38 protein-coding genes and 1 pseudogene are annotated in these 45,667 nt (G+C 60.6%); 25 read left to right on the forward strand and 14 right to left on the reverse strand.

What is annotated here, in order from left to right; all coding sequences use genetic code 11:
• Positions 1 to 50: 50 nt before the first annotated feature.
• From C8265_RS17860 to C8265_RS17885, 6 genes are all read left to right on the forward strand, one after another.
• On the forward strand, positions 51 to 1,124 hold the full coding sequence (locus C8265_RS17860) for a head maturation protease, ClpP-related (RefSeq protein WP_108485403.1): 1,074 nt from the start codon (positions 51 to 53) through the stop codon (positions 1,122 to 1,124).
• Between the two features lie 122 nt (positions 1,125 to 1,246).
• The gene (locus tag C8265_RS17865) at positions 1,247 to 2,287 is read left to right on the forward strand and encodes an IS110 family RNA-guided transposase (protein ID WP_108485404.1); all 1,041 of its coding nucleotides are present in this window, start codon (positions 1,247 to 1,249) and stop codon (positions 2,285 to 2,287) included.
• Between the two features lie 510 nt (positions 2,288 to 2,797).
• Positions 2,798 to 3,163, forward strand: a complete 366-nt coding sequence (locus tag C8265_RS17870) for a head decoration protein (RefSeq protein ID WP_108485405.1) — start codon at positions 2,798 to 2,800, stop codon at positions 3,161 to 3,163.
• 25 nt (positions 3,164 to 3,188) lie between these two features.
• The gene (locus C8265_RS17875; protein WP_164512383.1) at positions 3,189 to 4,202 is read left to right on the forward strand and encodes a major capsid protein; all 1,014 of its coding nucleotides are present in this window, start codon (positions 3,189 to 3,191) and stop codon (positions 4,200 to 4,202) included.
• Entirely contained in the window at positions 4,202 to 4,513 is a 312-nt protein-coding gene (locus tag C8265_RS17880) for a head-tail joining protein (RefSeq protein WP_108485407.1), read from the forward strand. The genes C8265_RS17875 and C8265_RS17880 overlap by 1 nt, the downstream gene beginning before the upstream one ends.
• 5 nt (positions 4,514 to 4,518) lie before the next feature.
• Positions 4,519 to 5,148 carry a DUF6441 family protein gene (locus tag C8265_RS17885; protein WP_108485440.1) on the forward strand — a complete coding sequence of 210 codons (630 nt, stop codon included), beginning with the start codon at positions 4,519 to 4,521 and terminating at the stop codon, positions 5,146 to 5,148.
• 31 nt (positions 5,149 to 5,179) lie between these two features.
• On the opposite strand, the gene C8265_RS19335 is transcribed toward C8265_RS17885, so the two are convergent.
• Entirely contained in the window at positions 5,180 to 5,803 is a 624-nt protein-coding gene (locus C8265_RS19335) for a hypothetical protein (protein WP_126623201.1), read from the reverse strand.
• A 123-nt stretch (positions 5,804 to 5,926) separates the two neighbouring features.
• On the reverse strand, positions 5,927 to 6,130 hold the full coding sequence (locus C8265_RS17895; protein WP_126623202.1) for a hypothetical protein: 204 nt from the start codon (positions 6,128 to 6,130) through the stop codon (positions 5,927 to 5,929).
• Between the two features lie 90 nt (positions 6,131 to 6,220).
• Between C8265_RS17895 and C8265_RS17900 the strand changes: the two genes are divergently transcribed.
• The 15 genes and pseudogenes from C8265_RS17900 to C8265_RS17965 all read left to right on the forward strand — a co-directional run bounded on the left by C8265_RS17900 (position 6,221) and on the right by C8265_RS17965 (position 23,534).
• Entirely contained in the window at positions 6,221 to 6,640 is a 420-nt protein-coding gene (locus C8265_RS17900) for an acyl-CoA transferase (protein ID WP_108485410.1), read from the forward strand.
• A 24-nt stretch (positions 6,641 to 6,664) separates the two neighbouring features.
• Positions 6,665 to 7,606 (forward strand): phage tail tube protein, encoded by a 942-nt coding sequence (locus tag C8265_RS17905; RefSeq protein ID WP_108485411.1) that lies wholly within the window; start codon positions 6,665 to 6,667, stop codon positions 7,604 to 7,606.
• Positions 7,606 to 8,043: a hypothetical protein gene (locus tag C8265_RS17910; RefSeq protein WP_108485412.1), complete on the forward strand. Its 438-nt coding sequence runs from the start codon at positions 7,606 to 7,608 to the stop codon at positions 8,041 to 8,043. Before C8265_RS17905 ends, C8265_RS17910 begins: the two co-directional genes overlap by 1 nt.
• A 68-nt stretch (positions 8,044 to 8,111) precedes the next feature.
• Complete coding sequence (locus C8265_RS19580) at positions 8,112 to 8,282, forward strand: DUF7697 family protein (RefSeq protein ID WP_164512384.1); 171 nt, start codon at positions 8,112 to 8,114, stop codon at positions 8,280 to 8,282.
• On the forward strand, positions 8,263 to 10,428 hold the full coding sequence (locus C8265_RS17915) for a phage tail tape measure C-terminal domain-containing protein (protein WP_108485413.1): 2,166 nt from the start codon (positions 8,263 to 8,265) through the stop codon (positions 10,426 to 10,428). The genes C8265_RS19580 and C8265_RS17915 overlap by 20 nt, the downstream gene beginning before the upstream one ends.
• A pseudogene (locus tag C8265_RS19825) lies at positions 10,428 to 11,048 on the forward strand (phage distal tail protein, Rcc01695 family); the annotation flags it as partial. The gene C8265_RS17915 and the pseudogene C8265_RS19825, both read left to right, overlap by 1 nt.
• A 2,200-nt stretch (positions 11,049 to 13,248) precedes the next feature.
• Complete coding sequence (locus C8265_RS17925; RefSeq protein ID WP_108485415.1) at positions 13,249 to 14,133, forward strand: DUF2163 domain-containing protein; 885 nt, start codon at positions 13,249 to 13,251, stop codon at positions 14,131 to 14,133.
• Positions 14,130 to 14,564, forward strand: coding sequence for an NlpC/P60 family protein (locus tag C8265_RS17930; RefSeq protein WP_108485416.1), 435 nt, complete (start codon positions 14,130 to 14,132; stop codon positions 14,562 to 14,564). Before C8265_RS17925 ends, C8265_RS17930 begins: the two co-directional genes overlap by 4 nt.
• 9 nt (positions 14,565 to 14,573) lie before the next feature.
• On the forward strand, positions 14,574 to 18,581 hold the full coding sequence (locus tag C8265_RS17935) for a baseplate multidomain protein megatron (RefSeq protein ID WP_108485417.1): 4,008 nt from the start codon (positions 14,574 to 14,576) through the stop codon (positions 18,579 to 18,581).
• An 8-nt stretch (positions 18,582 to 18,589) separates the two neighbouring features.
• Positions 18,590 to 19,666, forward strand: a complete 1,077-nt coding sequence (locus C8265_RS17940) for a DUF2793 domain-containing protein (RefSeq protein ID WP_108485418.1) — start codon at positions 18,590 to 18,592, stop codon at positions 19,664 to 19,666.
• Positions 19,663 to 19,971, forward strand: a complete 309-nt coding sequence (locus tag C8265_RS17945) for a hypothetical protein (RefSeq protein ID WP_108485419.1) — start codon at positions 19,663 to 19,665, stop codon at positions 19,969 to 19,971. The genes C8265_RS17940 and C8265_RS17945 overlap by 4 nt, the downstream gene beginning before the upstream one ends.
• A 245-nt stretch (positions 19,972 to 20,216) precedes the next feature.
• Positions 20,217 to 21,716 (forward strand): IS21 family transposase, encoded by a 1,500-nt coding sequence (gene istA, locus C8265_RS17950; RefSeq protein WP_108485420.1) that lies wholly within the window; start codon positions 20,217 to 20,219, stop codon positions 21,714 to 21,716.
• Positions 21,713 to 22,444, forward strand: coding sequence for an IS21-like element helper ATPase IstB (istB, locus tag C8265_RS17955; RefSeq protein ID WP_108485421.1), 732 nt, complete (start codon positions 21,713 to 21,715; stop codon positions 22,442 to 22,444). The genes istA and istB overlap by 4 nt, the downstream gene beginning before the upstream one ends.
• Positions 22,445 to 22,605: 161 nt before the next feature.
• Entirely contained in the window at positions 22,606 to 23,280 is a 675-nt protein-coding gene (locus tag C8265_RS17960; protein WP_108485422.1) for a YcbK family protein, read from the forward strand.
• A complete protein-coding gene (locus C8265_RS17965; RefSeq protein WP_108485423.1) occupies positions 23,277 to 23,534 on the forward strand; it encodes a hypothetical protein in 258 nt (85 codons plus the stop codon). The genes C8265_RS17960 and C8265_RS17965 overlap by 4 nt, the downstream gene beginning before the upstream one ends.
• A gap of 182 nt (positions 23,535 to 23,716) precedes the next feature.
• Here C8265_RS17965 and drmC read toward each other — a convergent pair whose 3' ends face one another.
• From drmC to C8265_RS18025, 11 genes are all read right to left on the reverse strand, one after another.
• The gene (gene drmC, locus C8265_RS17975) at positions 23,717 to 24,478 is read right to left on the reverse strand and encodes a DISARM system phospholipase D-like protein DrmC (RefSeq protein WP_108485425.1); all 762 of its coding nucleotides are present in this window, start codon (positions 24,476 to 24,478) and stop codon (positions 23,717 to 23,719) included.
• Positions 24,478 to 26,319: a DUF1998 domain-containing protein gene (gene drmB, locus C8265_RS17980; protein WP_108485426.1), complete on the reverse strand. Its 1,842-nt coding sequence runs from the start codon at positions 26,317 to 26,319 to the stop codon at positions 24,478 to 24,480. The genes drmC and drmB overlap by 1 nt, the downstream gene beginning before the upstream one ends.
• Positions 26,316 to 30,305: a DISARM system helicase DrmA gene (drmA, locus tag C8265_RS17985; protein WP_108485427.1), complete on the reverse strand. Its 3,990-nt coding sequence runs from the start codon at positions 30,303 to 30,305 to the stop codon at positions 26,316 to 26,318. Before drmA ends, drmB begins: the two co-directional genes overlap by 4 nt.
• 6 nt (positions 30,306 to 30,311) lie before the next feature.
• Positions 30,312 to 34,010, reverse strand: a complete 3,699-nt coding sequence (locus tag C8265_RS17990) for an Eco57I restriction-modification methylase domain-containing protein (RefSeq protein ID WP_108485428.1) — start codon at positions 34,008 to 34,010, stop codon at positions 30,312 to 30,314.
• A complete protein-coding gene (drmD, locus tag C8265_RS17995; protein ID WP_108485429.1) occupies positions 34,007 to 37,126 on the reverse strand; it encodes a DISARM system SNF2-like helicase DrmD in 3,120 nt (1,039 codons plus the stop codon). Before drmD ends, C8265_RS17990 begins: the two co-directional genes overlap by 4 nt.
• Positions 37,117 to 37,557 (reverse strand): DNA mismatch endonuclease Vsr, encoded by a 441-nt coding sequence (locus tag C8265_RS18000; RefSeq protein ID WP_108485430.1) that lies wholly within the window; start codon positions 37,555 to 37,557, stop codon positions 37,117 to 37,119. Before C8265_RS18000 ends, drmD begins: the two co-directional genes overlap by 10 nt.
• Positions 37,529 to 38,626: a DNA cytosine methyltransferase gene (locus C8265_RS18005; protein ID WP_108485431.1), complete on the reverse strand. Its 1,098-nt coding sequence runs from the start codon at positions 38,624 to 38,626 to the stop codon at positions 37,529 to 37,531. The genes C8265_RS18000 and C8265_RS18005 overlap by 29 nt, the downstream gene beginning before the upstream one ends.
• Before the next feature lie 31 nt (positions 38,627 to 38,657).
• A complete protein-coding gene (gene mads1, locus C8265_RS18010; RefSeq protein ID WP_108485432.1) occupies positions 38,658 to 38,846 on the reverse strand; it encodes a methylation-associated defense system helix-turn-helix domain-containing protein MAD1 in 189 nt (62 codons plus the stop codon).
• A gap of 410 nt (positions 38,847 to 39,256) precedes the next feature.
• The gene (locus tag C8265_RS18015; RefSeq protein WP_108485433.1) at positions 39,257 to 40,174 is read right to left on the reverse strand and encodes a plasmid partitioning protein RepB C-terminal domain-containing protein; all 918 of its coding nucleotides are present in this window, start codon (positions 40,172 to 40,174) and stop codon (positions 39,257 to 39,259) included.
• Positions 40,171 to 41,082: a plasmid partitioning protein RepB C-terminal domain-containing protein gene (locus tag C8265_RS18020; protein ID WP_108485434.1), complete on the reverse strand. Its 912-nt coding sequence runs from the start codon at positions 41,080 to 41,082 to the stop codon at positions 40,171 to 40,173. The genes C8265_RS18015 and C8265_RS18020 overlap by 4 nt, the downstream gene beginning before the upstream one ends.
• Positions 41,082 to 42,653 carry a recombinase family protein gene (locus tag C8265_RS18025; protein ID WP_108485435.1) on the reverse strand — a complete coding sequence of 524 codons (1,572 nt, stop codon included), beginning with the start codon at positions 42,651 to 42,653 and terminating at the stop codon, positions 41,082 to 41,084. The genes C8265_RS18020 and C8265_RS18025 overlap by 1 nt, the downstream gene beginning before the upstream one ends.
• 136 nt (positions 42,654 to 42,789) lie before the next feature.
• Here C8265_RS18025 and C8265_RS18030 point away from each other — a divergent pair, with 136 nt between their 5' ends.
• From C8265_RS18030 to C8265_RS18045, 4 genes are all read left to right on the forward strand, one after another.
• Positions 42,790 to 43,239, forward strand: a complete 450-nt coding sequence (locus tag C8265_RS18030; protein WP_240611134.1) for a hypothetical protein — start codon at positions 42,790 to 42,792, stop codon at positions 43,237 to 43,239.
• A gap of 99 nt (positions 43,240 to 43,338) precedes the next feature.
• On the forward strand, positions 43,339 to 43,593 hold the full coding sequence (locus tag C8265_RS18035; RefSeq protein ID WP_108485436.1) for a ribbon-helix-helix domain-containing protein: 255 nt from the start codon (positions 43,339 to 43,341) through the stop codon (positions 43,591 to 43,593).
• A 4-nt stretch (positions 43,594 to 43,597) separates the two neighbouring features.
• Positions 43,598 to 43,915, forward strand: a complete 318-nt coding sequence (locus tag C8265_RS18040) for a type II toxin-antitoxin system RelE/ParE family toxin (protein WP_108485437.1) — start codon at positions 43,598 to 43,600, stop codon at positions 43,913 to 43,915.
• Positions 43,916 to 44,552: 637 nt separating this feature from the next.
• Entirely contained in the window at positions 44,553 to 45,383 is an 831-nt protein-coding gene (locus C8265_RS18045; RefSeq protein WP_108485438.1) for a protein NO VEIN domain-containing protein, read from the forward strand.
• Between the two features lie 3 nt (positions 45,384 to 45,386).
• On the opposite strand, the gene C8265_RS18050 is transcribed toward C8265_RS18045, so the two are convergent.
• A partial coding sequence (locus tag C8265_RS18050) for a hypothetical protein (RefSeq protein ID WP_108485439.1) occupies positions 45,387 to 45,667 on the reverse strand: 281 nt, incomplete at its 5' end.

Genomic DNA, 45,667 nt, shown 5'->3' on the forward strand with positions numbered 1-45,667 from the left:
GGGCGACGGATCCGCCTCCACCGATCCCGCCACCGAACAGGAGTGACAATATGACAAGCTGGTATGCGATCCGCGCCCGGGGAACGGGCGCGGAAGTGGCGATCTATGACGAGATCGGTGCCTATGGAGTCTCGGCGAAAGGCTTCCTTGCCGAGCTCGGCGCGCTGCCCGAGGGAGCGCCGGTTGATCTGCGGCTGAACAGTCCCGGCGGATCAGTGTTCGATGCCGTGGCGATCTACAATGCGCTGAAACGGCACGCGGGCCCGATCACGGTCTGGATTGATGGCATTGCCGCCTCGGCCGCGTCCTACATCGCCATGGCGGGCGACGAGATCGTCATGCCGGAAAATGCCTTCCTGATGATCCATGACCCGTCAGGACTGGCGGTGGGCACGGCAGGCGATATGCGCGCCATGGCCGAGGCACTGGACAAGATCGCGGGCAGCCTCGTGCGAGGATATGCCGCCAAAACCGGTAAACCCGACGACGAGGTTGCCGCGTTGATGGCGGCCGAGACCTGGTTCGATGCAGCCGAGGCGGTGGCGGCGGGCTTTGCAGACCGGCTGGCGGAACCGGTCCGGATGGCCGCGCGGTTCGACATCGGCCGGTTCCGCAACGCGCCGCCCGACCTGATCGAAGCGGTGGAAGTCGCAGGCGAGGAGGATGACGCAGGCCCGGAGCCAAAGCCGGGCAGAACCTCGGAAGAGGATGGCGAGACGGCTGGAGATGCCGTGGACGAGAGCCCCGGCGATGCGACTGTCGAGCCTGAAGGGCATGTTGAGATCGACGACATGCCCAGCCCTGCGAATTCGACCCCGACTCCGGGTGGCGCACCGCCCGATCCAGAAGCTACTCGTGTTTCCGGGATCGCCCACGCCCGCGCCATCGTCGATCTTTGTCGCCTTGCGGGCCAGGTCCAGATGGCCGGGCGGTTCCTCGAACAGGACACCAACCTGGATGAGGTCCGCATCGCTCTGCTCGCCGCCAAAGCCGAAGCCGAACCCGAGATTGCCGGGCATCACGCGCAACCGGGCCGCAGCTCAGCGGCGCGCCCTTGGGGCGAGATTGTTGCCCGCACCTTCAAGCTGAAAGATGCCGTAGTGGGGCGCGGCACGAATCACTGACGTTATGCTTTGCGATACGGGATGTTTTGAAGTGTCGTTGCCCTTGGCACGTCTCTCACGTGTCGACGGGGTCGGGCCGGTGGGCGCGCCCCAAACTCTCTTGGCAAAGAAAGGGCAACGACATGGATTTGCATATCGGATTGGACGTCTCGCTGGCAAGCACGGCCATCTGCGCGGTTTCCGCGCATGGGAAGGTAATCAAGGAGACCACGGCCGCCAGCGAACCCGAGGAACTGGTGAGGGTTCTACATGATCTGCCCGGTCGAGTAATAGGTGTGGGCCTGGAGGCCGGTCCCCTGTCACAATGGCTGCATCGGGCTCTGGTCGACGCCGGCTTTGACGCCGTTCTGATGGAAACGCGTCAGGTTAAGGGCGCCTTGAAAGCGATGCCCAACAAGACAGATCGGCGTGATGCGGAGGGCATTGCCCGGCTTTTGCACATGGGCTGGTTTCGGCCCGTCCATTGCAAATCCGTTTCGGCGCAGGAAACGCGCGCGCTGCTGTCATCCCGTAAGGCGGTACAGCAGGCCATGCTGAACATCGAACTCTCGATGCGGGGCATTCTGCGCAATTTCGGACTGAAGATCGGGAAGATTTCGAAAGGCCGGTATGAGGATCGCGTGCGCGAGCTCGTTGACGGCAATCCCATGCTGGAAGCCGCGGTCACATCGATTCTGACCGCCCGCCGGGAACTTCGCAAAGAACTAGCCAAGCTGGAAAAGCTGTTGCGCGGCTACGCGAAAATAGACCCGGTGTGTCGGCTGCTCATGACCATGCCCGGCGTGGGCGCACTTGTGGTGCTGACTGTCAAATCCTCAATCGATGATCCAGACCGTTTCCGATCCTCGAAAGAGGTCGGACCCTGGGCTGGGCTGACCCCGAAACGTGATCAATCGGGAGAGCGAGATATCCTCGGCCAGATCACGAAGGCCGGTGATGTTGGCTTGCGAACTGCCCTCTACCGTGCCGCGACAGTGATGTTGAACCGAGGCAGGGCCAGCTGGCTGACCGCCAGGGCATGGAATGTCGCCAAATCCCGCGGAAAGAAGCGGGCAACGGTTGCATTGGCGCGCCGTATCGGCGTGGTGCTGCACCGCATGTGGCGTGATGGCACGCAATTCTGCTTCAAGCGGGCCGATGCCATGCGGGCAGCAGTCGCATGACCCCCGTATCAGGCATTCCGCAAATGAGGCTTGAACGAGAAGGAGAGATCGACCGCGCCTGAGGGTGCAGGCTCACCGAGGTCCCTTGCCGGGACGCGGTCCCCGATGATGCCGTGGTTATCCTGGTCGCCGGATCATGACGATCTGAGGACGCCTGAAAGATTGGCACGCGGGAACTGCTCTTGGACTTGGCATAATGAAGGCAGCCGATGCGCTGACCGCGGACAGAAGCATGATGCCGGCATGGGAGCGCCCTCGAGGAAGTCGACGCAAGCACGGTCTTACGACACAGCCAACCCGACTGACATTGGTGCCACGCGATCCGGGGCGTTCAGCGCCGAGATGAATTGGCGTCTCCGCGCTGAACGCCCCTCGCGTCGCCCCCGTTCGATCCGACCCGCTCTCTGCTGGCGAGATCCGCCCAACCCCGCTGCGGCACGCCCAGACGGGACCTTTCTCATTGAAATCTCCCTCTTGAACACAATCGCCCCACTACAGAAGGATAATCCTGTGACGACTATCACCGAGACCACCCATCCCGGAGGCTTCCTCGTCTGGGAAGCGTTCCGCGACTACACCCGCGAAACCATCACCGTTGCTTCCGGCGCGCTCGATCCCGGCGCCGTGCTGGGCAAGATCACCGCCTCTGGCAAATACGCCGCCCATGATGCCGCCGCCGTCGATGGCACGGAAACCGCCGTCGCGGTGCTCTGGGGCAAGGCTGACGCCACGGGCGGCGACGTGCCAGCCGTTGCACTGGTTCGCGGCCCCGCCATCGTCAACCGCCACGATCTGATCTTCGCAGGCACGCCCAGCGAAGGCGAGATCACCGCCGCCCATGCCGCGCTGCTGGCGGTCGGCATCCTCGTCCGCTGATCAAACCCTCATAGGAGGCATTCCCATGGCCACCATGGACATCTTCGAAGGCGATGCCTTCACCATCATCGAACTCACCCGCGCGCTGGAAAACATCCCTTTCAAGCCAGCGATCCTGTCGGGCGCCAGCCTGTTCTCGCCGCGCGGCGTGCGCGCGCGCACCGTCGTAATCGAGAGCCGGGATGGCACACTGTCGCTGATCCCGTTCTCCGAACGCGGCTCGGCGGCCGAGCAACAGGTGCCTGAACGGCGCGACATGCGCGCCTTCGTCTGCCGCCAGTTCAAGAAGCAGGACGTGCTCTGGGCCTCGGAAATCCAGGGCATTCGCGACTTCGGCTCGGAAAGCGCGACCCAGCAGGTCCAAAGCGAGGTCGCCCGCAAGCTCGGTCGTCTGCGTCAGGATGCCGAGGCGACATTCGAATATCATCTGCTGAACGGCATTCAGGGGCTCGTGAAGGATCCCAGGGACAACGCCACGGTGATCAACTACTTCACCGAGTTCGGCATCTCACCCGCCACCGAGATCGACTTTGATCTCGACAACGCGACCCCGGGCTCGGGCGCGCTGCGCAAACGCTGCCAGGCGCTGATCGAAAGCGTCGAAGACAGCATGGGCGGGCTCGCCGCCGGGGCCGTGCAGGTCCGCGCTGAATGCGGCTCGGCCTTTTTTGCCGACCTCATTGCCCATAAGGAGGTGCGCGAGACCTACCTCAACACAGCAGCTGCCGCTGATCTGCGGGGCAGGGTGGCCGACGAGGTCAGCTTTGGCGGCATCACCTTCCGCCGCTACAGGGGCGGGGCAGGCTTCGGCATTCCGACCGACAAGGCCTACTTCTATCCCGAAGGAGTGGAGGGCCTCTTTGAGATCTACCATGCCCCGGCCGACACCTTCGAGACGGTGAACACCCTTGGCCTGCCGCTCTACGCCCGGACCATCCCCGACAGGGATCGCGACGAATGGGTGCGGCTGGAAATCGAAAGCAACCCGCTGCCGATCTGCACCCGGCCGCAGGTGCTGCGCAGCGCCAGGCGGACGTGATGTCTGCCTTTGCGGCGGCCGTCGAGCTGCTGTTCGCCGACCCGAACATCGGGCGAGAGGCCAGCTACACCTCCGACGGCGGTGCGCCCATGCTGGTGCGCGTCGTCGCCCGGCGTGCCGATGCGGTCACCGACTTCGGCGATGCGCGGCTCTGGTCCGAGACCACGCGGATCGACCTGCGCGTCGCCGAGGTGGCGAACCCGCGTCCCGGCGATAGGATCGAGATCGATGGGGACGCCTTCCTCATTCAGGGCGAGCCCGTCCGTGACCGCGAGCGGCTGGTCTGGACCGTCGACCTGCGCCCGGCGTGACCGCAATGAAACTGAAGCTCGACATCGATCCCGACATCGTAGCCATGATGGCGGCCGAGGTCGCGGCGGGGGAACGCGCGGTCTCGGCCGCCATGCGCGGGGCCGGCACCGGGTTGAAGTCGGCGTGGCGGTTGCAGATCACCGGCGCGGGGCTCGGCCCCCGGCTCGCCAATTCGATCCGGAGCCAGAACTTCCCGAGGTCGGGCGAGAGCCTAGACGCGGCAGCGCTGGTCTGGTCCAAGGCTCCGGTCATCGTCGGCGCGCATGACACCGGCCCGCTGATCCGCTCCAAAGACGGCTTCTGGCTGGCGATCCCGCTGCCCGCGGCGGGCAAGTCCCTGCGCGGCGGCCGGATCACGCCCGGCGAATGGGAGCGCCGCCGTGGCCTGCGCCTGCGCTTCGTCTATCGGCGCACGGGCCCGAGCCTGCTGGTGGCGGAAGGGCGGCTGAACACGAAGGGCCAGGCGGTGGTGTCGCGCTCGAAGACCGGGCGCGGCAAGGTCACCGCCCCGATCTTCCTGCTGGTGCCGCAGGTGAAGCTGCCGAAGCGGCTGGACCTGGCACGAGATGCAGACCGGGCGTTGGAAAGCGTACCGGGACTGATCGTGGCCAACTGGGTGGCGGCCAGAAAGTAAAAATGGACCTCAGCTTGACTTGCTACTGGATTCAGAAATCCATTCGAGAAGTGATTGGCTGTTTGAAAAGCAAAATAGCTTTCGAGTGCCAATGCACACATAGAGCTTCGTTGATTGGTCCAGTCGTGCAAATAATGAAGCTGTCCTCAGTAGGCTTTTCCCACGGTCCCGGATGAACGCGCCTTTGAAGCTCGTGTAAAATATCATTCGGACCAAATCCGCAAGAATTTGTATAAGAACAGTCAAGAATGACACGGTCATCATCGTGTACGGTAACGCGAAGAAGCCTTTCAAGTTGGTTCTTAAACGAATCGCCGCCGCTCCAGCAGGAGCTCCGGTCGAGTTGACATTCCGCGCGCCAACTTTCGAAGGCATGGTCGAGGCTTCTTTCGGTCTCGACCGGAGTATCGGTATCAATGCAGAAGTACTTGGTAGGTTCGCCGGCGTCAGCCGAATTTGGCGTCAAAGTATTCCATGTGGGGCGACGCAAGCAGGTAAGGCCATCGCTCTCCAAGGCTGCAAGTATTTCAGTTGTGGACATGCTCCAGTCAATACCCTTTATGGATATTGGTTCGGCAGCAGCAGGGCCTGAAACAGCCTGAAAGAAAATGAGAGCTGTCCAGAAGGAAGCATTTTGTAGTGTTTTCGCTTTCAAATTACAGCCTCGCTTTACCGTGCTTGATCGTGGCGAATTGGATGGAAGGATTCGCTTCTTGACGATAGCTCATAGACCGCCAAGCTTCCTCGGCGGCCTGTATGAGTGCGGAAAGGAAACACCTCAGCTAGATTTGGAAAGTGCATTCCGTGCAGCTTCAGCGAACGAACTACCTACGGCCATTTGGTCGATTTGTTCACGTTCTGCAGGTGTGACAAAACCGATCCGCCAGTTTGTGGTGAACTTCAAGATGGTCAGATGGCCATCGTATTCCTTGTTTGCAACTTCCTGAAGCTGTTTCCAAAGCTCCATTTCTTGTTCATTCATTGCTCGACCCTCGGTGCGTTTAGTGTCTGATGATCAACAACACCTTGCGTTGACGTCGTCAAGATCTCAACCCTTCCAGCGTGAGAAACTATGCCCACCCTTCGCGAAACCATCCTCGCCGCGCTGCATGCGCGGCTCTCGGCGCTGCCCGCCACGGCCCTGCGCGGTGAGGTGCTGCCCGAGCGCGTGCCGGCTGATGGCCTGCTGATCCTGCGCGACGGCGAGCCGGGGGAGCCCGAGGTGACGCTGTCACCGCTGCGCTACCACTACCAGCATCGCGCGGAGATCGAAGCGGTCGTGCAGGGCACCGCCCGCGACGCCACGTTCGACACCCTGACCTCCAGCATCGGCGCGGCGATTGCCGCCGACCGCACGCTGGGCGGGCTCTGCGACTGGGTCGAGGCTGAAGCGCCGCGCCCCGTCGATCTGCCGGTCGAGGGCGCGGCCAGCCTGAAGGCGGCCGTCATTCCGGTGGTGCTGCATTATTCAACGGCCGACCCGCTGGCCTGATCCAATCGACCACAGGAGAACACGATGGCACGAGCCCAAGGGGCGCGGGCGCAGATGGCGCTTGCGTTCGAGACGACTTACGGAACGCCGCCGGTGGGCGGGTTCACGAAGATGCCCTTCGCCAGCACATCGCTTGGCGCGGAACAACCACTGCTTAATTCCGAACTGCTGGGCTATGGGCGCGATCCACTGGCGCCGATCAAGGACGCGGTGACGGCCGATGGCGATGTTGTGGTGCCGCTCGACGCCGAGGCCTTCGGGTTCTGGCTTAAGGCGGGTTTCGGCGATCCAACCACGACCGGCGCGGAAGCGCCGTTTACCCACGAGTTCCAATCCGGGTCTTGGACGCTACCCAGCCTGTCGATCGAGACCGGCATGCCGGAGGTGCCGCGCTATGCGATGTATTCTGGGTGCGTGCTGGATCAGATCACCTGGCAGATGCAGCGCTCCGGCCTGCTGACCGCGACAGCGCGGCTGGTGGCGCAGGGCGAGACCGTGGGTGCGACCACCAGCGCAGGCACGCCTGCTGAACTCGGGTTGAAGCGTTTCGGGCATTTCAACGGATCGATCATGCGGAATGGCTCGGCGATTGGCAACGTGGTCTCGGTGGACATCACCTATGCCAACAACCTTGACCGGATCGAAACCATCCGCTCGGATGGGCGGATCGACGGCGCGGATCCCTCTATTGCTGCGCTGACTGGTTCCATCGAGGTGCGGTTCGCCGACCAGACGCTGGTGACACAGGCGATCAACGGCGAGGCCTGCGAGTTGGAGTTCGCCTATGTGCTGGCCTCGGGCGAGAGCTTTACCTTTACGGTGCACGCCGTCTATCTGCCGCGCCCGCGGATCGAGATTTCCGGGCCACAGGGCGTGCAGGCGACGTTCGACTGGCAGGCCGCGCGCGACAGCACCCTCGGCCGGATGTGCACCGCAACTCTGATCAACGACATTGAGGTATATTGATGCTGACACTCGATCTGACCAATGCGCCAAGATGGCACGATCTCGCGCCGGGAGTCCGGGTGCAACTGCGGCCACTGACCACCGCTCTGATGGTGGCAACGCGCAGTGACCCGGTGGTGGAAAGCCTGCCGGAGGTGGCCAGCGACGAAGAACGCGCGGTGGCCTTCGCCAAGGCGCTGGCGCGGCGGGCGGTGCTGGCCTGGGAGGGTATCGGGGACGCCGACGGCAATCCCATCGATCCAAGCCCCGTGTCCATCGATGCGCTCCTCGACGTCTGGCCGATCTTCGAGGCGTTCCAGCTGACCTATGTCTCGAAGGGCTTGCTGCTGGAACAGGAAAAAAACGTCTCCGCGCTCTCGCCGACTGGTCCTTCGGCGGGGGCGAGCGCTACTGCGAGGGTTGCCAAGAGGTCTGCGCAGACTGCCCGGCGCGGCTGAACCGACCGCTCACCCATGAGGGCTGGCAGGCCTGGGACCTCGTCGGTCGTCTCGGCGGGCAACTGCGCGTGCTGCCCGGCGCGGTGATCGGTTGGGACCTGTCGGCGGCACTGTCACTTGGTGATGCCCTCGGCATCCCTCCTCTGGCTATGGCCGAACTGCTGCCCGTCATCGAGGCGGTGATGGTCGCCAAACTCAACGAACAGATGGATCAATCCCATGGCGGAAAAACGGGTTAGCGTCCGCCTCGCGGCGGTCGGCGGGCGCCAGGTGCGCGCCGAACTGGAAGGTGTCGGCGAGGCCGGGTCGCGCGGCTTCGGGCGGCTCAGCCGGGAGATGGAGGCGGCCAATGCCCGGATGGCGGCGTTCTCGCGTCGGGTCAAAGTTGCGGGAGCGGCCGCGGTTGCCGCTGCCACCGCCGCCGGTGTCGCCATGGTGCGCTCCGGGCTGCAAACCGTGGATGCGCAGGCCAAGCTCGCGGCTTCCCTTGGCACCACGGTGGCCTCGATCCAGGTGCTTGAGCGTGCGGGCGATCTCGCCGGTGTGTCGATGGGTCAGGTCGAACAGGCGACCGTCCAATTGACGCGGCGGCTCAGCCAGGCCGCCTCCGGCACCGGCCCGGCGGTGGCGGCCCTGCGTCGCCTGCAGCTAACGGCCGGGGATCTGCAATCTCTGCCACTTGATGCAAGGATCGCGGCGATCCAGCAGGCATTGACGCAATACATCCCGCAAGCCGAGCGTGCCGCCGTCGCTTCACAGCTCTTTGGCGACCGCGCCGCTCTGGTGTTCACGCGGATCGACACGGCGACGCTGCGCCAGGCCACCGAAGATGTCCTGGCCTTCGGTGTCGTGGTTTCCGACCAGGACGCGGCGCAGATCGAACGGACCAATGACGCAATCTCACGGCTCGGGCTGATCTGGCGCGGATTGTCGAACCAACTGGCCGTCGCTGCCGCGCCAGCGCTGGAGGCCGTCGCCAATGCGATGGCGGCGATTGCCAGCCGCACGGGCCCGCTCGGCATCGCCATCCGCGGCCTGTTCGACAATATCGGCCGTCTGACTACCTACGCCGCCACCTTTGCAGGCCTCATGGCGGGTCGCTGGGTCGCCGGACTGGCGGCAGCGGCGCTCTCGGTCCGTGGCCTCGCCACCGCGCTGGTCCTTCTGCGCGGCGCGCTGATCCGCACCGGCATCGGCGCGCTGATCGTCGGGGCAGGCGAGCTGGTCTATCAGTTCACCAAACTGGTGTCCGGCGCCGGGGGCTTTGGCGCCGCCATGGGATTGATGGGCGACGTGGCCAAGGCGGTCTGGGATGGCATCAAGGCGACTGCCGGGTCCTTCGCGGATGATTTCAGGGCAATGGGCGCAGATGTGGAGGCGATCTGGACCCGGTTGATGGCCTTTCTGTCGCGCAAATGGGCGGAGTTTCTGGGTCAGATCGGTCCCACCTTCAACGCCGTCGCCGAAGAGATCGGGGCCGAGACCCGGATCGACTGGTTTGGTGCTCTGTCCCAGGCCTCGATGCTGGAGCATGCGGCCAGCAACGCCGGACATATGGCGGACCGGTATCGACAGCGCGCCGCGAGCACCCGCGCCGGAGCGTTTGACGGCGTCGGCCCGGCCTTGCAGGCCCTGCGGGATGCCATGTCGGGCGGTGAAGAGACCGGCAGCGACGCGCTGGAAGAAGCCACAGCTGCGGCCGAACGGTTCGAGGCCGCGCTCGGTGATGCCGGGCTGGCGGCAACGAGGGCCGGAACCGCAGCCAAAGCCGCCGCTGGTGCCGCCAAACCCGATACCGAAGCGGCCGTTACCGGCTGGCAGGCGGTCACGGTCGCCCTGTCGGACTATGCCGACAAGGCGCGCGATATCGGCAAGGATATCGGGCAGGCCCTGGTCAATGCCTTCCAGTCTGCGGAAAACGCCGTCGGGGAGTTCGTGAAGACCGGCAAGCTGAACTTCCGCGATCTGGTCACCTCGCTGATTGCCGATCTGGCGAAGCTGGCGGCGCGAAAGTTCATCCTTGGCCCGATCGCCAATGCGCTCTCGGGCGCGCTCGGCGGTGCGGGCGGGATCTTCGCCAACATCCTGCATGCGGGTGGCATGGTCGGTTCCTCCGGCCCATCACGCATGGTTCCGGCGCTGGCCTTCGCCGCCGCACCGCGGATGCATTCCGGCGGTGTCGCCGGTCTGCGCCACGACGAGGTGCCTGCAATCCTGCAGCGGGGCGAGCGGGTGCTGTCGCGACGCGAGGCGCAGAGCTATGGCGGCGGTGGCACTGTCAATGTCACCATCATGGCGCGCGATGCCGAAAGCTTCCGGCAATCCCGCACCCAAGTTGCCGCAGATATCGCCCGCGCCGTGGCGCTCGGCCGGAGGGGCATGTGATGTCCTTCCACGAGATCAGGTTTCCCGATGACATCAGTCGTGGCGCACGCGGCGGGCCGGAGCGGCGCACGCAGATCGTTGAGCTGGCCTCGGGCAGCGAGGAGCGCAACGCCAGTTGGGCCAATTCGCGGCGGCGCTACGATGTCGCTTACGGCATCCGCCGCGCCGACGATCTGGCGGCGGTCGTGGCATTTTTCGAGGCGCGGAACGGCTGCCTGCACGGCTTCCGGTTCAAGGACTGGTCGGATTACAAATCCTGTCAGCCCTCGGGAGCGCCATCGCCCCTCGATCAGGTGATCGGCACCGGCGATGGCACGCAGACCGTGTTTCAACTGCTGAAGAATTACACATCTGGCGCGCAATCCTGGACCCGCACTATCAGCAAACCCGTAGCGGGGACGGTGACGATTGCCCTTGGAGGCGTCGAAACGGCCACGGGCTGGTCGCTCGACCCCGCGAGTGGCATGGTCACGTTCGTCACGCCCCCATTGGCAGGCGTCGCGATCACCGCAGGTTTTGAGTTCGACGTGCCGGTGCGGTTTGACACTGACTTGCTGGATGTCACCCTCGACGTCGAACGGCTCGGCTCGATCACCACGATCCCGCTGATCGAACTCCGGATCCCGGTTGCGGTGCGGTTGCCGGAACCCGAGTCGGCAATCTTCACCTGGGAGGATGTGTTCACCGATCACAGTGCGCGGGCAGGCGGGGCGGATTGGACCGGCTGGGGCACCAGCGCCACGCAGCCGGCCGAGGTGCCGCTGGAGTTTTTCCTGCGCTCTGTGCTGCCGGAACTGCGGCCGGATGGGGCGGTGCTTGTTCTCGAAAGCCCGACCGGCGCGATGCATCTGCGCGATCGCATGCAACCGCCGCCGCGCTCCGTGCTGCGCAACTGGACGCTGGATCTGGCCGACACCGTGGTCGAGCGTGGCAAGGACAGCACCTATTGGGGCCAGCTCCATCTCTGGGGCGATGTGGTGGAAGCGCCATCGGCCTCGCCACCCTCGGTCGGCGTCGCGGCCGCCATCGGTGACACCCAGCTGACCCTGAAGGATGATGCCGACACGACAACCTTCCTCGCCACCGCGGGTCCCGGCTCGATTGCCGTGGTGCGCACCAATGCGACCGCGCCGGATTACCACCCCGCCGAGAGCCGGGAAATCATCTACATTGAGTCAATCAGCGCGCGCACCTTGACCCTGTCGCGCCCGCTGAGCATCAGCGTGCCGGTCTCCAACCCTCTGGATTATCCCGGCGAGGTCAGTGATCCCTCGACGGTCACCCTGCTGGTTGGTTCCTTGCTCTCGGCCAACGCGGCGGAGGGCGCGACGCAGATCACGCTGATCGACGCTGGCGGGCTCGCGGTCGGCGATTGGGTCTATCTCTCGACCTCCGAGCTTCCGACGCCGATGGGCAATCAGTTTGCCGGTACGCAGGGGGCACTCCTTGATCCTGGGCAGGACTTTGGCGACATCCTGATCAACGAGGAGATCCACCGCATCACGGCAATTTCCGGCAACACGCTGACGCTGGCCGAACCGCTGGGCAAGAACAAGCTGACCTCTTGGAACGCCGCCTGCGTCAAGATTGACCCGATCGAGAATGCCACAATCAAGGGCGGGCAGTTCCTTGGCCAGGAAGACGGCAGTTCCGCCGAGGCCTGGGAGCATCAGTACATCTGGGCGCGGTACTGCGTGGGTTGCAGCATCAGCGATGCCGCCTTTGACACCGACCCCGCCCGCGCGCTGTCGCACCGCAGGATCGGCCAGGCGGTGCGCTCGGACACCGGGGCGGGCAACCTGATCACCCGTCTGACCATCGCCCAAGGCGGCAGCATCGCGGCCGGTGAAGGTTACGGCGTCTCGCTGCGCCGTGGTGAGCGCAACACCATCGTCTCGCACAGTGACATCGAGAAATGCCGCCACAGCATCGAGCTCTGGAGCACCACGGCGGGCTGCATCGTCGAGCACAACACGGTGCGCAACGACAGCTCGTCCAGCCTCGACACCCATGGCAGCTGGAACAAGGGGGTGGTGATCCGCAACAATACGATCTCGAACGACGGGCTGCTGCTCTCACCGGACCTTGGCGACCGGCCCGATGCAATCCGGATCGGCAACAACAAGTTCTGGCTGGACGAAGATATCCAGGTTCTGAACAACACCGTGACCGGCTACCGGGGCACTGCGATCAGCATCGTGCCGGGATCGCGCAACGTGACTGTCGACGGGCTGGACTGCGACGACATCGACAGAATTCTGTCGATCGGTCGCAACAGCCGCCACCCGGGCCTCTATTCCAGTGATATCGTGATCAGAAACGTCACCGCCGATGATGTCCGCGACCGATTGGCAGAGGTCGACAACACCTCTGACAGCATCCACGTCAAACGCCTGACGCTGGAAGATTGGACCGTGGGCGGCACCGGCCTTGGCACCATCGACGCCGCAGGGATCCTGAACTTCCGGCTGTTCTGGATCGAGGATCTGGTGCTCGACAATGTCCGGCTCGAAGCCATCCACACCCAGCAATACCACTATGCCTGGCATTTCGAGGACGTGGCGGGGCTGACGATGACCGATTGCTTCCAGCAGGGCGGCGAGCGCGGCATCCGGGCGACCCGCACCAGCGGTATTTCCGGCAGCATCACGATCAACAACTTGGAAGCCAATACACCGCATGTCTTCCGCTAGGTCAGCACCGGCTCCGGCGCGCTGAGCGTCACCCATGATGCCTCTTACACGCCGGTGATCGATGCGGCCGATGTCGCCATCACGCTGATCCCGGCCTGATCCTCATGACCATTCCGGAGCCACGCCAATGAAAGCTCTTTCGCCCGACCTGCAGGCCCACCTCATTGAGGGCACCACGACACTTGCCTGGTGCTGGCGGATCCTCCGCGCCGATGGCGTGAGTTTCGGTTTCACCGACCATGATCTGACGCTTCGCTTTGACGGGACCGACTTCGAGCCGGAAAGCGGGTTGACGGCTTCCGAGGTGCGTTCGGGCTCGGACCTGTCCGTTGATGCGCAGGATGCCGAGGGCGTGCTGACCTCGGACCGGATCACCGAAACCGACATCCTCGACGGGTGCTGGGATAATGCCGAGGTCGAGGTCTGGCGGGTGAACTGGGCCGACACCGGCCAGCGGGTTCTGATGCGCCGCGGTGCCATCGGCCAGATCCGGCGTGGACGGCTCGCCTTCGTCGCGGAGGTCCGCTCGCTGACCCATACCTTGGGTCAGACAGTGGGGCGGACGTTTCAGGCGACTTGCGATGCGGCACTCGGGGATGCGCGTTGCTGGGTCGATCTGGAGAACTCCGCGTTCAAGGGCACCGGTGACGTGATCGATCTCCTGCGCGACCGGGCTTTCACCGCCTCGGGGCTGGGCGGCTTCGCCTCCGGCTGGTTCACCTTCGGCACGCTCGAATGGACCAATGGCGCGAACGCTGGGCGGCGCACCGAGGTGCTGGGCCATGACGTGACGGACGGCATCGCCGTGCTGAGCCTGCTCGAAGCGCCGGTGCGGGCCATCGCCGAGGGCGACGCCTTCACCATCCGCGCGGGCTGCGACAAGCGCATGGAGACCTGCGGGGCGAAGTTCGCGAACACCGCCAACTTCCGCGGCTTCCCACACATCCCCGGCCAGGACGCCGTACTCCGCTACGCCACCAAGGACGGTGGGCACGAGGGAGGCGTGCTTTGACCTCCGCTGATCCCACCCGCGTCATCGCCGTCGCGCGCTCCTGGCTCGGCACGCCGTATCACGACCAGGCGAGCCTGCGCGGCGTCGGCTGCGATTGCCTCGGGCTCGCCCGGGGCGTCTGGCGCGAGGTCGTGGGTCCAGAGCCGTTCCCGATCCCGCCATACAGCCGGGACTGGGGCGAGACCGGGCCGCGCGAGGTTCTGGCGGACGGCGCGCGGCGGATGATGATCGAGGTGTCGCCCGCCGAGGCTGGTCCCGGCGCGCTGGTGCTCTTCCGCATGACGCCCCGCGCCATCGCCAAGCATGTCGGGATCCTGACCGCGCCCGACAGCTTCCTCCACGCCTACGAGCGGCTCGGCGTGATCGAGGAACTGCTCACCCCATCCTGGCGGCGGCGCATCGCCTTCGCCTTCCTGTTCCCGCAACGCTGAGATTCAACCATGGCAACGCTTGTCCTCGGCGCGGCCGGCGCCGCCATTGGCGGCAGCATCGGTGGCGCGATCCTCGGCGTGAGCGCCGCGACCATTGGCGGCTTCATCGGCTCCAGCATCGGCTCGGTCGTCGACAGCTGGATCATCTCGTCGCTGGCGCCGACGCAGCGCATAGAGGGCGCGCGGCTCGACACGCTGCGCATCACTTCCGCTACCGAGGGCGCGGTGATCCCGCGGCTCTATGGTCGCATGCGCATGGGCGGCAACATCATCTGGGCGACGGATTTCCGCGAGGAGACGAAGACCACCACCCAAGGGGGCGGCAAGGGCGGCGGGGGCGGCAAGGTCAAGACCACCGAATATCTCTACTACGCCAGCTTCGCCGTGGCGCTTTGCGAGGGGCCGATCACGGGGATCGGCCGTATCTGGGCCGACGGCAAGCCGATGGACCTCTCCGGCGTCACCTGGCGCTGGTATCCCGGCGACGAAACACAGACGGCGGACCCGTTCATCGCCGCGAGGATGGGCGCGGCCAATACACCCGCCTATCGCGGCACCGCCTATGTGGTCTTCGAGGAGCTGCCGCTCGGCAATTACGGCAACCGCCTGCCGCAGCTGAGTTTCGAGGTTTTTCGCCCGCTCGCCGATCCCGACACCGCCGAAGGTCTGACCCGCGCCGTCACCATGATCCCGGCCTCGGGCGAATTCGCCTATGCCACGCAGGGCATCCGGAAGGGTGGCGGGGGAGCGCAGACCGCTGACAATCTTAACGCATTGACCGACACCGCCGACATGGTGGTGGCGCTGGACCGGTTGCAGGCCATGGCGCCGAAGGTCGAGAGCGTCAGCTTGGTGGTGTCCTGGTTTGGCGATGATCTGCGCGCTGGACACTGCCAGGTCCGGCCGAAAGTCGAACTGGCCGCCAAAAACACGACGCCACAGACATGGTCGGTCAACGGTGTGAACCGGGCGGCGGCACATCTGGTCAGTCGCGATGGTGAGAATCGTCCGAACTTCGGCGGCACGCCTGCGGATTTCACGGTGGTGCAGGCGATCCGGGAAATGAAAACCCGAGGGCTGCGCGTCACCTTCTATCCGTTCGTGATGATGGACGTGGCGCCGGGCAACACGCTGCCCAACCCATATTCGGACAACGCCGCCGAGACCGGCCAGCCCGCGTTCCCGTGGCGCGGGCGGATCACCTGTTCGCCTGCCGCAGGTTTCGCGGGGACCGTGGACAAGACCGCTACGGCCGCCGCGCAGGTCGCGGCGCTATTCGGCGCGGCCACGCCCGCGAGCTTCAGCGTTTCGGGTCAGTCGGTCTCCTGGACCGGGCCATCCGGTGACTGGGGTCTGCGGCGCATGGTGTTGCACTACGCCCATCTCTGCGCAGCGGCGGGCGGGGTCGATGCCTTCCTGATCGGCTCGGAGATGCGTGGGCTGACGACGATTCGCTCGGGTGCCTCCACCTATCCGGCGGTGCAGGCGTATCGGGATCTGCTCGCCGATGTGCGCTCGATCCTCGGATCCGGCACCAGGATTGGCTATGCGGCTGACTGGTCGGAGTATTTCGGGCACCAGCCGAGCGATGGCAGCGGCGATGTGTTTTTCCACCTCGATCCGCTCTGGGCCGATCCGGCGATCGATTTTATCGGCATCGACAACTACATGCCGCTCTCCGACTGGCGCGACGGATTTGACCATGCCGATGCGCAGGAGGGCTGGCCCGCGATCTATGACCGGGCCTATTTGCAGGGGAACATCTCGGGTGGAGAAGGCTTTGAGTGGTTCTATGCCAGCGCTGCCGACCGCACCGCGCAGGTGCGGACGCCGATCACCGACGGCACGGCAGGAAAGCCCTGGGTGTTCCGCAACAAGGATCTGCGCGCCTGGTGGTCGAACCCGCATTATGACCGCCCGGGTGGGGTGGAGAGCGGCGCGCCGACGGCATGGGTGCCGCAATCAAAACCGATCTGGTTCACCGAGCTTGGCTGCCCCGCCATCGACCGGGGCACCAATCAACCGAATGTCTTCTTCGACCCGAAGTCGTCGGAGAGCTTCACGCCGCATTTCTCGCGGGGCTGGCGGGATGATGCCATCCAGCGCGCCTATCTCGAGGCGACCTATCTGTTCTGGAGCACGCAAGCCAACAACCCGGTGTCCAGCGTCTATGGTGGGCGCATGGTCCACGTCTCGGAATGTGCCGCCTGGACCTGGGACGCGCGACCCTATCCGTATTTTCCCGAACTCACCGAAGTCTGGGCCGATGGACCGAACTGGCGTCTCGGCCACTGGCTGACCGGGCGGCTTGGCGCGGTATCACTCGCGGCGCTTGTCCGTCACCTCTGCCTGCGGGCCGGAATGCCGGAGACCCGAATCGACGTTACGGGCCTTTGGGGCGCAGTTGAAGGCTACGCCATCGGCGCGCTGGAAAGCCCGCGCGCCTCGATCACGACGCTGTCGCGGCATTTCGGCTTCGATGCCGTCGAGACCGAGGGGGTGATCCGGTTTGTCATGCGCGGGCGTGGATCCGTCACCACCATCTCACCTGACGATCTTGTTGCCGCTCGCGAAGGCGACGTTCTGGAACTCACCCGCGCGCAGGAAACCGAACTGCCCCAATCGCTGAAGTGGCAGGTGGCGCGCGCCGATGAGGATTATGACGCCGCACAGGTCGAGGCGCGGCGCATCACCGTGGACACGACGCGGATCGCGTCCGAGTCCTTCCCGATGGCGGTGCCGCCCGAGGAAGCCGAGCGCCGCTGCCGCCGCGCGCTCATGGAAGCCTGGACCGGGCGAGAGACAGCTGCATTCCGCCTGCCGCCCTCGCGGCTGGCACTTGATCCGGCCGATGTCGTGACGCTGGCCCATGACGGGCGGCACATTCCGCTGCGGCTGGTCTCCATCGCGGATGCTGAGGCACGCGCGATCGAAGCCGTCCGCCAGGATCGCGAGGCCCACGACCTGCCGCCCGGATCGCCACGACCGTCATCCTTGTCGGCAGCCGTGGTGTTCGGCGCGCCCGAGGTGGTGCTGCTGGACCTGCCGCAGCTGACCGAGGGTCAGTCTGCTCATCGGCCGTTTGTCGCGGCCCATGCTATTCCCTGGCCGGGCGAGATGGCGGTGTTTCGCAGCCCCTCGACCGATGGCTTCGAACTGCTGACGACATTCGGCGGGCGGGCGCGGATCGGGACGCTGGTCGCAGACTTTTACGCAGGTCCCAGCTCGCGCTTCGATCTCGGCAATGCGCTGGTGGTCGATCTGCTGACCGGCACGCTGGAAAACGTCACCGACCTGACGCTCTTCGGTGGCGCCAATGCGCTGGCCGTGGAGAGCGCGCCCGGAACCTGGGAGATCGTCCAGGCGGGCAGGGCCGATCTGATCGCGCCGGGCCGGTATCGCCTGACCCGGCTCCTGCGCGGCCAGCGTGGCACGGAAGCGGCCATGGCCAACCCGGTGCCTGCAGGCGCACGGGTGGTGGTGCTCGACGAGGCGCTGGCCTCATTGCCAATCGCCGAGGCTGATCTCGGATTGCCGTGGAACTGGCGCATTGGTCCGGCCAGCCGGTCTGTCAGTGACGAGACCTATGTCGCGCAGACTTTCACGCCTGCGGGCGTGGGTTTGCGGCCGTTCTCGGTGGCCCATGTTGAGCAGCCTTGGCGCAAACCGCGCACGCCCGGCGATCTGACGATCCGCTGGACGCGACGCTCCCGGGCGCTTTCGGCTGATAGCTGGGGCGCGGTGGAGGTGCCGCTGGCCGAGGGTGAGCAGGGACCCTGGCCCCAGTGGGGCCAGGCAAGCCCTGCGAACGAGGCCTACGAGATCGAGATCCTCGACGGCGCCACGGTGAAACGGGTGCTGAGCGCGACCACGACCAGCGCGATCTACACGGCCGCCCAGCAAACCACCGACTGGGGCGGGCTGCTCGGGCCCGGCGAAGCGCTCGATATCCGCATCTTCCAGATCTCCGCCCTGATCGGACGGTGTGCCGCCAAAGCCATTACGCTCCAACTCTGAGGACCGCTATGTCCGACACCACGACCAACCTGCTGCTCCCTTACATTCTGGCGGCGCAGGCCCAAAAGCATGTCACCCACAACGAGGCGCTGCGGCTGCTCGACGGGCTCGTGCAGCTTTCCGTTCTCGATCGCGATCTGGCAGCACCCCCGGCAGGCCCGGCGGACGGCGACCGCTACATCGTCGCCAGCGGCGGCACCGGCGACTGGGCGGGCTGGGACCTGAACGTCGCGCTCTGGACCGATGGCACCTGGCTGCGTTTACCACCCCGCACCGGCTGGCGCGCATGGATCGAGGACGAAGACCTGCTGCTGGTCTATGACGGCGCGACTTGGATCGGCACAACCCCGGCGGCGCTGCAGAACCTTGCGCTGCTCGGGCTGGGCACGGCCGCCGATGCCGCCAACCCGTTCTCCGCGAAGCTGAATGCCGCGCTCTGGACAGCCAAGACCGTGGCCGAAGGCGGGACCGGCGATCTCTTCTACACCATGAACAAGGAGGGGGCGGGCGACGATCTCGGGCTGACCCTGCAGACCGGCTTTGTGACCAAGGCGCTGCTGGGGTTGTTCGGGTCTGACAAGTTCCGCCTCGCGGTCTCGGTTGACGGCAGCACCTTCTTCGACGGCCTGACCGTCGACAACGCCACCGGCATCGTCGATCAGCCGCAGCTGCCGCGCTTCAAGGCGTACACGAACTACGACAACTATGTCGGCGTCGGCACCTGGACCAAGATCGGCCTCAACAATACCGACTATAACGATCAGGGCGCGTTCGACGCTATGAACAATCACTTCGTCGTCCCGGTCGACGGCACATATCTGTTCGGCGCGACGCTGCTCTACAAGATCAATGCCAGTGCCACGTCCCGCATGCGTGGGCGGCTCGTGCTGAACGGTTTGAGCGAAATCCGGGGTTCCTTCGGCGAGATCAGCGGCGATCACGTCACTGAAGCCACGGCGCTGTGGTTGCAGACCATGGTGCCGCTGGGTGCAGGCGATACCGTCGAGCTGCAGGGCGATTTCCGGGTCGCCGACGGTTATTTTGCGGCCGACGCCACCAGCTTCTGGGGGGCGAAAATCGGATGACCCTGAAGCCGACCCTCGCAGAACAAATTGGTGATGCCTTCCGCGACCATGGGATCACCGCGGCCATCGGCGTCTGGCTGACTTTCGTCGCCGGACTGGCGGCTGCCGTCACCCGCAAGGCGTTCACCAATGAAGCCTTGCTGCACAAACTGGAGCAAGAGCTTGAGGCCGAGCGCGCCCGTATCGAAAAGCGGCGCGACGAGGACCGAAAGATCGATCACGACCGTCTGGCCCGGATCGAGGCTGACATCCACGACATGCGCAACCTGATGCTGCAAGCCTTTCAACGCTATCCCGACAGGTGACCCGCGCACCTTTCCGGTCATCTGCACACCCGTCCGTTTGGCGGGGTGAGCCGGGATCTGCCTGCAAGGCAGACGGGAGGGTCTAGTAGGCCTTCCTGCGCGGCGAACGCACCGAGCCCCGGCGAGGGGTGTGAATCGGCATGCGAAATTGACCCACTTGGGTGGGTTATGAGCGTGCAAAATTGACCCACCTGCCACGTTAGCATCCGCGCTGAATAGCGCGGAGGAATGAGCAGGTGATATTGATGGAAAGTGTATCGAAGATCCGTCGTTGGATATTGGTTGAGGGTCGCAGCATCCGATCTGTGGCGCGGGCAACCGGTTTGTCGCGGAACACGGTGAAGAAGTATCTGAAGGACGACAGTCCACCGAGCTATCAACGGCAAGCGCCACCGACCCGGCATAAGCTGTGCGATGGATTTGACGCGCGGCTCCAAGAGCTTTTCGAGCAGGATCACAAGCGCCCGCGCCGGGAGCGGCGGACGGCCACGAAGCTTTACGAACAGCTCGTCTCGGAAGGGTATACTGGGTCCTATTCTCCGGTTCAGCGATTTATCCGAGACCTCAAACGTGCCGATGCTGGATCGGGAGAGGCGTTTATCCCCCTGCATTTTGCTGCCGGTGATGCGCTCCAGTTTGACTGGAGCGAAGAACGGGTTGTTCTCGGTGGTGTCGAGCAGAAGGTAAAGGTTGCTCACTTCCGCCTGTGCCATAGTCGCAAACCTTTTATCGTAGCCTATCCCGGCGAGAGCCAAGAGATGGTGTTGGATGCTTTTGTACGGGCGCTGTCCTTCTACGGCGGGGTTCCGCGACGGGTGATCATCGACAATCCCAAAACGATGGTGACCTATGTCTCCCGCTCGAAGGACCGAGTGTTCCATCCTCGGTTCCTGGCATTGATGAACCACTATGTAATGGAGCCGGTTGCCTGCACCCCCGCGTCGGGTTGGGAGAAAGGTCAGGTGGAGAACCAGGTCCATTTTTTACGAGGCCGATTGTTTGTTCCCATGCCAGCTTTTGATGATCTGGATGGGCTGAACAACTGGTTGCGTCTGCGCTGCGAGGAATTGGCAAGCCGCGCCCATCCTGATCAATCGTCCCGCACGATTGCGGAGGTTTTTGAAGATGAGCGCGCCGAGCTGCGCCCCCTGGGGCGGGCTTTTGATGGTTATGTGGAAAAGACGGTGCGGGTCCGTTCCACCTGCCTGGTTCAATATGCCAGCAATCGCTATAGCGTGCCTTCCCGGTTTGCAGGCCAGCATGTCTCCTTGCGCGCCTATGCAGGCCGGATCGTGCTGGTGTCAGGCCAGGACGTTATTGCCGAGCACAAGCGTCGCTTCACCCGCAACGTCAGCTACTTTGAACCTTGGCATTATGTTCCTCTACTGGATCGCAAGCCCGGCGCTCTGCGCGACGGCGCCCCTTTTGTGGACTGGCAACTGCCTGAGGCCATGCATCGGATCAGGGAGCATTACATGGCTGGCAAAGGCGGGGACCGGGAGTTCGTCGATCTGCTTCTGCTGGCCCAGGACCACGGAATCGAGGTGGTGGAGACGGCCTGCGAACTGGCAGTTGAACAAAACACGTTGCGCCTTCCTGCCATCACCAATCTGATCAACCAGTTGGTGGAGCCAATCATCACGCCGTTGAATGAGGGCAATGTCTATCCGCAGCTGACCGTGCGGCCCGAGGCCGACTGCAAGCGCTATGAGGCGCTCTGCTCGGCCGAGGAGGCTGCCGCATGAACGCTCTCATCGACCAACTCACCGCCTTGAGGCTGCATGGAATGGCAGCTTGCGCCCATGATTTGCTGTCCGCGCGCAAGCCACCAAGTCTGACCACAGCGATAAAGCAACTGATCGACGCGGAAACTGTAGAGCGGCGAGTGCGTTCCATCCAGTATCAAATGCGCATCGCGAAGTTCCCCCATCATAAGGACTTCGCCACCTTCGATTACGGCGCGGCCGCGGTGAGTAAGGCCCAGATCGAACCCTTCTGCTCGGGTCAGTTCACCGAAGAGGCGCACAACCTCATCCTGGTCGGCGGAACCGGGACAGGCAAAACTCACATCGCCATCGCGCTTGGAACCACATTGATTAACAACGGCAAGAAGGTCCGCTTCTTCAACGCGGTCGATCTGATCAATGCCCTGATCAAGGAACAGGCCGACGGCAATGCCGGGAAGATCATCCGGCAGCTGTCGGCCCTGGATTGCGTCATCATCGACGAGTTAGGCTACATCCCGTTCCCGAAATCCGGCGGCGCGTTGCTGTTCCACCTGATCAGCAAGCTCTACGAGAAAACCAGCGTCATCATCACCACCAACTTGGAGTTCGGGGAATGGGTCGCTGTCTTCGGTGATGCCAAGATGACAACTGCGCTCTTGGATCGCGTCACGCACCACTGTGCCATCATCGAAACGGGCAACACGTCATATCGCTTCGCTCAGAGCAAAAGTCGCAGAGAAAAATAGCCACGTCGCAAGCAAAGCCCCCAGACGGACTCGCTATATGAGGGCGGTCCGCCTGGGGGCTTTGTCACCCAATAGGCGGGTCAAAATTAAACGCTGAAACCGGGTCACTTTTAAACGCTCATTGACAGCGAGGGGCCGGAAACTCGTTTCTGGAGGACATCATGACTACGACTTTTTACGACCATTGGCGCGACGTACCGGAAGCCACCTGGCGCTGGCCAAACTTCTCTCCCGCCGAAATCGCCTGCCGGGGTACCGGCAAACTGCTGATCAATGAACCTGCGCTCGACAAACTGCAGGCGCTGCGCGACCGGCTGGGCAAGCCGCTGATCGTCCGTTCCGCCTATCGCAGCCCGGAGCACAACCGTGCCGTTGGCGGCGCAACCCGCTCGAAGCACATGGACGGCGCGGCCTTCGATATTGCAATGGCGAACCACGACCCGGTGACGTTTGAGGCTGGGGCACGAGGAGCGGGGTTTCTCGGGTTCGGCTTCTACCCGCGCTCGGGGTTTATCCATGTCGATCTCGGGCCCGCGCGCCAATGGGGCGAGCGCTTCCCGGTCCGCGCGACGGCCTTCGCCGAGGACACGCCACCCGCGCGCGAAGCGCTGGCCGAAAGCCGCACAATGAAGGGTGGTGGCGCGGCCGGAGTTGCGACGCTGGGCGCAGCCGGGGTCGAGGTCGCGCAGAATGTCCTGGCTGACACGCAGGACGCCGTTCTGCCGCTGGTGCCATATCTCGACACGCTGCGTTGGGTGTTCATCGCCGTGGCGCTCATTGGCATCGCGGTCACGATCTATGCTCGCCTTGATGATTGGAAACGGGGGCAGAGATGATTGCAAGCATTCTTGGTGGATTGGCTGCCACCCCATGGATGCGGGCGGCCCTACGCTATGGTGCGATCGCTCTCACCATCGTTTTGTTCCTGCTGGCGATCCGCCGCTCCGGTGAACGCGTAGGCCGGATCGCTGAACGTCTTGAAAACACGGAGAAGGCCAATGATACTCAACGCCGGATGCTGGAAGCGGCGGCTCGTCGTCCTCGCAATCGCGACGAGCTGGTTGACCGGCTGCGCGACGGCGGGTTTTGAGACCGGCGGCGTGGCGGCATGTCCGCCGGTCGTGGAGTACAGCAGGGAGCTTCAGGCGCGGGTGGCCGAGGAATTGGCGAGACTGCCGGACGGATCGGCAGTCCTCGAAATGATGGGCGATTACGCCGTAATGCGGGAGCAGGTGCGCTTATGTCAAAGCTGAAGCACGTCCTTCGTGTTCGCTACAGTTTACGGATAACCTTGGTTGCTATCAGTGCCTCAAGATGAGCGCGAAGGTCCTGAGGTACCTTACCTCCATCTATAACCACACCTGCTTCCATATTTTTTTCCATCGCGTGTCCAGTCAAGTTTGCACTGGTCAGAAAAGCAATTTCACCATCGGCGACAGCAACCTTTGCGTGAACTTTGCCATCTGCGAAGGGTGCTGCTCTATCAGTCCAAGCAAAAAGAGCTGCGACAGGAACGTGCTTTCGCATGGTGGCGACTGGATCTACCGAGAGACTGCCGCCATGAGAGGCTGAGCTCTCCAACAGCACTTTGACATCCACGCTGCGCGAGATTGCTGCATTCAATGCATCGACCACAGTTGGGAAATCAAATGCAACGAAACTTACGAGGAATATGTCGGTCTTCGCTCGATTTATGAGATCCAGTAACACTTGTTCTGTTCGGCGTGTCGGGACGAAGGGGGTTTGAGGTCCGGTCCAAACAAGTTCGACGTTGCCTTCTCGAAGTGTATGACGACGCAAGTGGGAGGCACCAATTAGCAAACCGGACAAATGCTCTCCAGAAATCGCAGATGTCTTCCAGCTCGACACGAGATCATCCAATGCCGCGCGCGCAGCAGGAGTGCTTACAAGCTGGTGAAGAGTCCGCCCAGCAACCTCAGGGGTTGAAACACGGATCCGGTCAGCAATTGACTGCACTCGAGAGGGAGGAAGCAGAGAGACAATTTCTGTCACGGCAAGCAGGACCGGTTCCATCAGATCGTCTCAAAGAAAGCTGCATCAGGGTTTTCGAGCGTCGGCACGACGAGCGAGCGATCAAGGTGGCGATTTCCCCGTTCACATGAAGTCTCCGAGACGAACGAGCAGGCATGACACGCGGCACCGTGCAGAGATTGATCCTTGCTGGGGTCATGCTCCGAACACAACGGATCCGACGCACAAACATGTGCTCGTTCAAGTGCCTGGCGCAGTAGTCGACCAAGGTTTTCAGGTTTTCCTAACTCCACAAGGCCTCCGAGGGTGCCATCAGAGTCGGCGGCAGCCGTGTAAATGAGAAATCCGGCTTGGTCGTTTCCATCTTCAACATCTGCGTAAATTCGTTCGCGAATACTCGCGGCATTATATCCGCACTCAAGGGCAAGCTCGCGGATCAACATGTGCGCGAGTGTATGAAGCATCACATACCGGATGCCGGGATAGCCTTCTTCGGGATCAAGGTTTCGCTTGTGCCGCCATCCGCGGTGCCCTTGACGAAGTCGCTCATCTGCCGCCTTGACAGCCGCTTTGTCTGCCCACGTCTGCAGTATCGCGGAGTCAAAGCGAATGAATATTCCTTCACCATGCACCTGGGTTGCTGGCACCCAACTGGGCGCACTTCGACCAAGGGGTGCCCGTGGCGCGGCCTCGTCGCCGGCACCTTCCTCCGGTGATTCCACTCTCGTAAACCCCAATAGTGCGTTCACCTCACGAAGGCGCTCTAAGAGCAGCACCCCAGAGATGGCTGAGCTGAAACCTTTGGGAACCCCGACTTTCTTGCTCATAAAGTGGGGGTAATCAGTAGGAGGTTTGGCAGCGGTAAGAGCGTCCCATTCGGGACCCTTTAGATCGCTTTGGTCGACCGTGGAGCCGCCCGTGCGATGGTTTTCTACCGCCGCCCAGATCTGCTCGTTGGTAAACTGTTCAATCCCCGGAAGCTGTGCAGTCTTCTTCAAGGTCTTAACCACAAAGCCAACCTCGGCTTCCGAGCTAATGTCTTCAAAGAAGGTCCAGCCATCGGCGATGATCTGTGATAGCGGATCGCCGGATTGAGGGATCGCCAAGGCCGACAGGGTGACTGGAAACCAACTATTAGTCGCTCCCAACAGGATTGCTCGCGGAGCTTCTTGGCAATCGTCTTCGAAACGGTCGACGTGCGGGTGACGTCCGCGACAAGCAGGTAAGTTGTCACGCCCTGCCTGGCCGAATGCTTGCGCCATATTTTTCGACGCACCACAGCCGTCACATTTCACCCAAAGGTTTTCAGTCTGCAACGAGGCCCCACTTTCAAAGAACCTTAGAGTTGCCCGACAGGAACTAGGACCGCCATGCACGAACCAGTCCCAAGCGAAATCATCCAAATGACCTGCGCGGCAGGCCATTAGGAAACGAGCCGGAACGGCATCCGCGTCGCGCGCTCTCTGATCGTTTTTTGAACCTCTGCAACCCTCGTGTACGAAGCGCGTCAGCTCTGGCCGGTATCTATTTTCCCGCAGCCTGAACAAGCCTGCGTCGTACGGGGATAGCAATCCGCATTTCACGCAGCGCAGCCACCTAGGAAAAGGCTTGACCGGGACGCCGATGAGTGCGGCGGCCGAGAACGGGTCCACGACATCGCCATCTCCAACTGGTGGCATTCGTAGTGCTTCGACCTGTGGTCCAAGAACGTTTCTTACATTTGCCAGGAGGCGCGCTTCTTGGATGGGCTGACATCTGTCTTTTTCCCAGCGATCAATACCCATTGTGACGACCGATAAGTTTGGCAAGTCGATTAGTGCGCCAGGACCATAGGTCCAGAGAAGCTGGCTGGGGCGGATTTCTCCAACGGGTGTCCTGCTCATTCTGAATCCTCCTCGTCCGTCGTAATTCGCGGTCGCCAAGTTGGATCACTGTTCGAACGATCGTCCTCCATGATGAGCCTTACACCGGGTTCAACTTCACGCATGGACATCGGGACGGTCCAATCGGTCCATGGCTTTATCCCTGGCTTTGCAAGGAGCGGGTAGGATGTTGGACCGGCACCATGTTTTTGGTAGACTAGTGTTCTACCTCCGACGCCTGCCTCATTGGCCCAATCGTCGGCTCGGCTTTTCATTTCGTCTTCGGTCAACCCCTTCTTCGCAGAGTCTTCGGTCACTTCCCACGTTCGTGCGCTGATTGCACCGATCGTTTCCAGCATCTCATTGCGACTAGGGCTGGTCATCGCGCCGGCACCGTCATTTGCAGAAAATGGATCGTAAGTATGGCGCATGATTGAAAGCATTGCGCCGGTGAGTCCTCTGTCCAACGCGCGCGGCGAGAATGGTGTAACAGACTGGGCCTCAACATGCTGATAGAACGTCGCGTGGTAGTTCTCGTAGGTTTCGTAGTGCGAAAGGTCGCGAGGACGCGCCCAGGTCAGAACGGTGGCAACGAGGCCCGGTGACGCTCGGCCTACACGGCTGGTTGCCTGGATGTATTCCGCCGTCCCTTTGGGTTGACCGTTGACTACCATTACCCCGAGACGGTTCACGTCGACGCCAACGGAAAGCATGTTTGTAGCCAAAACCGCGTCGATTGGCTTCGCGTCGCCAGGTGTTCTATCGGTCAGCCATTTGCCCTGAACCGGATCAAAGGTGCCCTCAAATGGAACTTCCAATTGATCAAGGTATCTAGGGATGTCTTGACTGGAGACCCGCGATGTCAACTCGCTGATTTCCTCGACGCGCCGCTGGGAAAGTCCCGGGCGATCCACCAAGCTCATGTTGACTCGGAAGGAACGTGTCTGAACATCGTCCTCTGCCAATCGCTTCATTCCACCAAGCTCACGCAGCGAATTGAAATAGCCAACCAACGTCATATAGGGGTCGGCCACCGGTCCGAACCGATCGAACAGTGCCTGTGCTGCGGTCAGGAAGGCCGTATAGGTCCTTATAAGTACCGCTGGCCGCGAACTGCCTGGTGCGCAGAGCCCTATGTAGCGCCGCCCTGGCTTCTCATGGATTGGCCTCTGAACCGAGAAGAAATTGTCTTCGACATCAAGCCCAGATGGCGGAAAAACTGAAGTCCTGCGCATAAACACGTTGCGTACTTGATCATCAGCGCGCCGCACCGTCGCAGTGGATGCGACAATCTTTGGGCGCACCGTGTTCTCCCCAAGCTTCCAACTGCTTAGTTCATCCACTGCCGTTTCATAAAGGCCTACCATCGTGCCGAGCGGACCGCTGATCAGGTGAAACTCATCTTGGATGATAAGATCCGGTGGGCGTATGGCTCGGATCGGCTTCACTTTGGCGGCGGGATACGCTCCAGCAGCTCGGTGTCCGGTGCCACAATCGTGGCTTGGCCACAGCAAGCCATGGCGCGTACATTCTTGTTCAACTCTACCGAAAAGAGCGCGAACTTCTGGCCGCCATGCCATCATGGCGAATTTGTCCACTGTAGCGATCATCATCGTAGGTGGCCGATGATAAATTTCCTCGTCGACCACCTTCACAGGCAAGCCCGGATGGGGCTGACCGCTTGATTTCGCTTTTGAAAAGTCGCAACTGCCCAGCTTGTCACCACAATGGATCAGCGTTCTACCACCAATCTTGTCCACCTCGATGTCGCGGCCACCAGAAATTTCAGAGCCGCACCAAGGGCAACTCGTCAACTGTGCAGGTGATGCAATGCCAGACTTGTTGCGGTCGTTGTTGCGAATTGCACCGATCGCCTGGTGGGACGCGTCGGTAGTCCCAGGGGTGACACGGTTGCCAACCCACAAGCCAAGCGTGAACGGTTCCTTGCCCCAAATCGTATCGTCTGAGCGTCGGATAACCTCCATCGCACATAGAAGCGTGGTTGCCCTCTGGAACTGCTGCAGCGTCAGGAGCCTCAACGTATAGCGCATAATCACGGCCAGGCCTCGCGAAGCGTCGAGACCTCCCAAGTCATTCTTCAAACGGCGCATCGCCATCGCGAAGGCTGCTACACCCAGATAAGCTTCGGTCTTGCCACCACCAGTCGGAAACCAAAGGAGGTCGGCAAAAGCCTCGACCGGCTTGGTCCTATCTCCATGTGCTGGATCTGCCAGGGACGGGATCGACAGCAGCAGGAATGCGAGCTGAAAGGGTCGCCATGATCTGTTCTTGGGGACGTCCAGTGAAGCAACGTCGACCGCCTCGTTCCGTCTGCGCTTGAGGGCATAGATGCTTCTTACGCGCTGCATGGCCATGGATCGGTTTGCAAAACGGAACGCGTTCAACGCATTCGCGTCCGTGAACAGGGTCTCCATTCCCTCCCGCAGACGGACCTGTATGTCTTCACAACGAGCGATAACGTCCTTGCCGGGATCATCGAAACCCACGATTTCGCTACCCAGTCTCGCTTTCTGTTCATTGATCCACACGGCATAGTCGTCGATTAGGCAACCGAGGGCGTCGCGCAACGCATCCGGTTCCATCTCTGCCAGCCTCGACATGTCGAGCCAGCCTTCGTCGATCATGCGCCGCATGGCTGGGCGGTCACGCCGGTCGAGACCCGGTGTCTCGGTAACTGCGACTTCGTAGCTCGGGATGATCTGTGTGGCCACTCGTACGGCCGTCTTTGGATCATTTTGCGTTACATCGACGTGAACCGACACCCCATGTCCCACCGCGAACTCCAGTCGGTTGCGATAAATGAGAGCAAGCCGATCGCGTTCCTCATCGTCAACTACGACCTCGTTGGATGGACGACGCCTAAATACCGATTTGTCAGCCGTATCTTCAATAGCTTCTACAGCAATTTCAGGCTGAAACAGCCAGGCGCGGTCTTTGTTGTCGCTCGGCTCAATTTGGCCGTTCACGAGGAAGACCGTTACGAGGCGTTCGCCCTTCTGGTTTGTTCGAACCGTACCTTGCAGTCTTACGTCTGGCTGGTCGGGATCAGGAACCGATGGCTTGATCTGCCCATCCACCAAAGGCAGCCTAACAGGTCCGCCACATGGGAAACGCTGCCATACCCTGACCTTGACCTCCTCTTCGCGACCCGTTTGACGATTGCGTCGAGTTTTGACGATGTCATGTTCATCATTGGGAACGCGATCATAGCGCCCCCATCGAGCATCTACATTCAGTGTTTCCACGCCGGGTGCGACGCAAAATGTCAGACCCATGCTGGAAGGCACGAGCGACTGATTGTTGGTCGTGTCGATTTCGTCCAGCGTATCGTCTTCTGGAACGACACGCCCGGTCGCGCTGGCGAATTCAGCGCCGGGTTCGTGCAGAGATGCCGTGCGTTCGTCCTCAAGGTCTCCAGCCTCATCCGCAGCAGAGGCAGGTTCTACTTGCGCAGTCTGATCCTCGTCTGGTCGTCGCGGGGCAAGTTTTCCAACCAGATAGCGATCGCGGACGCTCATGTCCTTGATCAGTTCGTGAGGGCCCTCGGCTGGACCGAGCAGATCGTCGCGGACCGACAGTTCGAGGAGATCGCGAACATAGGTTACATCATTGCTCAAGGGCACCGCATCGGGGTTCGCAACGCCGAGCAGTGGAAGCGCGCGCAGAAAATCGTCCCAAGGCAGACGCATCACTGGTGCGGTGGGTACAGTCAGACCGGGTTTAGAAAGCGGTACCCCCGGATCAATGATCTGGAACTGATCGAAATAGATCGTTCTGCCCTTGATGTCCGAGCGGATGCGAAGGATCCGACCGACTGCCGTTATGTGGTCATTATCATCCAGGACGAGCGACCAGTCGCTCGGCGCAATGGCGCTTTGATTGGTCGGTCCGGCCTCAACTCGGAATGTGAAAGGGGAAGAAGTGGCTGCACCAGTAACGATCCATGAGCCCACATCTTCCTTGGTTGCGGCAACTAATTCAGTCATTCGGGGCTATCCTTCATGTTCCTCGTTATCCGATGTCGCATCATCTTGGTTGCTTTCTTCCCCAAAATGCTTCGCGAAAGCCATTTCGACGGCCTTACAATCAACTGAATAAGCTTTGCAGACCAATACCTCCAAATCCAGAAGCGAGATATCATCAGGCATCTGCAAATCCAGTTTGGCTGGTATTGGAAATGCAGAAATCTGCGGCGGCCCAAAGCGCAGATAGCCACCCGATAACGCCAGGCCGCTGTAAAGGCCGAAATAAATCAAGGCGCCTAGTTTTGAATTAAGAATCGCAGTCAAGCTTCGCAGGCTAGCGCCGTTTTTTGGATCAAGAATAATCACAGTCGATTTTCCGGAAAGATACTCGCCTCGGAAATCAAGGAACGCCACTGGTCGCTTTGCCATACCAGAGATGATTATCTTCGGCTTCAAAGCTTGTTCTTGTCTCTTTTTTGGAATTTGTTTTAGATTTGCAATGGGCTTCTTGTAACGTGTTTTCAAATATTGGACAGGCGCCATTCCCCAGGTTGATCGGAACGGTCTTATATTTCCACTAACTATGAACTTGCAGAAATTTGGTGGAATCTCACGATCGCCTATTTCTTCAATTGCTGGTATTATTTCATAAGCCTCCGACACCGTTGCAGCGCCGGAAACGGACGCACATTTGCACAGCTGAGTTGTTTCGGTCAGCGCATTCTCGACGATTTCTGAAAAGTCTGAGAGTATGAATCCCCAAAGAAATGACGGAGCATTGGCAAACGCGGCTTGACCCACAGCCTTCCGAGGACTTTTCTGCACTGTTTCCACGAATGCATCTACGCCGGTCCGGGCCATCCTCAAGACAAGAACAATTGGGTATACGCTTGCTGAGAATACGCGAATAGACGAGTAATCAGAAATGGACTGAATTTCAGATTTCGTTACAAAAATTCTACGGAGAGATTCCGCGTACTCTGCGCTTAGAATCTTGTTCGGTACTATAAATCCTACGAGTCCGGAAGTTGCACATATGTGGAGGGCGCGCTCAAAAAACAACACATAAAGATCGTAACTCCCAGTTGCAGATGCAAAATTAGTCGAAAAGAATTTCTTGATATTTGCGCTATTTTCAGCTTCTGAAAGAACAACAGCATTAACATAAGGTGGGTTACCTATCACCGCATCAAAGCCCTGAGTATCGCGTTCGAATACTTCCGGGAACTCAATTGGCCAGTGAAAGAAATCTTCTTCTTTTATGGCCACTCCAGGTGCATTTCTGTTGATGAAGATCTCATCAGCCTTAACTGCCAATTTTGTCAGTTCAGCCCTGAGCGATCTTGCATTTTTAGAAAATCTTATAGAGGTTTTTACTAGTTCATCGGCAATTAGCTTGGGGAGTTTCAGTGCTGAGCGAGATTCTGCGTCGAGCGCGGCTATTGCATCTACGTCCCCGATGTCCCGTATGGGTATTGCCCTAAGGCGCATACGAAGCGAAACCGCCTCGTCCACTGCTGATTGGATGTTGCGCCCGAACAGTCGAAGCTGGCTCGAACCCTTAGGTGCCATATCGAGTTCGATGAGCTGCCGGATATCATGGACCCCGAGAAGGCTGTCACCACTGCGGAGGTTATGGTCGAGGAAACCAAAGGGCCGTCCCTTCGACATGGTGGTCAGCCAGAGCGAGAGCTTAGCCAGCTCGACGGCGAGTGGGTTTTTATCCACGCCATAGAGACACCGCTCGGCCACTAGTCTTCTAGCAACAATTGAGCGCTCCTCTATATCCGGCGAAAGCGGTTCGAAGCCTTCGCAACTAGCATCACCGATGATCCGGCCCTCGCTGTCGACCCTCATACCTTTCGCCTCGGTGACCGACCAAGCCTCAACCAGTCGGTCTGAGAGCCACCGGCACGCCTGAACCAGGAATGCACCCGACCCCATCGCAGGATCGCAGATCTTGAGGTCCAGCAGGTCCTCGGTACTTCGTAGCTCCCATTCCTTGGGTGTTTTGCCTTCGGCCGGACCGAGATAGGCCACCGGCGTCAGCGTTTCTTCGACAATCTTTTCTGTTAGGCTCTTCGGCGTGTAATGCGTTCCGCTCTCGTGTCGATCGGAACCAAGCACGACTACGAACGCTCCCTTCTGATGGACGAGGGGGTAACCCCACGGGTCAGTTCGCAATAGGTCAGCTAAGGGCAGTATTCTGTCGCGCAGGGCTACATCTCCGCGGCAGACGGTCAGAAGGCGAGCGGCCAACCGATCATCGACTTGCCGTTCGAGCGCATTGCGAATTGCGGACTCCGAACGTTCGCTCCGTTCTTTGAGAAGTTCCACGACCCTCGTGGTACCGTCGAGCCGCGCGGATTCCATCTCTCCAAGCGTGATCCGAGGGCTCTTTGCCTTCGAACCACCGTCGAGCTCCAGTGTTACGTCGTCGACCCGCTTGACGGTGCGTTCGAGCAGGCCTTCGTAGACGTGCCCAATCTGTTCCACATCCAGCGCACGGTAGGACAGCGCACGACCCTGGAAGGTTTGAATGGCCTCCAGCAGAAGCAGAACCGTCCGGTCGTCGATCGGAAGCGGTTCTGCCGGATCGGTCCGCCAGAAGGTACCTTTCTTACGGCCTTCGAGGAACGGATAACGGTCTGGATCGAAAAGCGAACCTCCGAGCGCTGGTAGCCGGAGGGTGGGGTGTTCGATCCCGCCAAATACGCCCCGGAACAATCCGAGCAGGCGTGACCACGCAGAGCGGCGGCGCTCAAGGATTTCCTCGGAGACCGACCGCAGCTGCATGCGTAGGCTGGAAATGGCGTAGAAGGAGTCATAGCGAGGATCGCCGAGTAATAGCAGTCCACGTTCTTCAGCGGCCAATAGGAAGACCAACCGCATCATGACAGTCAGGCTGGCCTCATAGAGCTCTCGCGGGTCGACATCTCGGAGAAGCTCTTGGTTGCGGTCTTGATTTGCACGGTCCAGCGACTGCACAAGAACCTCGACCGCCCGCCGCACCTGCTCGCCTAGAGCTTCGGTGACGTCGTCCTGATGCTTCAGAGACCGTTCGAAAAGTGCGGTCAGTCTGCCATCGTCGGGTCCGAAGAAACGACGTACACCTAGTAAACTGACGAAGGCGCGCAACGTCTCAGGTTCTTGCCCCCAAAGCCGCGCATACCAGCTTGCAAATCCTGCGACAGCGCCAACCGGTGCATGAACTAGCATCCAGCGCTCCCCATTGGTTACCAAGCCGATAGGGCACCCGGTCGCCCGGAGCAGTGAGACCATCCGGTCTGCCGGCGTAATGGCCAAGCCGTCAAAGCGATGGGTTGCTTCGAGGTTGGTATCTGGTGCGTAGACGTGAACGAGGAGCAAGGGTTCATCGTCATTCGTCGGATTGACGACTGCCATATCTGGCGTAATCGTTGTCCCATGTTCCGGCATCATCATGGTCAAGCTCGCAGGGAGGGTATCACCACTGCGTAGAACGGCGTCGTCTATCTCGAGAGAGGTTGAAAGAACTTCTTTCACCCAAGCGGCGTGGAGCTCTGTCAAATCGACATCCTGGATGTCTACCGCTTCCCGCCATTCTTCGTATGTCCTGCGAAGGCGCTGTGGGTGGCCAGAACTTAGAGCTTCAAGCCCTTGGGGGAATACGTCTTTTAGAACGGGAACAGCCAAGAAGGGCCCCGATACTTCGACGAGGTTGAGCCACTCGTGATCGTTACTCATTTGGATTCCTCCGAGGAGAGCTTGCTCGGCACTAGGAGCACGACGGCGACGGGGAAGGTGTGCTCAATGGTATTCGAATACCGGTCCTCGACAGCCTGTATTTCTTGCTGCCGTTCCTTTGGCAGTCGAGCCAAACGCGCTTCCAATGCAGCAAGGTCACGCTTTAGCTGAGTGCGTTCGTCTTCGGTGAAAAGAGATAGTTGGACCGGCTGCTCCTCGGCTTTGATTTCGGATTTCAGAGCCTTCTCCAAATCATCCAAAACCTGCCGGATATCTTCGGCTTCCTTTTTCTTTCGGCTTTCGATCGTGTTTCCGAGAAAACGCAGCCTGTCTTTCGATCGCGCTTCAACGGTTGCAAGAATGGAGTCGCGCTGTTTGTCAAAACGGGTACGCAGAGCTTCGAGCGTTGCGCTGGACACGGCAGCAGGCTGCGAGGTGTCGAGCCAGCGCCTGATCTCCGTAACTCGGTCTTCCCTGCGGAAACCTGCCTCACGCAGGTATCCGCCCGCTTCAGTGAGTTCTTCGTGTAGGCGGTGGTGGTTTCCACCTGTCACGATCAGCCGGGACAAAACGACAACAGCCGGTCCATCCAACTGCTCATCAGGAAGAGAGCGAACCGTGATGCGATGGAGTTTTTTGACATCATCGCGTGCCCAGATTTCTGCCCGAAGTAGGCGCAGGCTCATCTGGACCAGTCTGTGGTTAAGGTGAACCAGAACGACGTCATCGCGGCCTTTGGCAACATCATGGTCGAACGTTATGGGGCGGACCTTCTGGGTGTAAGGGTGCTGGAGACCTTCAAGGCATCGTGACCACGAACCCGAAAGGGAGGGCATGCGGAAAACTGTTCCGTCCGGCGCATCATGCAGGCTGATAGGCTCTAGGTCGGGCTTGTCCGCAAGCTTGAGGGCAGTACTGACAGCGCGTTGGATGTGATCCGGGAACAGGCTCTGTTCGCGACGCGTTTCGCTCAGGCGATCGTGAAGCTTAGCCACGCGATCACGCAGATCCCGTTCAGCTTTCACGAAGCGGCGAGATTTCTCCATCCTGGCTTCCGCGGCGCGCGTATCCAGGTCCCTGCGGCGGCCCTCAAGTAAATCGGGCAACTGTGGTGTGATAACGGGATTAACGCTGCCCATATCGGCCCGCATTGCATCAAGCTTTCGCAGGGCGCGCAAAATGTCATCACCATGTCCGCCCTCGGCATCCACGGGGTGCCAGATGACGACCTCACTGGCTCTCTGTCCGTGGCGATCAATACGACCGTTTCGCTGCTCCATGACGTTTGGGTTGTAGGGTATCTCCAGGTGGATCATCAGATGACAATGGTTCTGAAGGTCGATGCCTTCGGAAGCTGCATCCGTCGCCAACAGAATTCTGACGGGAGAAACCGACGGACTGGCCTGAAACGCAGCCTTTACGTCCTCTCGTTCCTTGGGATCCATACCCCCATAGATCAAGGCCAGCCGGTCGCCACCAAAGCCATTGGCGACTAATATCTCCTGCATCCATTGCTGCGTTGCACGGTATTCAGTGAAGAGGATTACGCGCTCGTCAGTCCAGCTATCACCCTCGCGCAGATGCTGGGTGAGCCATTTTAGGATGGCTTTAGATTTGGCGTCTGAGCGTCGAGCTGCTTGCTGTGCCCACGATCGAAGCCCGCCGAGCATTTGGCGCTCTTCACCATTAGGCGGACGAATGTGCTTGCCAGCTTCTTCGATCGCCTCCGCTTCGGCTGCATCGCGCTTAGCGTCGTCGGCATAGTTTTCTTCGGTTTTCGAAATGGCGCGCCTCAGAATTCTATCATCGAATTTCTTCCTGCCATTTTCTGCGCGTCGATGTCCCTCTATCGTTGCAATGTGACGCTCAAGTGTGGCGGCGAATGCGGCTGGACAGGACGACAATCGCTTCCGAAGCAGCTGATGTACGAAGTGATCAACGGCTCGGCCGTCCTCTGCTGAGTCCTCTCGTGCTTTTATGAATTCCTCGAGCTTTTGGCGCGCGTCCCGTTCCTCACCAGAATACTCGATAGGCAAAGGTTCCAGTCGGCGTTTCGGATAGAGCGGTTTTCCATTTGCATCGACTAGGTCGCTCTTGAGCCGCCGAACCATGACCCGCGCGAGTTGCTGATCACTGGGCAGCACGTTTCGGGCAAAGCGTTGGTCATCCAGTAGTTCCAATAGCGCCGTGAAGGATTCCGTGTAGCCGTCGTGCGGCGTTGCAGTGAGAAAAAGCTTATGCTGGAAATGAGGTGCCGCAAGACGGACCAGTCGTGTTCGCAGGCTTTCCACGGCATAACGGCCGACCGTGGGGGAGATGTTGTGTGCTTCATCGATAATCAGTAGATCGAATTTTCGAGGATGGCTCACATGCGGAGGTAGAGCATCTCTCAAGAGCCGCAGACCTTCGCCTTGTTTTGCCCAATCCATCGAAGTGATGAGGCGAGGAAATGAAGTCCAGGGGTTGGCGTGCAGGCCACGCTCCCGTCGCAAGTTTTTTACATATTCGGTGTCTACGATCCGGAATTCGAGCCCGAACTTCTCCTGCATCTCGGCCCGCCATTTTTCCTGTAGGGAGGCTGGGCAAAGGACAAGAACGGTCCTAGCACGATGGCGAAGCAACATCTCTTGAACAACTAGACCAGCCTCAATGGTTTTGCCGAGGCCCACATCATCTGCAATCAGGAGATTTGTGCGCGCCATGTCGATTGCACGCACAAGTGGATCAAGCTGAAAATCCTCAATGCTAACGCCGCTGCGGAATGGGGCTTGAAGATAGCCGCGATCTGCATTGGTGGCAGCGCCCCAAACGACTGCATCAAGAAACGCCTGCAATGTCTGCGCGTCATCCAGCCCGGTCATACGTGGAAGCCCTGCGCGTTCGATCACATGCGCGCCGGGTTCGAGCTCCCATAACACTTCGATCTCTTCGCCAAGTGAATCCTCATCGATCGATGCGAGGCGAACGAGGTGTTGCTTTGCTCGCCCAGGGGCGATAGCGCCTGCGTTCACTTCGGATACGATCCATTGCCGACGCCTGACTTCGACGAGTTGGCCCGGTTCAGGCGCGGTGCCATGAGTAATTTCCGATGTGGTTTCATCAGCAGTCATCGACATGCCCCGGTTCCATTCTTCTTCGTTGACAGGATCAGCTCTGCGATGCGGTCAGCGGCATCGTTTGCGTCCTCGTGTTCCCAAATTCTGATCACTCGCCAGCCAAGTTCGGACAGACGTCGGCCTGTATCAGCGTCCCGCGAACGATTTTCTTCAATCTTTTCCCGCCAGAATTCAGCATTGCTCTTGGGCCACGAGGCATGCTCAGGACAGCCATGCGAAAAACAGCCATCGACGAATACAGCAACGCGCGCAGAGACGAAGACAATGTCTGCGACCCGGCGGGGCTTTGTAATCAATGGAACCTGCAATCGATAGCGCAGCCCTCTTGAGTGCAGGGCCCTCCGAAGCTCTACTTCACATCGCGTGCCTTTCTGCCGCACGCGTGCCATTCTGCGGCTGGCTTCATGCGACGAGGGGCTTGCGTTCACCATCTCTTGGGGCTCTCTCCTTTTCGTCAGGCCGTTCTTGATACATTGCGCCGAGGTGCTGATTGATGCTTCGACCTATCACCTCACCAAGCGTTACTGGGACTGCATTGCCAATCATTCGACCCAAAGCCTTGAAGTGAATAGGGCCACCATCGGGGACAAACGAATATGAGGTTGGGAACCCCTGCAGAATTGCACCCTCTCGTAACGAGATTGCACGCTCTTGATCCGGATGCCCGAACCTGCCGTTGCCGAACCCGTAATATTGGGTGGTCAATGTGGGAGAGGGGGAATCCCACTCCATCCGCCCGTAAACGCCTGGATAGGTGCGACCGGTCTCTTTGCGATGGCATGCTGCGACAAGGTGTTCAGGCCAATCCCTCCAAGTGCCGCCAGGCCGCGATGCGCGTATTCGCTCCACGTTCAGGGGGGAAAGCTTGGATGCCGCATGCATGGCATCGGCGTGGGAAGCTTCACCGTTAAAAAGAGGAGGGAGCCCGCCTATTGCGTCTCGCACGGTTCGTCTGTTTTCAGGTTCCGGCGCGACTATCTCGATCGGCCCCAGTCTCGAGGCGAGCAGCACCATACGCCGCCTGGTCTGAGGGAGGCCGTACTTCGTGCAATCGACCACGCTTCGATAGACATGGTAGCCTTGGTCCATCAGCGAGTTTGCAAAATCGTCGAAAACCGCATGCTTGGCGACAGTGGGGACATTCTCCATCGTCACTATTTGGGGCCGCGTTTCTTTGACGAGGCGGTCGAATTGGTAAAGGAGGCCCCAACGAGGACTGCTCAACACATCATACCTTTGAGAGTAGGTCGAAAAGGGTTGGCAAGGAGCGCAGCCCGCCAGAACCCTGATTGCGCTCTTCCCGTGAAGAGCGTTCAGCTGTTCCCCCGAAATCTTGCTGACGTCTTCTTTTATGAATTTTGCGGCGTTGTTGAATTCGAATGGGTGACGACAGCTTTCTTCAACGTCGACACCTGCGACGACATCAATTCCCTCTTTTTGCAGGCCATGGGTCAGGCCCCCGGCACCACAAAAAAGGTCAATGCATGTCACGTCCTTCATTCTTGTTCTTACTCCTCAAACGCTTTTGGCCTCACGCCTTGAATTCATCTCCGGCTTTGCCGTTCCTGACCCATTCATCGACCTCGTCAGTCTTGAACTTCCAAAGCCTGCCAACCTTGTGCGCGGGCATTTCGCGTTTGGATATCCACCCATAAACAGTGTCTTTGCTGACACCGAGGTAATCTGCTATCTCTTCAACAGAGACCCATCGATCGGTCATGGTGCGGCCCTTCCAGGTCCAGCCTACTTACCTTGGTGCAAGCTTTACACTCTGCTTCGCCTGAGTAAACCGGAATAAGTGGGATTAAGCCCGTTCTCAACGAGTTAAGAGCGTAAACCCACTTGGGTGCCCTTTGCCGATTGCCAAGCACATCATTGCACGTCTGGGCAGCGCGTATCCGGACTCAGAACTGAAGCAGGCGCGCCGATCCGCGCCAACCCTCGGCACGCCTGCAATTGTCGCAACCACATGTGCGGTCGCGCGGTCGGCGAAACCTCGGCCGACCTGGTGGGCTCCGAGCGGGTTCGCCGCCATCCCCACCGCCGCACTTGATCCGCCCCACAGTGCGGCGTCTCCTGCGGTCCCCGCGCTTGTCGGGTCCGGGTCCCCATCAGTTCTGGCCGCTTTGGCTATTCCACCTCAGTTGGTGGAGCGGAGGACATCTCGGTGATCGCTTGAAATTCTGTCAGAAACTCCGGCCGATGCTGCATCAGATACCGGACGATCCTGGCGTTCCCGAGCAGCTTTGCCAGATACCCCTTGATCACGGTCAGCTGCAGGTGGTCCTGGCCGTAGGAGTCTTGGATCGAAGTGATCCCTTCCTGCAGCCGGGCCAGCTCGCGCTCCATGCGGGCCATGGCCTCAGGGGTGATGCCCTTCATCTTCTTGGGTTTCTTCGTGTCCACCAGCTGCGCCTGGGGCGTTCCCGCCAGAATTGCAGAGATGTATGCCGGAGAATAATTGTTCGCGTTCATCATCAGCTCTGCCGCCTCGATCTGGCGCATGGCTTTCATCTTGCGCAGGATTTCGAACACGGCGGTCGCACAGTGTTTGTCTTTCAGGATGCTAACGGCCTCTTCGCAGATTCCGTCGAGGAGCTTGGCTTCACGCACAATGCTGCGCGGATTGAGGTCGAGAGCCAGAGCGATCTTTTCCTCGGAGACACCGCGCTCAATGGCCTTGCGGATCATCTTGTGCTCCTGGATGGGCGCAAGGCGGCTGATCCGCTTGTTGTAAGTGAATGCCTCGTCGTCAGTGGAGATCAGACATTCGACCCGTTCGATGCCGAGATCCTTCAGCACCTCGATCCGGATATGCCCGTCAAGCAGCATAAAGGTGCCTTCCTCTCCCGTGGATCGCGTGACGACCGGCGGTTCGACCAGGCCAACCTCTTTGATCGACGCGGTGATCTGGCGGTACTTGCGGCTGGATTTGACGGATGCGCTGAGGGCGCGCACGGGCAGTACGGCCTCTACCGGCACGGTGACGCAATCGCTTTCGAAGCCAAGCGTGACCGCGTCCGGGGTTTTGCGCTTGCCCGGGCTCATTCTGCCGCTCCCGCATCCAGTGATTGCCCGAGATAGGTGGGCAGGGTATCCAACCCTTCCGCGCGCAAGAGCGTCAGGAAGTGGTCATCGTCGCGCAGCGAGCGAAACGCCTCGACGACGAACATCAGGCGGCCCTGCGTCAGTTCGGCCTTCTTGATCAACAATTTCTGGCGTTCGGCCTCCTGTTTATAAGCACGCACGAGCGCGTCGCTGGTCAAAGGCCGTTTGGCGCCGTCGCTTCTGCCATAGCTGTTTCGATGAAGGCGCGGGCCCTGTGCATCGCGCTGCTGGATGAGGCGGCGCACGGCGGCCAGTTTCTTGCCGCGCAGCTTTTTCTGGGTGTAGGCGTCCATCAGAGCGCGCTGCCCGCCCTCGGCATCTGTCTTTGAAATGTCGATGGCGAGGTTCAGCGGCAAAAGGCCGGTTTCTACGGCCGAGACCAGCCGTTCTTCCCCGCGTTCCAGAAGCCCCGCGATCATGCCAACATAGTCTGGCGTGACCCCGATCTTGTTTGCGATCTGGCGATCATTGTAGCCGCGTTTGCGCAGATTGCCGATTTCACGCATGAGGTCGATCGGGTTGTGCTGGCGGCGCGCGCAGTTCTCCACGAGGCTCATGACCAGGCAGTCGCTTTCGTCGGCGTCGATGATGATGGCCGGTATGGCATCCTGCTGAAGCTCCATGAACGCTTCGAGCCGCCCCTGGCCACAGACGAGGTCATATTCAACAGGGTCGGTTCCGGCGCGCTGCGCCACAGTGATTGGTCGCTTCAGACCGATCTTTGCGATGTTCTCGACCATTTCCTCGAAATTGCGCCGGTTGCGCACACGGGGATTGAGGATGCGAATGCGGTCGGTGGGGATGAGAGTGACCTGTTTCTGGGTAATGCCCTGGGCTTCGTCTGGCATCAGGCGGCCTCCGTGATCCGGGCCCGGCCAGCGAGCGCGTAAAAATAGTCGAGCGTGTCAAAGCGATAGGCGTCCAGCGACAGCCCGTTCTGCTCGGCCAGCCTCAGTCTGGCCATGGTCATATCGATGCTCGGCAGCAGGTAATAATCGCGTGGCGCTTCGTTCAATTCGTCCATCCGCACGGCAATCGTGATGTCGGGCACCAGGCCAGTATCGAGACGGATGCGCCATCGCAGGGAACCGCCCTGCGTCTCGAAACACCGGGCAAGCACCACCGACGCCGTGAACTCGTCGTTGATGCTGATCAGGTCGGTGTCTGGATCTTGGACAGCCTGGCCGCCGCGTTCGCCGACTCCGTCGAGGATCCGAGCCACGATGCCGGGGTGCGCCTGCCGCAATGCCCGGTTGATCTCGACGTAGCGATAGTCGCGCTCTGGCTCGTAGTCGATCATCTGATAGGCGCGCAGCAAGCTGCCGAAGCGGTTACGGAAGGCGCTGGACGACGGCAGGTTGTCCTGTTCATCGATGATCAGTCCCGACAGCACGCCTTTCAATTTTAGCACGGCGCGCAGGGCTTCGAGCAGTTCGGCGTCCGTGAAATGCTGACTGCGGGCATCGACGATTTCGCGTGCGCGCAGAAAAAGCGCCTCGTCCACGATGGCGGGGTAGGCGCCCTCCGCCCGGATCCACATTTCGCGTGGGTTCACCACTCGCTTGTGCTTCAGCTTGAAGGACACCTTGTTGTAAACGTTGTTGCCGATGTATTTTTCGTTGGTCAGGACTTGGTGCACCGATGCCCGGGACCATGGCCGCTCAAGATCCGTCAGATGCCCCTCGGCATTCAGGGTTTCCGCAATCTCACGCTCCGAGCGGCCATCCTCGACGAACATTCGGTACATGCGGCGCACGACATCCTGTTCCTGCTCAGGGCCCGGAACGAGAACGACACGGTCGGTCTGAAAACTCTTCTGTTGGCCGCGGGACAAGGCACCCTTTGGGTTGCCGTGTTCGTCGATCAGTACCCGGCGCAACCCATATCCAGCCGCACCGCCTTGACGGTATCCAAGCTCCACCAGACGGCATTGCCCGGCGAAGACCTTTACCGAAAGCTCGCGGCTGTATTCGCCCGCCATCACCCGCTTGACAGTTTTCAGAAGGTTAGAGCCGATGCTGCCGTCGTTTTCGAACTGCTCACCGCAATAGTGGACCCGGATCCCGGCGCGAGAGCAGACATGTTCGTGATACGCCCCTTCATCAGCATCCTGAAACCGGCCCCAGCGGCTGACGTCATAGACCAGAATGGCTTTGAAATCCGCCTGACCGGTTCGGACCTCGGCCATCAGGTTCTGCAGCGCTTCGCGACCGTCCAACCGCAACCCGGACCGACCTGAGTCCTCGAAGACGCGCAGGAGCTGCAGGCCCCGGGCGGTGGCGTAATCCCGAATGATGTCGAGCTGGTTTTGCGTCGAGTATTTCTGGTGATCGGTCGACATCCGCACATAGGCGACGGCCGGTAAATCCTGCTCGACCTCCGCGTCTTTGTCTGTCCTGTTGTCTCGACCGTTACTCAAATCAAGTATTCCTTTTCGGCGGTTTCACCCTTGCTGTGCAAAACATGCGGAGCGGAGAAATCCATTCTTTCCATTTGACACAAGAAGCTCCGGAAAGTCGTTTCCTGAAACGGGCAAGCTCTTTCCGATTTCCCAAGTGTCAGTTCTCAAATTCAAATTCATCGTCGCGGCCTTCAAATCAGCAGTGTTCTTGAGTCGCGATCCAATGACTCAATGCGGGCAAAATCAGCACACGCCGTTTTCATGGTTCTTCAATTGTTTAACCGAGAAGGACGTGAAAATGCGCGTGAAGATGGGCACATTTGTGCCGAAGATGGGCACATTTGTGCACCTGGTCGAAGAACCTACCGATTATCGTACCGCTATGGCGCTGGCTCTGCATGAGGAGTTGGGCGAAACGCATCGCGCAATCAAGATGGCCATGCGCTGGACGGGCGCCAGTGAACGCACCGTGAAATACTGGTTCGCGGGTGAACGAGGGCCGAGCGGTGATCATCTGATCGCTCTTGCGCGGCATTCGGATGCGGTGCTCTTTGTTGTCCTTGCGCTTGCAGGCCGTCACATTGTCGAGGATGCTGACGGTTGAAACGCCAACGATGATCGGCACCCGGGAGGCGCAGCCCACTCTTGTTTTGCGTTCGTTTTTGGTTATATTGAATACACGCGAAGTGAGAGGTGCTGCGCCATGTCCCGAACGACCACGATGACCGTCCGCCTTGGTGGGGCCCTGAGTGACTTCGTGTCGGCCAATGTGGGCGATGACGGGTCCTATGAGAACGTCAGCGAATACATCCGCGACTTGATCCGGCGTGACAAGGAGAGGGCGGAGCAGGAGGCCTTCAGCCGCCTGAAGGCCGAGTTGACCCATGCCTTCGTGGCAGCGGAAGAAACGTATCTACCGCTGACTGCAGCCGAGGTGATCGCGCGGAACCGGGCCTGATCCGGTGGCCACCATCCGTATTCAGGAAGGGGCGTCCCACCGCCTTGATGACATCTACCGCTACACCCGCGAAAGGTGGGGCGACGATCAGGCCGAGAAATATATCACCGGTCTGTTTGCGACCTTCGACAAGATCGCTGCCCACGGCGTCACATCAAAACCCGTCCCGGCCGAATTCGGCGTTGAGGGGTTTTTCTTTCGCTTTGAGCGCCATTTCGTCTACTGGCGCCATCTTTCGAACGGCGACATCGGGATCGTGACTATCCTGCACGAGCGCATGCACCAGATCGACCAGTTTCGCGATGATTTTGGGCTCGGATGATCGGACGCCTTTTCAAGGCGCATCAGATTTGCGCAGCGTGGAATCTTCAATGTTTGCACGGTCCAGCGGTAACAGTAGCCACCTACTTGCTGGAGGTGAGGAGGATGCCGCTCTAACCAGACGGCATCACCACGTGAGACGCTTTCAGCGCTGGAAGCGCTCATGGGGTGCATTGCTCTAAAAATAGTAATTTAAAATCAATGACTTGATGTGGAGAAGGTTCGACGCCAGTCGCGTTCCCTCCGCCATTATCCCCATTGCGAACCAGTGACACCGCCCTGACGGGCACGGTTTTTTCCGTGCTATCAAAGGGGTTTGAAGGAACCGACCGAACCTCATAGACGCGCCGTCTGGCCAAAGCTGGGCTCAGAATGGCCCTCAGTCTCAGTTTGGGCGAACCTCGCCCGTTCCGGTTCGGTCCATTTTTTCCGCGCCTTTTCAATAATCTATTTCTAAACCCCGCCAAAACCCAAACGCGCGTTCCGAACGATATCGATGGCGACATTTACAGAACGCGCAGTAGGCGCGTTGCTCGGGATACCAGCGTAAACAGGCGGATTTCTTGGGTGGGTTCGCATCCCATTCCCCCGACGAAACTACTGATGACAAATGATTTTCGCGTGTCTAGCCTGGCCGCATGTCAAACGGGCCTTGGACAGATGCAGAGAATGACCTGATCGTCGCGGATTACTTCGCGATGCTGGCTGCGGACTTTGCTGGCCAGTCCTATAACAAGGCTGCGCACAATCGCGATCTTCAGGCACAGATCGACCGCAACCGCAGTTCGATTGAGTTCAAGCACCAGAACATCAGCGCGGTTCTCAGGGCCCTCGGAGAGGACTGGATCTCTGGCTACAAGCCCGCCCAAAACTATCAGGGCACACTGGAAGATGCGGTGGCGCGTTGGCTGGAACTCAACCCCGGCTGGCTGTCCCGCATTCCGGACCGGCCCGCGATGGGCCTCCACGAGGCAGCTCAACTTTGGATTGGACCGCCCCCGACGCTCAGCAACCAGCCGCCTCCGGCTGAGCTTGAGCAAACCATCGCCACCGCCCGCAAATTCGATGTTGCGGAGCGTGACGAGCGCAACCGTGCGCTTGGCCGGGCGGGAGAGGAGCGTGCGCTGGCGCATGAGAAAGCGGTGCTGGCTGGCTCCGGGCGCTCTGATCTTGCGACAAAGGTGCGATGGGTCTCGGAGGAGGATGGGGACGGCGCTGGATATGATATCGCCAGCTATGCGCCGGATGGTCGGCCCCGTCTGATCGAAGTGAAGACGACCAACGGCTGGGAACGCACACCTTTCCATATTTCGCGGAATGAGCTGGCTGTTGCCGACGAACGGCGGGCGGACTGGTGCCTTATGCGGCTCTATCACTTTTCACGGGAACCGAAGGCGTTCGAACTGCGCCCGCCGCTGGACGCCCACGTCTCGCTGACCGCCACGAGCTTTCAGGCCAGCTTTCACTGACCCTCAATCAAACACCCGACCCGGTTGCTCGGCCCACGGCAGTTCCGATACGCCGCAGGGGTCGAATATTGACAGCACCGTGGGTTCGCGGCGCAGGACCAGCCGCTCCAGCACCGAAGGTGCGAGCCATGCCAGCCGAATCACGCGACTGACATAACGGTCGGAGATGCCTTCCTCTCTGGCGAGGTCGGCGATGGTGGTGACGTCGCCACGCTCCAGCCTGCTTCGCCAGTCCCACGCGCGGCCGATGGCGCGCAGCAGGCGGGCATCCTGGCCGCGATCCA

The sequence above is a fragment of the Oceaniglobus ichthyenteri genome (genome assembly GCF_003057885.1).
Classification (GTDB): Bacteria; Pseudomonadota; Alphaproteobacteria; order Rhodobacterales; family Rhodobacteraceae; genus Oceaniglobus; species Oceaniglobus ichthyenteri.

What these genes read in the sequence shown, in the direction of transcription:
- istB (WP_108485421.1), top strand. Translation starts at nt 21,713, where the DNA reads ATGAACGCTCTCATCGACCAACTCACCGCCTTGAGGCTGCATGGAATG.
- C8265_RS18015 (WP_108485433.1), bottom strand. Translation starts at nt 40,174, where the DNA reads ATGAGCCCGGGCAAGCGCAAAACCCCGGACGCGGTCACGCTTGGCTTC.
- drmA (WP_108485427.1), bottom strand. Translation starts at nt 30,305, where the DNA reads ATGACTGAATTAGTTGCCGCAACCAAGGAAGATGTGGGCTCATGGATC.
- drmD (WP_108485429.1), bottom strand. Translation starts at nt 37,126, where the DNA reads ATGTCGATGACTGCTGATGAAACCACATCGGAAATTACTCATGGCACC.
- C8265_RS17915 (WP_108485413.1), top strand. Translation starts at nt 8,263, where the DNA reads ATGGCGGAAAAACGGGTTAGCGTCCGCCTCGCGGCGGTCGGCGGGCGC.
- mads1 (WP_108485432.1), bottom strand. Translation starts at nt 38,846, where the DNA reads ATGACCGATCGATGGGTCTCTGTTGAAGAGATAGCAGATTACCTCGGT.
- C8265_RS18035 (WP_108485436.1), top strand. Translation starts at nt 43,339, where the DNA reads ATGTCCCGAACGACCACGATGACCGTCCGCCTTGGTGGGGCCCTGAGT.
- C8265_RS17905 (WP_108485411.1), top strand. Translation starts at nt 6,665, where the DNA reads ATGGCACGAGCCCAAGGGGCGCGGGCGCAGATGGCGCTTGCGTTCGAG.
- C8265_RS17945 (WP_108485419.1), top strand. Translation starts at nt 19,663, where the DNA reads ATGACCCTGAAGCCGACCCTCGCAGAACAAATTGGTGATGCCTTCCGC.
- C8265_RS18005 (WP_108485431.1), bottom strand. Translation starts at nt 38,626, where the DNA reads ATGAAGGACGTGACATGCATTGACCTTTTTTGTGGTGCCGGGGGCCTG.
- istA (WP_108485420.1), top strand. Translation starts at nt 20,217, where the DNA reads ATGGAAAGTGTATCGAAGATCCGTCGTTGGATATTGGTTGAGGGTCGC.
- C8265_RS17900 (WP_108485410.1), top strand. Translation starts at nt 6,221, where the DNA reads ATGCCCACCCTTCGCGAAACCATCCTCGCCGCGCTGCATGCGCGGCTC.
- C8265_RS17960 (WP_108485422.1), top strand. Translation starts at nt 22,606, where the DNA reads ATGACTACGACTTTTTACGACCATTGGCGCGACGTACCGGAAGCCACC.
- C8265_RS17935 (WP_108485417.1), top strand. Translation starts at nt 14,574, where the DNA reads ATGGCAACGCTTGTCCTCGGCGCGGCCGGCGCCGCCATTGGCGGCAGC.
- C8265_RS17880 (WP_108485407.1), top strand. Translation starts at nt 4,202, where the DNA reads ATGTCTGCCTTTGCGGCGGCCGTCGAGCTGCTGTTCGCCGACCCGAAC.
- C8265_RS17965 (WP_108485423.1), top strand. Translation starts at nt 23,277, where the DNA reads ATGATTGCAAGCATTCTTGGTGGATTGGCTGCCACCCCATGGATGCGG.
- C8265_RS18000 (WP_108485430.1), bottom strand. Translation starts at nt 37,557, where the DNA reads ATGGTGAACGCAAGCCCCTCGTCGCATGAAGCCAGCCGCAGAATGGCA.
- drmC (WP_108485425.1), bottom strand. Translation starts at nt 24,478, where the DNA reads ATGGAACCGGTCCTGCTTGCCGTGACAGAAATTGTCTCTCTGCTTCCT.
- C8265_RS17860 (WP_108485403.1), top strand. Translation starts at nt 51, where the DNA reads ATGACAAGCTGGTATGCGATCCGCGCCCGGGGAACGGGCGCGGAAGTG.
- C8265_RS18020 (WP_108485434.1), bottom strand. Translation starts at nt 41,082, where the DNA reads ATGCCAGACGAAGCCCAGGGCATTACCCAGAAACAGGTCACTCTCATC.
- C8265_RS17910 (WP_108485412.1), top strand. Translation starts at nt 7,606, where the DNA reads ATGCTGACACTCGATCTGACCAATGCGCCAAGATGGCACGATCTCGCG.
- C8265_RS17990 (WP_108485428.1), bottom strand. Translation starts at nt 34,010, where the DNA reads ATGAGTAACGATCACGAGTGGCTCAACCTCGTCGAAGTATCGGGGCCC.
- C8265_RS17865 (WP_108485404.1), top strand. Translation starts at nt 1,247, where the DNA reads ATGGATTTGCATATCGGATTGGACGTCTCGCTGGCAAGCACGGCCATC.
- C8265_RS17940 (WP_108485418.1), top strand. Translation starts at nt 18,590, where the DNA reads ATGTCCGACACCACGACCAACCTGCTGCTCCCTTACATTCTGGCGGCG.
- C8265_RS18045 (WP_108485438.1), top strand. Translation starts at nt 44,553, where the DNA reads ATGTCAAACGGGCCTTGGACAGATGCAGAGAATGACCTGATCGTCGCG.
- drmB (WP_108485426.1), bottom strand. Translation starts at nt 26,319, where the DNA reads ATGAGCAGGACACCCGTTGGAGAAATCCGCCCCAGCCAGCTTCTCTGG.
- C8265_RS17885 (WP_108485440.1), top strand. Translation starts at nt 4,519, where the DNA reads ATGAAACTGAAGCTCGACATCGATCCCGACATCGTAGCCATGATGGCG.
- C8265_RS17925 (WP_108485415.1), top strand. Translation starts at nt 13,249, where the DNA reads ATGAAAGCTCTTTCGCCCGACCTGCAGGCCCACCTCATTGAGGGCACC.
- C8265_RS17875 (WP_164512383.1), top strand. Translation starts at nt 3,189, where the DNA reads ATGGCCACCATGGACATCTTCGAAGGCGATGCCTTCACCATCATCGAA.
- C8265_RS17895 (WP_126623202.1), bottom strand. Translation starts at nt 6,130, where the DNA reads ATGAATGAACAAGAAATGGAGCTTTGGAAACAGCTTCAGGAAGTTGCA.